This window comes from Psychrobacter sp. Ps4 (assembly GCF_022129285.1).
Classification (GTDB): domain Bacteria; phylum Pseudomonadota; class Gammaproteobacteria; order Pseudomonadales; family Moraxellaceae; genus Psychrobacter; species Psychrobacter immobilis_A.
On the sequence record NZ_JADQAK010000024.1, the window covers coordinates 7,327 to 55,639 of the forward strand.

39 protein-coding genes and 1 pseudogene are annotated in these 48,313 nt (G+C 40.8%); 15 read left to right on the forward strand and 25 right to left on the reverse strand.

Annotation, left to right across the window (positions count from 1 at the left end; genetic code table 11):
• From I3252_RS12350 to I3252_RS12365, 4 genes are all read right to left on the reverse strand, one after another.
• The coding region (locus tag I3252_RS12350) for a sulfite exporter TauE/SafE family protein (protein ID WP_238035409.1) at positions 1–700 on the reverse strand (700 nt) is incomplete at its 3' end.
• An 88-nt stretch (positions 701–788) separates the two neighbouring features.
• Positions 789–3,092, reverse strand: a complete 2,304-nt coding sequence (locus I3252_RS12355; protein WP_238035410.1) for a TonB-dependent receptor — start codon at positions 3,090–3,092, stop codon at positions 789–791.
• Between the two features lie 467 nt (positions 3,093–3,559).
• The gene (locus I3252_RS12360; protein WP_238035411.1) at positions 3,560–4,150 is read right to left on the reverse strand and encodes a hypothetical protein; all 591 of its coding nucleotides are present in this window, start codon (positions 4,148–4,150) and stop codon (positions 3,560–3,562) included.
• Between the two features lie 491 nt (positions 4,151–4,641).
• The gene (locus tag I3252_RS12365) at positions 4,642–5,031 is read right to left on the reverse strand and encodes a hypothetical protein (protein ID WP_238035412.1); all 390 of its coding nucleotides are present in this window, start codon (positions 5,029–5,031) and stop codon (positions 4,642–4,644) included.
• 540 nt (positions 5,032–5,571) lie between these two features.
• Here I3252_RS12365 and I3252_RS12370 point away from each other — a divergent pair.
• The gene (locus I3252_RS12370) at positions 5,572–5,832 is read left to right on the forward strand and encodes a hypothetical protein (protein ID WP_238035413.1); all 261 of its coding nucleotides are present in this window, start codon (positions 5,572–5,574) and stop codon (positions 5,830–5,832) included.
• A gap of 136 nt (positions 5,833–5,968) precedes the next feature.
• Here I3252_RS12370 and I3252_RS12375 read toward each other — a convergent pair whose 3' ends face one another.
• The 7 genes from I3252_RS12375 to I3252_RS12405 all read right to left on the reverse strand — a co-directional run bounded on the left by I3252_RS12375 (position 5,969) and on the right by I3252_RS12405 (position 14,497).
• Positions 5,969–6,676, reverse strand: a complete 708-nt coding sequence (locus tag I3252_RS12375; protein WP_238035414.1) for a hypothetical protein — start codon at positions 6,674–6,676, stop codon at positions 5,969–5,971.
• A 297-nt stretch (positions 6,677–6,973) separates the two neighbouring features.
• Positions 6,974–7,960, reverse strand: coding sequence for a 23S rRNA pseudouridine(2604) synthase RluF (rluF, locus tag I3252_RS12380; protein ID WP_087814847.1), 987 nt, complete (start codon positions 7,958–7,960; stop codon positions 6,974–6,976).
• Positions 7,961–8,592: 632 nt separating this feature from the next.
• On the reverse strand, positions 8,593–9,366 hold the full coding sequence (locus I3252_RS12385; protein WP_345945885.1) for a sulfite exporter TauE/SafE family protein: 774 nt from the start codon (positions 9,364–9,366) through the stop codon (positions 8,593–8,595).
• A gap of 215 nt (positions 9,367–9,581) precedes the next feature.
• Positions 9,582–11,084 carry a tripartite tricarboxylate transporter permease gene (locus tag I3252_RS12390; RefSeq protein ID WP_020443969.1) on the reverse strand — a complete coding sequence of 501 codons (1,503 nt, stop codon included), beginning with the start codon at positions 11,082–11,084 and terminating at the stop codon, positions 9,582–9,584.
• 5 nt (positions 11,085–11,089) lie between these two features.
• A complete protein-coding gene (locus tag I3252_RS12395) occupies positions 11,090–11,545 on the reverse strand; it encodes a tripartite tricarboxylate transporter TctB family protein (RefSeq protein WP_041753189.1) in 456 nt (151 codons plus the stop codon).
• A gap of 118 nt (positions 11,546–11,663) precedes the next feature.
• On the reverse strand, positions 11,664–12,704 hold the full coding sequence (locus I3252_RS12400; RefSeq protein WP_238035416.1) for a tripartite tricarboxylate transporter substrate binding protein: 1,041 nt from the start codon (positions 12,702–12,704) through the stop codon (positions 11,664–11,666).
• A gap of 503 nt (positions 12,705–13,207) precedes the next feature.
• Positions 13,208–14,497, reverse strand: coding sequence for an SLC13 family permease (locus tag I3252_RS12405; protein ID WP_238035417.1), 1,290 nt, complete (start codon positions 14,495–14,497; stop codon positions 13,208–13,210).
• A gap of 333 nt (positions 14,498–14,830) precedes the next feature.
• Between I3252_RS12405 and I3252_RS12410 the strand changes: the two genes are divergently transcribed.
• Positions 14,831–15,556, forward strand: coding sequence for a GntR family transcriptional regulator (locus tag I3252_RS12410; protein WP_238035445.1), 726 nt, complete (start codon positions 14,831–14,833; stop codon positions 15,554–15,556).
• A 1,064-nt stretch (positions 15,557–16,620) separates the two neighbouring features.
• On the opposite strand, the gene I3252_RS12415 is transcribed toward I3252_RS12410, so the two are convergent.
• From I3252_RS12415 to I3252_RS12425, 3 genes are all read right to left on the reverse strand, one after another.
• Positions 16,621–16,785: an MliC family protein gene (locus I3252_RS12415; protein ID WP_201600270.1), complete on the reverse strand. Its 165-nt coding sequence runs from the start codon at positions 16,783–16,785 to the stop codon at positions 16,621–16,623.
• Positions 16,786–16,872: 87 nt separating this feature from the next.
• On the reverse strand, positions 16,873–18,147 hold the full coding sequence (locus tag I3252_RS12420) for a low temperature requirement protein A (protein ID WP_238035418.1): 1,275 nt from the start codon (positions 18,145–18,147) through the stop codon (positions 16,873–16,875).
• 38 nt (positions 18,148–18,185) lie between these two features.
• Complete coding sequence (locus I3252_RS12425; RefSeq protein ID WP_238035419.1) at positions 18,186–19,091, reverse strand: LysR family transcriptional regulator; 906 nt, start codon at positions 19,089–19,091, stop codon at positions 18,186–18,188.
• A 143-nt stretch (positions 19,092–19,234) separates the two neighbouring features.
• Between I3252_RS12425 and I3252_RS12430 the strand changes: the two genes are divergently transcribed.
• From I3252_RS12430 to I3252_RS12440, 3 genes are all read left to right on the forward strand, one after another.
• Positions 19,235–19,627, forward strand: a complete 393-nt coding sequence (locus tag I3252_RS12430; protein WP_238035420.1) for a DoxX family protein — start codon at positions 19,235–19,237, stop codon at positions 19,625–19,627.
• Between the two features lie 53 nt (positions 19,628–19,680).
• On the forward strand, positions 19,681–20,235 hold the full coding sequence (locus I3252_RS12435; protein ID WP_238035422.1) for an NAD(P)H-dependent oxidoreductase: 555 nt from the start codon (positions 19,681–19,683) through the stop codon (positions 20,233–20,235).
• 70 nt (positions 20,236–20,305) lie between these two features.
• Positions 20,306–20,959 (forward strand): YoaK family protein, encoded by a 654-nt coding sequence (locus I3252_RS12440; protein WP_238035446.1) that lies wholly within the window; start codon positions 20,306–20,308, stop codon positions 20,957–20,959.
• Between the two features lie 83 nt (positions 20,960–21,042).
• Here the strand turns inward: I3252_RS12440 and I3252_RS12445 are convergent, their stop codons facing one another.
• On the reverse strand, positions 21,043–21,369 hold the full coding sequence (locus tag I3252_RS12445) for a GNAT family N-acetyltransferase (protein WP_201581711.1): 327 nt from the start codon (positions 21,367–21,369) through the stop codon (positions 21,043–21,045).
• 219 nt (positions 21,370–21,588) lie between these two features.
• On the opposite strand from I3252_RS12445, the gene I3252_RS12450 reads away from it, so the two are divergent.
• From I3252_RS12450 to I3252_RS12460, 3 genes are all read left to right on the forward strand, one after another.
• Positions 21,589–22,299, forward strand: a complete 711-nt coding sequence (locus tag I3252_RS12450) for a pirin family protein (RefSeq protein WP_238035423.1) — start codon at positions 21,589–21,591, stop codon at positions 22,297–22,299.
• Between the two features lie 52 nt (positions 22,300–22,351).
• Positions 22,352–23,290 (forward strand): pirin family protein, encoded by a 939-nt coding sequence (locus tag I3252_RS12455; protein ID WP_238035425.1) that lies wholly within the window; start codon positions 22,352–22,354, stop codon positions 23,288–23,290.
• A 73-nt stretch (positions 23,291–23,363) separates the two neighbouring features.
• On the forward strand, positions 23,364–23,972 hold the full coding sequence (locus tag I3252_RS12460; RefSeq protein WP_238035426.1) for a nitroreductase family protein: 609 nt from the start codon (positions 23,364–23,366) through the stop codon (positions 23,970–23,972).
• Positions 23,973–24,295: 323 nt separating this feature from the next.
• On the opposite strand, the gene I3252_RS12465 is transcribed toward I3252_RS12460, so the two are convergent.
• The 3 genes from I3252_RS12465 to I3252_RS12475 all read right to left on the reverse strand — a co-directional run bounded on the left by I3252_RS12465 (position 24,296) and on the right by I3252_RS12475 (position 29,283).
• A complete protein-coding gene (locus tag I3252_RS12465) occupies positions 24,296–25,693 on the reverse strand; it encodes a hypothetical protein (protein WP_238035427.1) in 1,398 nt (465 codons plus the stop codon).
• An 87-nt stretch (positions 25,694–25,780) separates the two neighbouring features.
• The gene (locus I3252_RS12470; RefSeq protein ID WP_238035429.1) at positions 25,781–28,126 is read right to left on the reverse strand and encodes a TonB-dependent receptor; all 2,346 of its coding nucleotides are present in this window, start codon (positions 28,124–28,126) and stop codon (positions 25,781–25,783) included.
• An 803-nt stretch (positions 28,127–28,929) separates the two neighbouring features.
• Positions 28,930–29,283, reverse strand: coding sequence for a MerR family transcriptional regulator (locus I3252_RS12475; protein WP_238035430.1), 354 nt, complete (start codon positions 29,281–29,283; stop codon positions 28,930–28,932).
• 1,608 nt (positions 29,284–30,891) lie between these two features.
• On the opposite strand from I3252_RS12475, the gene I3252_RS14290 reads away from it, so the two are divergent.
• From I3252_RS14290 to I3252_RS12495, 4 genes are all read left to right on the forward strand, one after another.
• On the forward strand, positions 30,892–31,818 hold the full coding sequence (locus I3252_RS14290) for an NAD(P)-dependent oxidoreductase (RefSeq protein ID WP_345945886.1): 927 nt from the start codon (positions 30,892–30,894) through the stop codon (positions 31,816–31,818).
• Positions 31,819–31,821: 3 nt separating this feature from the next.
• Positions 31,822–33,360, forward strand: coding sequence for an aldehyde dehydrogenase family protein (locus I3252_RS12485; RefSeq protein WP_238035432.1), 1,539 nt, complete (start codon positions 31,822–31,824; stop codon positions 33,358–33,360).
• Positions 33,361–33,648: 288 nt separating this feature from the next.
• Positions 33,649–34,812 carry a M20 aminoacylase family protein gene (locus tag I3252_RS12490; RefSeq protein WP_238035433.1) on the forward strand — a complete coding sequence of 388 codons (1,164 nt, stop codon included), beginning with the start codon at positions 33,649–33,651 and terminating at the stop codon, positions 34,810–34,812.
• Between the two features lie 49 nt (positions 34,813–34,861).
• Entirely contained in the window at positions 34,862–36,178 is a 1,317-nt protein-coding gene (locus tag I3252_RS12495) for a DUF3100 domain-containing protein (RefSeq protein ID WP_238035434.1), read from the forward strand.
• An 83-nt stretch (positions 36,179–36,261) separates the two neighbouring features.
• On the opposite strand, the gene I3252_RS12500 is transcribed toward I3252_RS12495, so the two are convergent.
• The 7 genes from I3252_RS12500 to I3252_RS12530 all read right to left on the reverse strand — a co-directional run bounded on the left by I3252_RS12500 (position 36,262) and on the right by I3252_RS12530 (position 46,121).
• Positions 36,262–37,197, reverse strand: coding sequence for a LysR family transcriptional regulator (locus tag I3252_RS12500; protein WP_238035435.1), 936 nt, complete (start codon positions 37,195–37,197; stop codon positions 36,262–36,264).
• A gap of 501 nt (positions 37,198–37,698) precedes the next feature.
• Positions 37,699–38,202, reverse strand: coding sequence for a hypothetical protein (locus I3252_RS12505; RefSeq protein WP_238035436.1), 504 nt, complete (start codon positions 38,200–38,202; stop codon positions 37,699–37,701).
• A 143-nt stretch (positions 38,203–38,345) separates the two neighbouring features.
• Positions 38,346–38,966 carry a recombinase family protein gene (locus tag I3252_RS12510; protein WP_238035437.1) on the reverse strand — a complete coding sequence of 207 codons (621 nt, stop codon included), beginning with the start codon at positions 38,964–38,966 and terminating at the stop codon, positions 38,346–38,348.
• Positions 38,967–39,643: 677 nt separating this feature from the next.
• Positions 39,644–40,804: a siderophore-interacting protein gene (locus I3252_RS12515; RefSeq protein ID WP_238035438.1), complete on the reverse strand. Its 1,161-nt coding sequence runs from the start codon at positions 40,802–40,804 to the stop codon at positions 39,644–39,646.
• 391 nt (positions 40,805–41,195) lie between these two features.
• Positions 41,196–42,464: an MFS transporter gene (locus tag I3252_RS12520; protein WP_238035439.1), complete on the reverse strand. Its 1,269-nt coding sequence runs from the start codon at positions 42,462–42,464 to the stop codon at positions 41,196–41,198.
• Between the two features lie 29 nt (positions 42,465–42,493).
• Complete coding sequence (locus I3252_RS12525; RefSeq protein ID WP_238035440.1) at positions 42,494–44,827, reverse strand: TonB-dependent receptor; 2,334 nt, start codon at positions 44,825–44,827, stop codon at positions 42,494–42,496.
• Positions 44,828–45,044: 217 nt separating this feature from the next.
• A complete protein-coding gene (locus I3252_RS12530) occupies positions 45,045–46,121 on the reverse strand; it encodes an AraC family transcriptional regulator (protein ID WP_238035441.1) in 1,077 nt (358 codons plus the stop codon).
• 83 nt (positions 46,122–46,204) lie between these two features.
• On the opposite strand from I3252_RS12530, the gene I3252_RS12535 reads away from it, so the two are divergent.
• The 3 genes and pseudogenes from I3252_RS12535 (at position 46,205) to I3252_RS12545 (ending at position 48,082) form a co-directional block, all read left to right on the forward strand.
• On the forward strand, positions 46,205–46,645 hold the full coding sequence (locus I3252_RS12535; RefSeq protein ID WP_238035442.1) for a transposase family protein: 441 nt from the start codon (positions 46,205–46,207) through the stop codon (positions 46,643–46,645).
• Positions 46,646–46,653: 8 nt separating this feature from the next.
• A pseudogene (locus I3252_RS12540) lies at positions 46,654–47,037 on the forward strand (transposase family protein); the annotation flags it as partial.
• 58 nt (positions 47,038–47,095) lie between these two features.
• Entirely contained in the window at positions 47,096–48,082 is a 987-nt protein-coding gene (locus tag I3252_RS12545; protein WP_238035444.1) for a tetratricopeptide repeat protein, read from the forward strand.
• Positions 48,083–48,313 lie beyond the last annotated feature (231 nt).

Below are 48,313 nucleotides of genomic sequence, written 5' to 3' on the forward strand. Positions count from 1 at the left end.
CATGGTTCATTTGCCCGTGTCCACCATGCATATTGGCCATGACCATCGGCACCGCTATGACGGCTAAGCCAGATAGCATCATGATTGCGCCATTCACTTGCCTTAGGCGAAAACGCCCGATTTGATTGCGCATCCAGTTGACCGTTTCGTGCGTGGCGACGAGCATGGGTACGGTTCCTAGACCAAAGACAAACATTAATACGGCACCCGTGAGCGGGTCATGACCGACGACCGCAATAAGTAATGCGCCATAAACGAGACCACAGGGTAAAAATCCCCATAATAAACCTGCCGTCAATGCTCGAGGAAAGGTGTTTAAGGGGAAGACTTTCTGCCGCAGAGGTGATAAAGCTTGCCAAAAATGCATACCAAGACGTTCAAGCTTGTTTAAAAAAGGCAACCCTAGCATGGTTAATCCTACAAATACCAAGACCAACCCTAGTAGAATGCGAGGTATGCTATTGCCAACCATCAGAGGGGTTAATACCGTGGTGCCAATCATTCCAGCAATTAAGCCCAATAGGGCATAACTGAGTAAGCGCCCCAAATGGTAAGTTGCAATGAGACCGCGTTTTTTTGCTGGACTGGTTTCTTTCATCGATAGTCCGAATGCGGTGACGATACCACCACACATACCTAAGCAATGCGGCGAACCAAAAAATCCCATTAAGAATGCTGCAATTAATAGTGCCATAGTCATGAAGGTGCTTCCTAAAATATAAGATAAATAAAATCCGTTGAAGGTTTAATCGTTATGCTAGTCAGTTAATGACCTATCTTAATGACACCTAAAACTTATAGTTGACACCCACATACAATGATCGGCCTGCGCCAGGAACGGCAGTGCCCCAGTTAGAACCGTTGCCTATTTCGCCATTCATTGACATGGTTTTGCCTTGACCCATGTATGCGCCCCCTAGAGGTAGGTCATAGTTTTTATCGAATACGTTATCGATACCAGCCTCAATCGCTACCTCTTTAAACTGATAGCCTGTACTGAGATTTAAGAGACCATAACCCGCCGTTTTAATTTTGTTACGAGGGATTGAGATATCATTTTTAGCCGCGACGCCCACCACTTCGATTTGGTTTGTCCAACCGTTATTTTCCCGATTCAGGGCAACACTGCCATTGAATGGCATGATGTTATATAAGTCTGAGCCGCTGTCTTTATTTTTCCCCTTGGTATAGCTTAACGATCCTACTATATCCCAGTGCCCCCAAGCATTTGCTGCCAGCTCCCGATTGGCTGAGATATCTATGCCATATATCTCAGCAACTTGGTTGGTATAGCGCAGCACATTATATTGATTCGCTGTTTGAGTGCTAGCTGCTGTGTTTGCCATGGGGTTCCACTGTACGGCATCGACATAGTCATTAATTTTTGAATAGTAAGGAGTGGCTTTAACGCCCCAGCTATCATCAGCACCGCGCCAGTCTAAGGTGGCAGATAGGGTGTTAGATTTTTCTGGGCGTAAATTAGGATCACCAAAATAACCATTACCGTCACCAACGGTATTATTCATGATAGCCGCCATTTTCCAAGTGGACCAGGTATAGCGCTCATATAAGCTTGGCGTGCGCTCTTTGTGCGATAGACCTAAGGCTAGATTTTTTTGTGAATCAATGTCGTAGCGTGCGAGTGCAGTAATATCAAAGTTGTTATCGGTGGTTCGGCGGTTACTGGCATTAAAGTTAACGCTATCTCGCAGCTGATTGGTCATATTGTTTTGACCATCGATTTGATAGCCATGTACTTCATCAGCACTGGTACGTACGTTTTCATAGCGAGCGCCAAGCTGGGTGCTCCAGTCAGGCGAGATGTCTTTTTCCCATTCGCCATAGATACCGATGCGCTGACGCTGACCATTGTTGATATTTTGAAAGTCGTTTGGCGACATCATACCGTCGCCAGATGCCGCCCACGTGTCATCGAGCGTGTAGTCTTGATATTCAGCACCTATATTGAGCGTGCCTTGGTTGCTTAAATCAATAATACCTTTAAGATTGGCACCGATGGTTTCGCTACTGGTGTACATCGGCATACCTTTGGCATTACCGTACAAGAACTGTTTGTCTTCCCCAAAGTTCATATAGTGATCGACATCTTCATGATAGGCCTGTGCTTCTAGCTGTCCCCAATTTAACTCGCTTTTGTAGCGCAAATTAATGCGGTCAAGCTGATTGTCGAGCATATCCATCCGCTGATTTGGATATAGCTCTTTTGGGACGTTTTGCCACAAATAAGTGCCTTGTAGTAGATGATTGCCATTCTTATAAGCCACATCTACTGACTGGTTTTTGCTTTCATAGGCGGTTGAACCAACTTCGTCTTTCGCTAAGGTTTTACCAGCGTTCCCTGTCTCTGTATAAGATTTAAAATCACCACCAGCTTTATAATTATCCGCCTGCGCAAAGCTGCCTTTATAGGTGAGGCTAAGCTGATCGTTTGCCGCTGTGGTAGATAAATTGGCACCATAAGCGTCACCGTTACTACGATAAAATGTGCCGATTTCACCTGAAGTTAATATGTCGCTATCCGTTGAAAACATAGGCTCTGCTGTTTCGACGACGATGGTGCCGCCAATACTATTACCACCGACACTCACAGGCGTCACACCTGCATAAACGGTGGTCTTGTCTATAGCGCTTGGCGCAATATAAGACAAGGGTGAGTTCATACTGTTTGGACAGGAGGCGATTGAGTCAACGCCATCCACTAAGATACGCAGACGGTTGTCCGCCAAGCCTCTCATCACGGGCAAGTTTGAGATGCCACCGGCACTTTGGACATTTAGACCGGGTATTTTTGTCAGTATAGTGGCCGTATCACTGCTTGCCAGTTGTTTGCTGTTAATAAATTTTTGATCAAGGGTGGCGGCTGTCCTAAGTGCATTGGTACTAGAGCGCTTATCCGCTGCTGTCGCATAAACGACGATTTCTGGCAATTGAATATGTGGCTCATCATCAGTAGTAGGCATGTGCGCCTTTACGGTTGTGGAATCCGCATAAGCGCTACTGATATGCAATAAAGACAAAGCTAAAACACTTAGTTTTAAAATAGGTACAGCATTCATTGATGAAGATAACATCTTACTTTCCTAGAAATTCGCAAAAATATTTTATGAAATCGGTTATTCAGTTTTTACCAAGCTGTAATGTCAGCCAAGCCATTTATGGACTTAGACTAGGTGTTTACTGAATATTTTCCGATATAAATAGATAGCATTTTGAGCACAATATTATGAGCACAGTTTTGAGCGCAATGTTTTAGGCAAACGCATACAAGTGCCTCAATCAGAGTGTCAAATGAGCTCGTTGATTGAGAGCATGGTCACTAATGCTCTAGGGCGTGTCCTCAATTCAATCGATTACTTTCTAAATGGGCTAAAAATGGCTAAATTTTGCCAAACATCATCAAATAGCTTATTAATATCTCGATATTGTTTGCGCTACTTTCCTTGTTTGACAGCAATTTATCTCATGTTTATCACCATTTTTAAAATGAGGACACGCCCTAAAAATATTGGACTATAAATGTGGATAATTATGTAGATAGTTATGTGAGTATGACTGGAGGAGCGCGTGCGAGGGGTCGTAAAAAATTACTAGGAGAGTAGGTATGTGAGCGATACAAAAACGTGACTGAGACAGTAGACAGCTCAATCAAAGCCGAGTCAGTATGTGTAAAAGCGACTGGCAATAGTGCCGCAGACATGGCAGTGCAAAGGTCACAGCCAGTGTATTTTACGGCATCAGGGTTAGATTCAGAGCTTTCAACCTTATCTTTGCTATATAAAGCTTCTTGCGAAGGTGCTGCGTCAACCGTTATGACTGGCTCAACGGTCGCAGGCGATGCTAAAGATAGGGATGCATTATGATGAAGTAAATGACGAGCGGCACTATCAATGGGTATGTTGTGATTCGTTTGCGCAATATCAGTCTGTATTTGCTCATACTGCTTAGCTGCCGATACAATCGGTGCAAGCTCTGCACAGATACCATGACCTAAGTGGGCATTATCGTCCCATAGAGGTGTGAGCAACAGCGTAATGTGCATGATCCAAGCAAAACATGCGACCAACATGCCGAACCACATCGTTACCGGTGATGAATATCGTAAAACAAGCTTACGGCGCTTAGTAGACATGATAGGGTCATCGTATTACCAGCATGCTGATGATGCATAGGTAACATTTATAAGTAAGGAGGTGTGCTAACTTAAAACGTCAGTTTAAAGCATTTTAGAAAGAATACTTAACAAAATAGACATTATCATTAGCAATGCCATTCTAAGACAAGGGGTATGCTCTTTACAAGTCTTGTATAGAGATATATCGGGCATTGTAGAGAAATCGGTCACAGCGTCGTCATATTTGCCCAGCCTGCTATTTGCCGTACTTTAATTTACCGTATCTTAATTTGCCGTATTATCCTTTGCTGTACCTATTCATCTTGTACTGAGAAGACTATATGACTGAAGTAGCTAGACGATAGCCAAACAAATGGGAAAGAGCTAATAAAACCCAGCGGAAAAGATAGGCTAATGTAATGCGGAGTGCGATTTTTTGTTTTACGCGACCAATATTGATGGTGCTAGCGACTTAAAAATAGTGAAATTTTTCAGTAAAAAAGAGCAATTTAACAACTATTGCTCTCTATATTTTTTTTCTCGATAATATCGATTTTTCTCTCTAACTCTATAATCTGTAACTTACAGCTCTTATAGTGATCTTCTTGATTGCCCTCTATGTCCTTAAGGGTTCTTTGATAGATACGGTTATACAGTGAGGTTAGAGCTTTTTTAATTGCTTTGATTTCTTTCGAAGATAAATCCATTTGCTTATCAAAATCAGGTGCTTTTATTTTTGCACATAGCTCAAAAAGTGTGAGATTAAAATCTTGATAGTATTGTTGCACTGAGTTTTCTTTTGATTGATCGCTATATTGGATGTTTTTTTTCATCAGAATGAGCAAAGCACTATCAATCAAGTTTTTTTCATAATCTGTCAAACATAAGTAATGGTTCATTACATCGATTCTCAGTTATTTCAAAATTGCTATTCAGAAGACCATAAGTTTGGCTACTTTAAAAAAATCCCAACCCCAACGACTCTTGCAAAATACTTATCTAGCCTGCTTAGTTTGGTCTTCACTCTTTAAAAGACTTTATTGTGATGCGGCATATCATCAATGGCTTTGAATAATCAACGCATTTTATAGGGTGAAAATGAAAGTATCGTGACAAGGTCTACGCTTTACAAAAAATATGCCAAAGCCAGTCATCCTAATCTATATATAAGATATTTTTTCATTCGCTATTACTTGTCCGTCTAGAAAAGCGCCAATATGACGCTTATAGCGTACCACTTAAGAAACCTTCCCTCATTAAGGTTACCTTTCTTTAATCTTCATAAATCTACTTAACGTTTGAATCATTTATCATTCTCGTTGTCGATAGAGCAAATTTTTATCATGATGCTTTTTATCACGTGAATGCTTTACTTGATATTGAGTAAGGCAGTTTCAACCATAACTCATAACTAATATGACTTTATACGAGAAAAAATAATGAAAAAAATAATGATAAGTTCAATATTAGCCATTACTGCTTGCTTCACAATGGTTAGCCAAGCAAGTGCTGCGCCGCAAATTGCTAAACATCATGTTGCTCAAGTGAAGCATCAAAAGGTCAATGCAAAGTTTGATAATAAACATCAGCATGTTAAGAAAAAGGCAGTAGTGTCAAAGCATCAATCAAAAAAACCAGCGGCTCATCTCAAAGCAAAAAGCAAATATCAAGCTAAGTATATTCATGGACATCGTTCTTAATCGTTCAGCTGACTGATATAAAAATAGCGCCCATATTAGGCGCTATTTTTTTGTTTCGTTGTTATGTAATAAATGCTATGTGACGAAAGCTATGTAACAAGGCTATATGATAAAGGGCATGTCACCATGATAATAACTACTGACTGTTTAAAGTCACCGTCTTAGTACTACCATTACTACTAGGCTGACTCAGTGTCACTTTGCTTGCTAAGATATCGCCTTTGGCATTGATCTTGTAGCATTCTGATGAAGTGCCTGCAGGGTCAAAGCTGAGTAATAGATTGCCTGAGGTTTCTATGCAGAACCATGCGGTATTATTTGTATCACGCGACAAAGACCAGTCTTGGTTATAAGTCCCTATCTTGTTACGCATGCTGCTATCGGCATAGACATTTTCCGTCAGTAGCTTACTAGAAGCGCCCACCGTCGCCACTTTAGGAATGGTGGTCGTCTGGTTAGATAGTGAGTATTTACCTGTACCGTCTGTAAAACCATGGAATATCAGTGGATTCAGGGTGAAGTAATTGATAGCGACGGATTGATTGGTGATTTGATTATTCATCTTATTGATGGTATTTATTTCGGTACCTTGTACAGACTTATTATTAAATACCATACTGCCTTTAGGCGTCACTTGAATCTCTGCTGACACGCTTTGACTGCCGACAACTGCAACTAATTTATCACTGCGTTGTTTGGTATAGATGTTGAGCATGGCAGTCTCAACAGGGTATTGAGTGACGATGGCATTGACATTATTGTTTTGACCCGTGTTACCTGTCATTCCACCAGCACAAGCGCTTAAACCCAGTCCTGCTGCAATACATAAACTTAGTGTCTTCATTATTTTGTCCTCAATTTTTAAATGTATGATTTGATATCTACTATAGTCGAATTTTTAAACAATGACATCTGCTAACTGTCTTAGACTTTGCTATTTTTAGTCCGCCCATACCAACGGTACTTCGTGAAGACACATCCTAGTTATGAGTTGGCTTTATAATAAAAAATATTTGGTTGAGAAAACCTGCAGGCAACAAAAAAGCCGGACAACTTAAATTGTCTGGCTTTTTGTGCAGTATTTCTTATCAGCTGTCTTAATTAGTTAACCATTAACCATCAATCTATAGTCGCGATACTGCTACCGCTTAGAACTTCGACCTTTTGCAGGGCGCTTACCATTTGCAGCAGGTTTGCCATTGCCCACAGCCTTCTTGCCATTACCAAAAGGACGTCTATCTTTACCTTTAGAACCCATTGGTTTTCTAGCATCATCCTTGGCGTGTTTCTTGTTGCCCTTTGCTGCCCCCGCTGATTTCGAAGACGTTTTTGTCTTTGATGAATCATCAGTACGAGCATTTTTTCGTGGCGCATTACGAGATTTCTTGCCCGGATTACTGGCATCTGAAGAAGAACTTTCTATGGACTTAAGTAAAACAGACAACTCTTTTTCGGTTAAATCTCGCCAATCTCCAACGGGAGTACCTTTAAGACTGACATTCATAATCCGTGTACGCTCAAGCTTCACCACTTCATAGCCAAAATGCTCACACATACGACGAATTTGACGGTTTAAACCCTGCACTAGCGTGATGTTAAACACCGTGGGTGCCACCTTAGTAACTGGGCATTTCTTGGTCATCTTCCCAAGCATTGGCACGCCACCAGCTAAACCTTCAATAAAACTATCTGTTATCGGCTTGTTCACCGTCACCAAATATTCTTTCTCGTGGTTATTACCAGCACGAAGTACCTTATTAACCAGATCACCATTACTGGTCAAAAAGATTAAACCTTGAGAGTCTTTATCCAAACGTCCAATCGGAAAAATACGTGTACTATGTCTAACGAAATCAACGATATTATCTTTTTCTGAAGCTTCTGTAGTGCTCACAATACCCACGGGTTTATTCAAGACAATAAAAACAAAATCATCCGCCTCTCGCGGCTCAATGAGTTGCCCGTTGACTTTTACCGTATCTCCAGCAACCACTTGATCGCCTACTTGAGCACGCTTGCCATTGATGTATACATTACCTTGTTCAACAAAGCGGTCAGCGTCTCGCCTAGAGCAAATACCGCTTTCGCTGATGTATTTATTTAAACGAGTTGAGGAAGCGTTAAACATAAAGCACCGTTTTACCTGATAAGAAGCATTTTTTTACTAAGAAAAAAGCCTAAATTAAAGGGGTTATCAACAAAGAGATGGCTCACATTATATAGGAAATTCAATATCCATTTCGGGAGAGAAGGGCAAAACCTTAGAAATATATCCAGTATCGTATTTGTACCTATTAAAATCAATATTATCTCAGGTTTAAGTCTACGGATTTGACGGCAGAGGTCATACTTTATTCACTGATTTTTATCGCAAGCTGAGTACTAAGAAATGGGCAATGATGACCAAGTGTTCTATAGACCCAGTACTACGAAGTATCAATGACTTTATAGAGAAGGGGATGTTGGAAAAATATGATGCTTCTGGGCGTAGTACAAATTACGAGGTTGCCTTGTGAACAAACTTGCTAGGGGTTTGAATTTTACTGTCCAGTTGGTTAGTTAGACTCTCTCAAGCTAGTTTCTACAGGATTGACAGCATAGGTCAAGGATAACCAAGCTGAGTACGTTTCAAAAAATGTATCATGTGCATGTGCTGAATTGGTAAGGATAAGCGATGTAAACTCACTGCGATTATCTATGTAAATTTGCTGTAAATAGTCACAGCATCGAATGAAAGGCTTATTAAAAATGAAAGGCTTATTAAAACAGCACATTCAGGTTTCTTATTATCATTATTATGCCACTGATAACCATTAGCATGAGTAGCATTATTCTAAACTGACTAATACTCATACCGGCCAAAAAGCGTTTGCCGATGATATTGCCAATAACGGCACCTAATCCTAAAACAATGCCATATACCCAAAGCTTGACGGTGAATATACCAAAAAAAGAATAGCTGCCGATTTGTACCATACCTACAAAAAAAGAATTAGCCGTTTTGGTAGCAATAAGGTTTTCTTTTTCTAGTCCAGCATTCATATAAAAAGGGTTAAGTATAGGGCCGAGACCGCCCACTAATGTGCTCATGAAAGCAATCATAAAGCCCAAAGGTATAAAACCTGCTTTTGGCATATCAAAAGTTTTATTTACCTTACCAAACTTATATTGGAATATAGTAGATACCAAAAACACGCCAACCAACAACTGGATCCAGTTTGCATCCAAACGACTAAAAACCAATGCTGCTAACCACGCACCGACAATGGCACTTGGTACATAGTATTTGGTCAACGACCAATCAATATCATTCCAGAATAAATATAGTCGAGATGTATTACTAATCAAAGTAGCCAAATTGATCACAGGTGGTGCAACCGCTGTCCCTATCATCCAGGAAGTGGCTGGTATCAGTAACATAGCACCGCCACCACCCGATATAGTAGAGATAATAAAAGCGGCCATGCCAGCGAAAAACAAGCCTACTAAATGCCAACTTGGGATGGATTGTAGTAAATCTAAAACAAGGAGCACTATAAAATCCTATTTCATGAGTGACATCAAGTGGTAGTAGTCAACTAAATCTGTCTAAATGATAAGAGGTTTTATTAGAGTAGCATTTTCATTCCTCTAGCAATTTCAACGCGTTCATTGAAAGTATCGGGTGTAACTATTTCCTAAAAAAATGGTGGTCATACATAGAGTATAACCACCACCGGAGAGTATTTTGAGAACAGAGTAACTAAAACTTAAATAGCAGGCTTAAATTTTCTACGGTAGATACTACGTATAACTGGCATGAATACCATCAAAATAGCCAACAACCATAGCACTACTGTGATAGGGCTGCTCCATAAGATACTAAGCTCGCCTTGAGAGATAGATAGGGCTCGTCTTAAATTAGACTCCATGAGCTCACCCAATACATAGCCCAAAATAAGCGCTGATAAGGGGAAGTTTAGTTTACGTAAGAAGTAACCGAAGACACCAAGTGCCACCATAAATACCAAGTCAAAGGTCGTGCTATGGATAGAATATACGCCAACGAAACTGACCGCAGCAATGGCTGGTATCAAGATGTAGTTTGGTACATCAAGCAGTTTGGCGAACAAACCTACCAAAGGGATGTTCATGATTAGCAAAATCACGTTACAGATAAATAATGAGGCAATCAGACCCCATACGATATCTGGCTGCTCAGTAAATAACTGTGGACCCGGTGTAATGTTATATAACGTCAACGCACCCATCATGACTGCTGTCGTACCAGAACCTGGCACACCTAGCGTCAACATTGGCACAAATGAGCCACAAGCTGAGGCATTATTAGCTGCTTCTGGCGATGCAACACCGCGAAGATCACCATCACCAAAAGTACCGGTATCACCAGCGATTTTACGTTCACTAGCATAAGTCATTGCACTGGCAATCGTTGCGCCTGCACCTGGTAAGATACCAACGACAAAGCCCATGAGACCACTACGTAGCATGGCTCCAAAAGCAAAAGTAAACTCTTTAAAATTTAATAGACTGCGCTTACCTTGTTCAATAACCTTGTGTCCCGTCGTGGTTTTTTCGAGCAAGATTAGAATTTCACTCACACTAAAGAAACCAATCACAATGGTAGTAAATTGAATGCCATCAGACAGATTAACCGAATCAAAGGTAAAGCGGTAAATACCAGTAACAGCATCAACCCCAACAGTTGCTAGACCAAGACCAATCAACGCGGCAATACCCGTTTTAACTGGCTGATCACCTACCAAACCACTTAAACACGTGATAGCAAATACCATCAGTACAAAATATTCAGCAGGTCCAAATGAGATTGCCCATTTGGCTAATAATGGCGCAAATAGCACCACGCCGATTGTCGCGATAGTGGCACCGACGAAAGAGCTGACAGCAGATAAAGACAGTGCAATACCAGCCTTGCCTTGTTTTGCCAATGGATAGCCATCCAAAGTCGTCATAATGGCGCCGGCATCACCGGGTACGTTAATGAGAATGGCAGAAATACGACCACCATATTCACAACCAAGATAAACGGCTGCTAGCAAAATGAGCGCACTCTCAGGCGGCAAACCAAGGGCAAAAGCAAAAGGCAGTAATATCGCTACACCGTTAATAGGACCGAGACCCGGCAACATACCCACAATCGTACCTAAAAAAGCTCCGATGAGTGCAAGAAGTAAGTTTTTTGGGGTAGATGCAACAGCAAAGCCATGCATCAAAAAATCAAAAGTATCCATATTGGCTATCCTATTATCCCTGACAACAATCCGAGTGGTAATTTGACATCTAAAAATAGGTCAAATAAGACATATAAGCCAATACTGATTAACACTGAAAAGATAAAACTCTTGAGAGGATTACCTGCAAACAGTAAACCTACGGCGAAAGACATCAGAATAGTGGCAAGAATAAAGCCCAATACTTCAAAAATGAGACCATAGACCAATAAGGCAAGCGCACATAAAATAAGATTACGGATGATCGTTTTATTTAAACCCAATTCAATCGCTTTAGTAAAACTGGCGGGACGAAAAGCAACGACTAAGCAGCCAAAGGCAAGCAGGGAAAAGATTAAAATAGGGTAAGGACGAGGACCAATTGGGTCATAAGCAATAGGGGCAACATAACCAATGGCTAAGTATATTAAGAATATACTGACCAGTGCCATCAGCCCGGAAAACAAACGTTCCATTGTCATAAGGAGCATTCCTTGAATTTTGGGGCAAAAGGCTGACAGATAGATATCCTGCCAGCCCTTTGAGAAATACCAAAATATTTGATATTCAATTGCTAAAGGTTATTAAATCTCAACGTAACTATTTGGTTGGTGCTGCGTCAACAAGACCGTACTCAGCAGACAATTCACGTAATTCACCAGTACGCTTATACACGTATGCTTGTAGCTCGTCTCCGGTCATAGAGAATGGTAGCAATTCTTGCTGCTCACGTATTTCAGCGAATTTCGGATCAGCAAGCATTTTATCGAAAGCCTCTTTCCACCAGTTGTAAGCGCTAGGACTCACATCTGGCCCCATGTAATAACCACGAACAACCGGCCACGTTACATCATAGCCTTGCTCTTTGGCAGTCGGGATATCAGCCATAGTACCGCCCAACCTGTCATCTGAAAATACGGCTAATACACGTAATTTACCAGCATTGGCTTGAGGCATAATCTCAGCAATACCTGCACTCACAACGGTAATATGATTGCCCATAACCGCTGTAATTGCCTCACCACCACCTTCCATGGCGACATAAGTCATATCGCTAGGGTTGACGCCAACTGCTTTAGCTAAAATGGCTGTTTGCATCCAATCTTGACCACCAACACTACCACCAGCACCAAAACTGATAGCTTTTGGATTTGATTTTAGTTCAGCTACCAGTCCTGCTAGATCTTTGATTGGTGATTCAGCATTTACCGCGATAGCGCCGTAATCTGTACCAACGCCCGCCAACCACTTCACATCTTTTTCAGTAAATTTACCGAATTTACCTTGCGATAGATTAAGGATAGAGCCAGTAGAGAAAGCAATAATAGCGTCACCGTTATCGCGATCATTAGCAACAATCTTGTTATAAGCAACGGCACCTACGCCGCCTGGCATATAAGTAACACGCATTGGATCCTCTAAGATTCCAGTATCTCTTAGCCCCGCCTGTGCAAGTTTACAAGTCAAGTCAAAGCCGCCACCTGGTTTGGCAGGCGCAATACATTCTGGACGTGAAGGGGCAGTGAGCTCACTTGAGGCATCTGCGGCAGTCGCATCTGTACTGGCAGTTTCGTTTGCATTATTACAAGCGGTCAAAGATAGAATAGACAGGCCAATAGCCAGATAGGATAGTTTTTTCACACGACACTCCTTGTGTGTATTTTTACAGTAAAAATTCAGTAGAATTTTGGCTAAAATATAAAGTTATTACAGGTGAAGTGAAGACTCGATTAACGGGATGACTAAACTTCGTAACAGTAGATATTTATCACTTGCCAAAAGTAACAGAATATTTTAAAAATAACAAGAAACATATGTATGTATATATGAATTTTATAGTAATATATCAAATTGAAGGCGGCATAGGGTCTCCTGTTATAGCAATATGTAGGATGAATAAATGATATGAATACCTTTGAAAGAAAATATTTAATTTAACTAAAACAGATAGATAGAAAGATTTAGTGATGGCGGAGATTATTGAGACTTTCTGAAAACCATATTGATATCAGTACCATTACGAGACTATGACAACGATTTGAGAAGTTATGAATTTAGTGAGAAAAATAGATATATTGGGATCAAAATATAGCAAGCAGGTGTAAAAATATTAAAAAATCACACTATATTTTGCCTATGAGAAGTTAAAATATTAGCTGGATAAGTAAAATTGCGAGTATTCCAATACCAATATCTAAGGGTACTGCCTTGAATAATAGCGCATTAAAAAGCTTATCTTTGTTTATAACGACTTGAGAAGCGCCTAACATTAAACTACCTCCTGATGAGAAAGGAGACAGTGATGAGCTTTGTGCGCCCACAACAATACAAGTAAATAGTAATAAAGGGCTTAGTCCAGAAGCAACAGCTAGGGGCAGTACCATAGGGAATAAAGTAGGGGCGACTACCCCGAGGGTACTAGCAAATATTGACATAATGGCGCTAATAACGAAGACTAAAATCGGTATCATCCAGATAGGCACATTGGTACTTAGCCATTCTGTCAGCTCGTAAATAACGCCTATTTCTACTCCGAGGCTGATCAACATACCAACACCACAAATCATAATGAGGGTATTCCAAGGTATTAAAGCAATCACTGCTTTTTCATCGCCTAATTTTAAAAATAAGCTCACTAAAGCAAAAAATATGGCGATAAAACCAATGTCAATCCGAGCGTTCAAAAATTGAATTGCTGATACTTGTGGCATGAGTAGATTTAAAATGGGCACGATAAGTACAATAGCCATCATAATAAAAATCAGCACAAGAGACTGTTTTTGCTTACTGTCAAAGGATTCTGGTATGGTCGTCTGAATCGCTATTTTGCTATTTTTGGCATTGATAAAGCTATAAGCACCCAATACAATCATAGGCATTATAAAAGTGACAGCGAATATCCCTAACACATAAGTAAAGGTATTATCATTTGCGACGCCTGCGCCGCGCATCAGCTCTCTAAAAATAACACCGCTTTGTGAGGTGATAAAGTTAGCACCCGCTAAGGCACCATAGTTCACCGATAAAGTAGCAATGACAAGATTCAAGTTAGTGCGTTTAGACAACAGCAGGATCATCGGTGCCATCGTCGCTAAGACCGTATAATAACCAGCCCCTAAGCCCGCAATAATCGTGGCCACAAGGAAAATGACTAAAGGTAGGAATTCGGGAAAGTGACGGCACTTATAGATTAAATGATTGGATAGCTTCTCTAAAGCACCGTTAGCTAGGGGAAAGTTATAGAAAAGAGTCACCGCAAAAATAACAAAGAAAATTTTGAGAGGCCATAGCTCAACAATTTCATGTGCCTTCATTCCCATACCGAAACAACCGATCAGATATGAAAATGCAATAGCAAATAGACCAATATTAATCTTAGTGGTATAGCCCAAAATGATACATATCACGATGGCGGCTAGAATATAAAGAGTCACGACTACTCCTTGACCTTAACTGTATGAATTCTATAAAAAACCATAACAGTTTTTACAGAGTAAAGAGCATTACAATAATATCGAAAATAGCTTTTTAGACTAGACAATCTCATAAGTCTTAAAAGCGCATTTAGTTGAGTAGAATGATAGCAAAAAAGGTCACACTAACTAGATGAAATTGATCACCAATTTATAGGTCAGTTGCAGCGTTACATATAAAATTTACTTAAGGCTTAAGGTAGTATGACCAGACATATACTTCCTTGTAGAACAATAACGGCGCTTGACAAGATTGAGCCAATTAATAAAAACCTTTCCACTGTGGTGAAAAAAATGCTAAATAATTTCAAAGAGTTTAAAATGCTACGTTATGAACAAGTGCGATGGCATATACAGACGTTACTGACAGAGAGTAAGTGGGATGAAAATACACCCTTACCAACGGAGCAGGAGTTTGCAGATAAGTATGAAGTATCTGTAGGAACTGTCCGAAAAGCGGTCGAAAAATTGGTAGAAGATGGGGTGTTAATAAAGCAGCAAGGCAGAGGCACCTTCTTAAAACGTCCAGATTTTGCAAGCTCATTATTAAGGTTTTTTAAGTTTCGTGATAAAGATGCTCGCTATGTCACACCGACGGGCATAATTAAAAAAATCATGGTTATAGACGGTATTGATGACATTAATAAAAAACTAAATATAGGTAAAAACAAAGCGCTTATTTATATAGAACGTACGCGTATGGTTGAAGACAGAGTATTGTTAAGTGAAAAGATTTGGTTACCTAAGAGTCGCTTCCAAGCTTTTGCAACCTTAAATCCTGAAGATTTCGAGAATCTTCTCTATCCGTTTTACTATACAAAGTGTGGCCAGTTTGTGTCGTCTGCCGTAGAGACGCTGTATTTTATAACCGATCACAGTGATGATTATCTGGGCAACAATAAGCAAGAAAACTTAGTTAAGGTATGCCGCATTGCGAAGAATCTAGAAGGCGATCCTATCGAATATAGAGAATCATATGGACTGGCAGAAAAATTCAGTTATGAGATTAATATTATTTAGCGGTCTATCAAAGTAGTGGTCAACTCATTCAGATTATTTGAAAAGGGATTATGCAATTAATAATATGTAAAACTGATACAGTCTTTATAACAACTTTATTTAATTAGAGGAACGATGTATTACTGAATCGAATTTCGCAAGCAAGTAATGCATAGCATTAAAAAAAGCATGACGATAAGAGAAGCGGCTATCACCTGAGTACCATCACCATTCGTAGCTGGCACAGAAGTTGGCTCTCAAAAAAACTAGGGATAAACCACCAACTAAAATACCGAATGAAGCACTCTTTAAAAGACGTTGAATAATATCCTGATGATTATCTGTATGAACGGGCTAGGCGCTTTAACGGTAGTAAGACAGGTATGCACACTGCTTTAAAGCGTCTTGGAATCAGTCAAAAAAAGACCTTAGAGCATCCAAAAACTTGTCCAATAAAAAGTGCGATATATCAGAATAAGCTTGATAGCTTTACGCAGTAAGGCTTCCCCATTATTCATATGGATTAAAGTGGCTTTGAGGCTGTAAGCATAAGACCTTACGGATATGCACCTATTGGTAAAACTTGTATTGATCGCTATAACTGGCAAGCAAGAAAGCGTACTAATATTATTGGTACGCTCTATGAAAAAATGCTGTTTGCGCTTGATTACTTTGAGCAGAATATCAATAGCAATATATTTTATCACTGGTGCAAACACACGCTTATCCCAAGCCTTAAGACTAAATGCGTGATTATTATGGATAATGCTAGATTTCATAAAAGCAAATGCATTCAAAAGCTACTAAACAGAAATGGCCATCGTATTCTATGGTTGCCACCTTACAGCCCTGATTTAAATCCCATCGAGAAAAAATGGGCACAAGCAAAGTTTCTACGCCAAAGCTGGATGGAGAACGATCTGTCTAAACTGTTTCATGATATGGGCTGTACTAATTTTATTGTGGACTGACTATAGCACTAATATCAATACTTATATTTTACAGTTGACACTATATGTCTGACCGTTTGCCATGTTTACGTTCATGACACCATAGTTTGCTTTGGTATGCCAATCATAGCTCATCTAAGGGTCAGGGCTATTAACATAACGAGCACCAGAAGCTGAAACTGCTTGATTCAAGGTGAGTTTTTTATTATTTATACCCACTTTAGGCAACGTCACATTTAGATTGGCAATTTGACCATTATCCTGACAGGACATAATAGTTGTTTGATCAGTGCTAGTCATAGGTGCGTTAGTAGCACAATAGGAGCCGCAGCCATTAGTTTTTCATAATAATCCTTATAGATAAATATTAGGTTGGAAGTCAAATAATTAAAAAAAATTATGATAATGCAAACTAGAGTTTTTCTGCAAGTCATTGTTATCGTGCAATATTAAATTAGAGCTTAGGCTTGCCATTGCTTGCCATTGCTTGTTATCTTGATGAAAGTACCACGTCATTATTATAGGCGCGAGCAGGCTTAGCCAAATACCATAAGTAATCGATAGCCCTTGCGCTACTGTGATATAGCTCAGCAAAATAATAAAGGTGGCAAGAATAAGAGCCGTCATATTGTGACTTGATTTGCGGCACATTAAGGCTCGAAGTAAGGTTAGGGTTACTAAAAAGCCAAATAGCATGATCATCAATAATCCCATAGCATAAGGCTGAGTGACCGTACTATTTAGAGTATTTGCCCAAGCATCGGTCACTAAATTAAGCGCGCTGCCTAACGCTGCAAGCGTAGCGAAAACAAAAAAGTGCCCATAGCCAAATAAGAATAAATCATAACGGCGACGCTCATTGTCCAAAATAGTACCAAACGGGATAGTGAAGTAGAGCCACCATAAGGCAAAAACCAATGCAACAAGGCTTGAACCTAATAATATAATGGCGCTAGCAGCAGACTCGGAATTGACTAAAAAGGTTCGAATGCTATTACTAACTCCTAGCACGCCTTCGCCTAAAACAATAATGGTCAACAGGCCATAACGTTCAGCCATGTGATGAGGATGCCAATTGATGTTCTGTGCGGCACGCGCCCATATTGGCATCAGTAATTCAGCGGCTATAAATAAAAATAACGCAGGCGTTTGTATCGAAGCAGGTAGAAACAACCAAAGTATCCAAACACTTTGTAGCGTTAGTAAGCCAATAATACTGCGACCAGCCACCCGTTTGTGACCTTCAACTTGCTGATAAACACGCCACCACTGGCTACAGCTGGCCAATCGCATGATCCCGTAACCAGTGACTCCTATCCATGTTAGCCCTTGTTCAAAAAACTGATTGATATTGGCGGCAATCATTAATGAGCCAAACATTTGCAGCAATACTGAAAGACGATAGTACCAATCGTCAGGATCGTAGCCGGAAGCAAACCATGTGAAGCTCGTCCAAGCATTCCATAAAATAAAGAAGGCGATGATAAAGGTCAAAAACCCTAAAAAGTCATGCTCAAGCAAACGATGATGTAGCCCGCTTGCGGCTGCTGAAACAGCAATTACATAGACTAGATCAAATAATAACTCAAGCGTTGTTGATGCCCGATATGGCTCATTGGAATCGCGGGCACTTATCTTATTGAGAGCAGGTATAGTGTTCATTTAAGCTTGTCCGTTAAGTGTTGAGTCGTAAATGCTTATCAAAAATTATCCCAGTACGGATTATCACCAAAACGCTCGGCAATAAAGTCAATCAAATAACGACAGCGCTGCGATAAAAAGCGATTTTTAGGATAGACCGCATAAGCGTTTAAAGTGGGCAATTGATACTGCTGCAGCATAGGCACAAGCTCACCGCTGATTAAGGCTTGATACGTAATAAAAGTTGGCAGAAAAGCAATGCCATGACCTTTGACTGCCATCTCCCGCAAAAAGTCCCCATTATTGGCTTTGATTTTACCGTTTACGGCGACTTGATGCTTCTTACCTTGCTCATCTATCAGTTCTATCGTGCTAGATTTGCTCATACCATATTGTAAAAACTCATGTTCTGTCAGATCGTCAAAAGTCTTTGGCGTACCCATTCTCTCTAAATATGCGGGACTGGCGCATAATGCATAGCGGATCAGTGCTAGACGTTTGGCTTGATAACTGGAATCTTGCAACTCTCTAATACGAATCGCTAACTCAAACCCTTCCTCAATCAAATCAGTATGCCGATCAGAAAAATCCAGCTCAAACTTTAGCTCAGGATGCTTATTGGCGTATTCATCGATAACATCGTTTAAATGCATCAAACCGAAGGATAATGGTGCAGTCATCTTTAATGTCCCTTCGATACGCGTCGGAGTACCACTCGTCTCTTCATTCAGTGCATCTACTTCACTGAGTATATGGTGCACCTTTTGATAATACTGCTCACCGGCTTGGGTTAAGTTTGATTGACGAGTGGTTCGGCTAATCAGTTGACTGCCCAAGCGCGTTTCTAACTCTTTTAAACGCCGGCTTACCGCAGATTTTGCGATGTTCAGTTGTTCTGCGGCTTTGGTAATACTGCCTGCTTCGACAACACGCACAAACATTGCCATATCTTCTAATTGTCCCATGTAAACCACCCCTTAATTGTTCTACAAATAAGAACTTACATTTGCAATTATCACGGTTTATCTAATTATAAGCAACGAATACAATAGCACCGTCGTATAATCAAATAAAAGCTTAAAAAACATTCTATTACTGGAGAAAACCCATGGACAACCTGCAAGCGTTAAGCGCGCCAATTGGACGCCTGTTGTTATCAATGATTTTTATCTTTTCAGGCTTTACTAAAATTACCGGCTACGCGGCCACTCAGGGTTATATGGAATCAATGGGTGTACCTGGGATGTTATTGCCGCTGGTCATCGCGGTTGAACTTTTCGGCGGCCTCGCTATTCTCTTTGGTTTTAAAGCGCGTTTCGTTGCTATTTTACTCGTTGGATTCAATATCATATCAGCGCTGCTTTTCCATCAATTCTGGATAGATGAATCACAGATGAACCAATTTATGAAAAATATTGCGATGGCGGGTGGTTTCTTGATGATATTTGCTCATGGAGCAGGTGCTTATTCAATTGATAACAGTAATCATCGCAGAATATAGTAGAGTAAATGGCTTAGAAAATATTGTTTTATCATCATAATCAAGGAGCCGCTATGAGCGCATCCATAAACATCGCCTTAATTATTGGCAGCTTGCGAAAAGAATCTATCAATCGTAAATTTGCAGAATATATGGTGTCGCAGATGCCTGAAAGCCTGTCTATAAAAGAAGTCTATATCGCAGACTTACCGCTTTATAATCAAGATTATGATGATACGACTATCGATAGCTATGAGCGTGTGCGTCAGCAGCTGAAAGGCGCTGATGCGGTATTAATTGTCACGCCAGAGCATAACCGCACTATGCCTGCCGCCTTGAAAAATGTCGTAGATATCGCCTCACGTCCTTATAAAGAAAGCGTTTGGACCCATAAGAAAGTTGCGGTAGTGACGGCCTCGCCAGGCAGTTTCGGCGGTATCAATAGTGGCCTTGATGTCAGAAAAAGCATGCAAATGCTCTCGGCACAAATGATGGTTGATCCTGAAGTTCATTTAAGTCGTGCAACTGATAGCTTAAATGAAGATGGCAGTGTTAGCCCGCGCACACAGAAATTCTTACAGCGCTTTGTGACTGATTTTGTAGATTTTGCTGGACATACTAGTGAGTAAAACGGTAACTAATAATACTGCTCCTGTACATGATGAGCCACCAAGCTTTTGGCAACGCTATCAAGCGCCTATCCTATTAACGATAGTTGGTGGGGCGATTGATACTATTGGCTTCATCACTTTATTTGGCTTTTTTACCGCTCATGTCACGGGTAACTTAGTGCTGGCTGGTAGCGGTTTGGTTAAAGGTGAAGATGGCTTGTGGATCAAGCTAGCATCAGTACCACTTTTTATAATAACGGTGGTTATTACCAAAATATACATTGATAAAAGCCGGAAGCAAACGTTAGTACTCAGTCATTTGTTCTTGGCAGAAGCGCTATTTTTGAGCGCATTTATGATAGCAGGATTGTCCTTTCAACCTTTCACTGAAGCAGGCGATATAACCGTCGCCATCACTGGTGGTTTGGGCTTAACGGCACTTGCTATTCGTAATACGGCTAGTAAAACAGTCATCAAACATATGAGTCCAACGGTGCTAATGACGGGCAATACGACCCAACTGGGTATTGGTTTGTCAGATTATATTGCCAACCGTAGCGCTGATAATGCCAAAAAATTGGGGCATAGCGCGGCATTGGTTATCAGCTTTGTAATTGGCGCGCTACTCGGCGCGGTGCTGTACGTCAATCTCAGTTATTGGGCAGTCGGTTTGTTTGTCATTCCTGTGCTGTACCTATCACTACTAGCGCGTAATCCAGAGTTCTTACAGCATATTAGCTAATAAAAGCTCTACCGTTATTGAGTAATGTCATTAATCGTAAAAAGCCATGATGATTTATCATGGCTTTTTTTATGCATATTGTCTTAGGCTTTCGCACCATGAAACACCGAATTGGCTTGGTATTCTGGATGCTTATCAATGTAAGACTTCACATAAGGACAAGTTGGCTTTACGCGCAGTTTTCTAGCGGCTGCACAATCTAAGATAACCTTAACTAAGTAGCCTGCAATACCACGACCACTAAGCGAATCAGGCACAAATGTGTGCTTATATTCAATACCTTCTTCACCTGTGGATGTGGTAAAAAACTCATAGTCTTCAAAGGCAATTTGATCATCAATATGAATCTCAAATCGATTTTGGCTTTTATTGTCGATCACATCGTAATGCGTTGTATGCTGATTTGACATTGTTATTCTCTCTTTATCATTAATATTTTTTGCACCTGTTTATTGGTACTGACGGGTAACGCGAATGATGGCGTGACTATTATATTACGTTAATTCTAAGCACTTATTGTTCTATAAATAAGAATAGTCATTTGCAATAAGCACTGTTTATCTATATATGGTCAACAATTATAATAGGACCATAGCTTAAACAAGCCAATTAAAAATAAAGGATAACTTATGAAAACGATCTATCATGCAGCAGATTCTCGTGGCGATGCTAACCATGGCTGGCTCAAAAGTAAGCATACTTTTAGCTTTGCCAATTATCATAATCCAGAGCGTATGGGTTTTGGCGCGCTACGGGTCATCAATGATGACTTTGTTATTGGTGGTCAAGGTTTCGGCAAGCACTCACACCGCGACATGGAAATTATCAGTATTCCTCTAAGTGGGAAGTTAGCTCATGGCGATAATATCGGTAACCAAGGCATCATCGAAACGGGTGAGATTCAGGTTATGTCAGCGGGCACAGGTATTACTCATAGCGAGATGAATGGCGATGCCAATGAGCCTGTCAAGTTTTTACAAATTTGGGTGATACCCGACAAAATGGGCGTGACGCCGCGTTATCAGCAAGTACGTATGGATGAGCATATGAAAGCTAATGAGTTCAACCAAGTGCTATCGCCAAACGCGGACGACGCTGGGGTTTGGATTCATCAAAACGCTTGGTTTCATATGGGTCATTTTGACAAAGGCGTTACCGAAACTTATGACCTGAAAGATACTAGTAATGGTGTTTACGTATTGGTACTAGAAGGTAGCGTCACGATTAACGGTAACACTTTAGCTACTCGCGATGGTCTTGGCGTTTGCGATACTAAGAGCTTCACGATGGATGCTGATGAGGACGCTAGAGTATTGTTAATGGAAGTCCCTATTTATTAAGTAACAATGTATTAAACACTAATCTATAACTATCAATAATAAGAGGTGAATAATGAGTATTGAAACCCTAGAGCCAAGGTTGGCTGATGTTGGCGGTATTCCGATTGCCCGTTTATTACCCAATAAAGGAAAACAGCCTATCGGTGCGTGGTGCTTTTTAGATCACGCTGGTCCTGCTGACTTTGGTGAAGATGAAACCGGTATGCAAGTCGGTCGTCATCCGCACACCAATCTGCAAACTTTTAGCTGGATGTTAAATGGAGAAGTACTGCATAAAGATAGCTTAGGTAACGAGCAAGTCATTACCAAAAACCAAGTCAACGTCATGACAGCCGGTACTGGTCTAAACCAAGGCATCAGTCATACGGAACAAAGCGTGTTTCCAGACACTGGTGGTTCGTCGGATGCGGCGCGTGCTATCAGCATGGTACAGCTCTGGATTGCACTACCAACGGATCAAGAGATTGAGCGCGGTTTTCACCATTATCCTGAGCTACCAACGTGGACGGAAGATAGTGTTGAGATGATTCTGACCACCGGTAGCTATACCAATGCCTCAGGTCAGCACTTTGAAGCGCCTACCATCCAATACTCCAAGCTGGTCGGTATCGACGTGTACTTTACCGAAGATGGCGAGGCTACACTGACTTTAGAATCGGGCTTTGAATACGGCATCTTAGTCTCAGAGGGTGAGATAGAATCTGAAGGAAAGGTATGTAAGCAAGATCAACTCTTTCGTTTCCACGATAGTGATGTTGCTAATAACGAAAGCATTAAAATAGCGGCTAAGAAAGGTACACGTGTGATGTTTATCGGCGGTGAACCATTAAATAACCAAGTCCTACTCTGGTGGAACTTCGTTGCTGATAATAAGGAAGAGATCGAGCAATCCATCATCGACTGGAATAATGGTCATGAGCGTTTCGGTAATGTCGACTCTGATATGAAACGTTTGCCAGCACCTGAATTACCTCAAGGTTTTAAAGGTTAAAGGTTGGTTACCATTTAGCTTTATAACTTAGTTCTTAATCACGTAAACTCATAAATAATCACTGGAGAAAATCATGTCAGACCTAAAAACATTACAGCAATTGGCAGAAAAACGTCGCTCTATCTATGCATTGAGTAATCAATTGCCAGTATCAAATGACGAAATCGTTAAGTTAGTTGAGCATGCGGTTTTGCATACGCCATCCGCTTTTAACTCACAATCGACGCGTATCGTAGTGCTATTCGGTGAAGAGCATAAAAAATTATGGGACATCACTGAAGAGACACTTAAGGTTATCGTCGGCGATGACGAGAAGTTCCAAGGTACTAAAGATAAAATCGCAGGCTTTAGAGCGGGTGCGGGTACAGTATTGTTCTTCGAGGACAAAGGCGTCGTGAGAAACATGCAAGAAGCAGCCCCTTTATATGCGGATAAATTCCCAATCTGGGCACATCAAACCAATGCTATGCATCAGTATGTGATTTGGACGGCATTAGCAAGCATTGATGTCGGTGCTAACTTGCAGCATTATAATCCTGTCATCGATCAGAGAGTTGCTGATGCTTGGGACATCGCTGATGATTGGGAATTGAATGCTCAAATGGTGTTCGGCGCTATTGAGCAGCCAGCAGGTAACAAAGCGTTTCAGCCAATTGATGAACGTATGAAAGTATTCGGCTAATAATTTTTAGCGTTAAAAACCGTATAACCAATGAAACTGCTATGAAAATATCGTAGCGGTTTCATTGGTTTTTTTATAACTATAAACTGGGATAATATGATTTTATAGCAGACTATAACTAATGTAGTAAATCCTACTAGCCCAGTTGTTTAAGATATGCCTATAGAAGAATTCAAGATCAGCGAGCGCCTTAATCGGATGCTTCGGAATTTAAAAAGCGTCGGATTAAGGGTTATCTTGAATACTAGCGTTTATAAATATGTTTAAGAGCCAATTACTGTCAGCAGTCATTAAAGTAGCTTTATTAGATGAGGTGCTAAGCGCTAATGGCTATGTTCATCATCATGCCCAGCTTTCACACCAAACCAAGTCACATGAGAAGGTGTGAAATTCAGTGTTATTTTTGACTCGATTTTACCATCATGAGGATCAATCTCGATAATTTGCTGGTTTGAGTCATCCATCATATAAACCATTTGCGTGTTTGGGTTAACAATAAATGAGGGAACCGCTTTGCCTTCGATGCCATTAGGGAAAACATTTAATACGGCGGTTTGCTTATAATTTTGTGCAACATCGAGTATATATAGTTTGCCGGTATCATCGAGTAGCATTAAATGCTCTCCATGGGCATCAAAATCATAGCTGACAATACGGCGACTGCTGTCTGTTGTCCAGACAATCGGTGTCATGTTTTTACTGACAGGATCGACACGGTAAGGCTGACCGCAAGCAGTGCCAATGGCATAATTATGATGGTGGTTAGTGATGAATGAGCCAATTCGAGCAGGACTACTGCTTGTACCATCACATTGAATATTGGTTAGGCTGCTGGGATAGGAAATTTTTTCGGCGCTGAATGTGTCTCCGGTTTGTTTGACGCTTAAAACGCCATCGCTACAAGCAAAGACACTGTAATCTGTGACGCTGCCACTGCCATGCAACCCCATGCATTTTGTCTCAAAGGTTTGGCTTATATGATAGTGATCACCATGCTGTTCAAATACAGAGAGCGTATCAGCCAGTGAGCTACCAGTTGTCTGATAACGCTGCGAGGCAATCACATAATTGCCTCTAGGTTCCGCTGTACCGTGCATGCTGGTATTAAGCTTTTGATAAGGCAGTGTACCATCGGCAATACCGGTATCTGTTACAAGTACAAATCCAGCTTCTTTTACAGGGTTTTCTATGGGGTTGCCTGTGGCACCCAAACCATCAAAAAATAATCCAGCTTGCTCACCAAACGTTTGAAAATGTACAGGACGGGTATAGTTGAGCTGTAATGGCATTTTTGCCGTATCACGAGCATATGGGTGATCATGATCGCCATGGTTTTCAATCTCAAGCCCACTATGATAAAAATTGACTGTGTTATTAGTACGATCCATGATGACGGCGTAATGACCATCTGGACTACTTTGTACGGCATCGGCTTGACCTGTCAAAGGTAGGGTTTGTATCACTTTATCTTGAGCAAGGCTATAAATGTAAGCTTGACTGCCATCTTTTGCAGTGATGAATAAACGACCTTGTTCAATTTCAGCGCTGACAGCAGATTCATCATCATGGTCATGATCGTCTCCATGGTCGTGGTCATCATCTGATTCTATAGCAGATGTTTTTCTATCATCCGATGACCCGCATCCGCTAAGTACTGAAACGGCGATTAAAGAACAGAAGGCGAGCGCGATGGCACGGCTCAAAGCATTTATTTGATTCATAAAGGACTCCAGTCATAAGTTATGAGGCTTATGACAATTGATTACGGATTGCTAGTTACTGGTGACTAATGAAAAGAGAGTAGGCTGTTAGAAGTTATAGGTGATACCCGCATTGAAAGAGCGCTCTGGCATTGGTACTTGTTCAGCCAAATAAGAGGCATGATTATAGGCTAGCTCGTTTAGAATATTTTCGACTTGAAAAAAAGCGGTGTAATCATGAGCGCTCGAACTGTGATAGACAAGCTTGGCATCAACCATGTTGTAGCTCGGCGTATTGGTTTCAAAATCAGCAATGTGATCTTGCTCAAAACGATGATATCCAGACAGCACCAAGTCAAACTGACCAAATTGAGAGGTAATATCACCACCAATACGGGGCGCTACCAATCTTGGTGCGTATTTCCGTGTAAGGCTTCTATCATCTAGCGTGATGAGTGCAATGTCGGCAAAGCTGCCAATACTAATATTGTCATTAAGATAATAGCGTGATTGAATTTCACCACCATAATGCTTGGCATCGCTTTGGACATAATCCACTAAACGGAAACCAGCAGACTCTCCTTCAGTGGCAATGTCTTGAGTTTTGGCATAAATATAATTTGTACTGTCGTTATAAAAGACAGAAATACTACTATCAAAACGATTGCCATTGTCGTAACGCAAAGTGAGCTCTACGCCATCAGTAGATTCTTCCTCTAATTGCCCATTACCACGCTCCCAAGTATTGGTTGCAAGATGGGCGCCATTAGAAAATAACTCTTGTGGAGAAGGCAATCTTTCAGAATGACTGATTCTGGCTGACAACTGCGTATTAGGCGTAAGATATTTGCCACCTTCTAAACTGACAGATGTTCCGGCATGTGTTTTTTCGATGTTATTGTCGTTATCTATTAGATTTTGAAAATCTTGACGACCGCCAAACTCAATATACCAAGGACTTTTGCCTTGTTTTCTTAAAATACTAGACGTATCGAGGGGAGCGTCGTTCGTCGTCTCACCATGATTATGACCAGCATGGGCATCACCTGCAGATAATGATTGACCTGCAAATTTATCAGCATTCTGTATTTTTGCGCCAAAATAATCTGGCGTGAGTCGTTCAATGAAGAATAAACCGACTTGTGTACGATCGGTTTGCGGCAAATAACCTTCTAGCCCAACAGCAGAAAACCGGCTGTTTGTGTAATCTAGACCGACCACACCTTTCATAAAACCTAGATTGCCTGTTTTATACGTGCTATGTGTGGCTTGAGCTTGAGCACTAATGGCTTTGTTTTCAAAAGTTGTGCCCACCGCACCTTCATCTATTTCATCGTGACGATAATCGGTATAGCTGAGTTTCGTATTGATGCTATCGACGCCTATCATAGGTAATTTTCGCTCAGCATGGAGCTGATAGACGTTTGACGTCATATCGACATAGGGCGCTTCACCATGATCGTGGTCATGTTCGTGATCGTGATCTGTATCACAGCTCAGTTGGTTAGTCAGTGTGCTGTCAGGTGAGCATTCATTATGCACATGAAACGGCAGGCCATATTCTGAGGATAGGCGCTGATATGATGCACCGATATAGCCCATATCAGTCACATAAGACAAGCCGATGCTACCGTTATCTTGCGTGTACCAACTGTTGGCAATCTCATCGGTATCCAAATGTGGTACTTGGATATTGCCTTTATCCGTCTTTTGGTAATACCCACTCCATAACCAGTTTTCACCGATACTGCCATTGAGTTCTGCATAACCCAAATAACCGTCTGTGGCTTGTTGACCAATCAATGCCAATTTTCCGCTGATGTTTTTTTGTCGTTTCTCTTTAGGGATAGTGCCATTGACGATATTGACCACACCGCCGATAGCACCGCCGCCATACATCAACGCTGACGTGCCTTTGATTACTTCAACTTGTTTGGCACCTAGTACAGGTACCGCTACTTGATGGTCTGGTGAGATTTGTGACGCATCTTGTACGCTCAAACCATTTTGCATGACTTGGACACGCGGTGCGCTTTGCCCTCGAATAATGGGGCGGCTCGCACCTTGCCCAAAACTATCAGTAGACACGCCAACTTCATTTGCTAATGCATCACCAAGCGTACTGCTTGTCTGAGTAGTGAGCGCATCGCCAGTAACAATACTGGTTGCGGTTGCCATTTCATTCGCTTGTGGTAATAAAGGGTTAGACGTCACCACTATGGTGTCTAGAGTCACCGAAGGGTGGGTCGTATCAGGAGAGTTTAGGTGAAAAGATGAGGATGTCATAGGTTTGATATCTACGATCGTATCCGTCGCATTGACCGACAAACTTGCCATACCTAAAGCTGTCGTTACTGAGAATACAGTCGTTACCCGGCGAATACTAAAATTAACTGAAGACACAGAAGTATAATCAGGTTCTCTTAATCTGTTGATATGAAAAATTGGAGACATGAGATTACCAAAATAAGAAGTTATATAGGGATAAATAACGATAAGAGTAAATATTTTCGTTATGTTATAATATAACATAAAGATATACAAACTTTATATTTCAGTAAGGTGTGCATATTAGCTACGCTTACACGAGGTAACTTCAATATTTGACTTTCTTTGTGAGTGATAAATGTCACAGTCATTCAATGAATGTGTTAGTACTGAGATAATAATGAGTATGTCGAAAGTTAGAAAAATGAATGTGTTAAGAACTATGGTTGATTAGAATATCAATCATAAAAAGCCTTATAGATCTCTGGTCAATGAATTGACACGTCTGAAATATAGAGCACTTTGTAAGCCAGTCTCTGAAGAAATAAGAACGGTAGGTAATAAATCAATAATAGATCGTCTGGACTAATGACAGTTTGCAGGAATTCAGCACCAGAGTTTAGGATTTCACATGGTTGAAGATGTTATATTTTGGAAGTTTAAAACCAACTTTGAGTGATAACTTGAATAAAAAATAGCTAGTTTAGCTTTAACGACAGCTGCTAAGAGCAAACGTTATATGAGGGGATAGGCTTTAGAGTAGGTTTGTCTTTATTTACGAATGCTACTCTATACGTTTGGCACAATTGAATAGAGAGAACGTAGGCAAGTGATACTAGTAATCTAGGTTTTTTGGATAAGCGCAGTGTATTTGTTAAGCAGTCCAATATTATTTGAGTGATCTAATCACCTAATAGAATCGGCTCTATTGCTTATTTATGCAAGGTGTTACCTTTAATAGCGCCAGTGGCTGCTAGATTCATTAGACGTCAAAACCTCGGACACTCCAAGTGGCTAGGCGCTGTGTAAGTTGCCGCAAGTTGCAGCCCATCACGCATAGCGCTTAATTTTTGAATCGTTTCATCCAGTTCAGAGGCTTTGTTCAGCAACAAATCTCGATCAACATCTAGGGTTTTTCCAAACCCTAATATCCCAGTAATCTCATCCAATGAAAACCCTGCAACACGTCGTAAAGCAATCAAGGACATACACTCTAATATATCTTTGCTGAAAACTCGGCGGATACCGTGCCGACCAACAGAGCGAATTAGGTATTTTTTCTCATAAAATCGTAACGTTGAAGCAGGAACACCAGACTGTTTAGCACCCTGCGAAATATCCATAATGCCCTCTGGACTTAAAATTGTATGCAATCATTATATTGATACTGAAACCAGTAAGAGAGTCATCATGGATAACGTCGTTTTTATAAGATTAATCGGTATTGGCGCTACCGCTGTGATGGACTTATAATCATTACTCAGTAAGTATTTATTTAATATTCCACCGCGCAACTGGAGAATGGTGAGGCGTTGGATTGCTTACATGGGTCAAGGGCGGTTCCGTCATGACGCTACTGCAAAATCTAATACTATTCATGGTGATCTTTTTATTGGGTGGAGAGCCAATATTTTACAGACAAAAAAAGCCCCAATCTCACGATTGGGGCTTTCTAAATATTTGGTAGGCATAAGCAGACTCGAACTGCTGACCTCTACCATGTCAAGGTAGGTCAACCAGCTTATTTCAAATTATTTAATTCTACATAAACCGTAGATAAAGGAATACATCCTATGTTGGTAATTATATATCGGTATGAGATTGATGTAAATTAATATTTAACTCGTATTTGGGCACTGTATTTTTATAGTATTTTTACCTCCACTCTATTATCAGATTAGCCCAAAATTATTGAAAGTGAATCCCTGAATGATAAGTAAGTAGAGCCTTCTCTTGCTTGATATTCAGAGAAAGGTAACAGGAGGACTAGCTGCTACTTTTGACATTGATACAGCAATGGAGACTATTTAGTCGGTGATAGTATTAGATATCTATAGTTTGAGAACCAAAGAATAGACTATGGTCTAGCCTGTTTTCTACAGTGATGAGAGGATTGGTTACTACAAGATTTAATGATTTGATAGAGAAGGGGATGATGCAAAAATAATCTGAGGCTTCAGGACGTAGTATGAGCTATGAGATATTGCCCCTCTATCGAAATATAATATGAATAAAAGTACTTAATTATGCTCAAAAACCAACTCTCCACTATATTGAAGCTCAAATTTCATTAAAGAATTCAGGTTTATCTTGCATTTAAGTGAATATATATCGATGGATAAGGATGATCCTTTGAATCCCAAACAGCTTTGGCAAACAAGTTATAACGCCAACTATCTTTATGAAAATCGACCAATAAGTCATGAGTCTCGAACGTTAGTTTTTGTCGACTTAGATTATTTTCCAAAATTGTCACAACTATCGTTTACCCCAATAAGCTTTGTGAGAGGAATACGCTGGAAAAAATACTTACCATATGGACGATCCACAACATCTCCCTGAATACAACCGCAACCAAGGGCTTCGTCCCACCTTTAAGATTCTTCATCATCCCGCCGTACCTCTATACTATTCGAGATGTGTCATTACCTTGATTGGCTAACTAAGGCAACTGAGCTGGTAACTATTTGTACTTTGTATGCGTTCTCAGTATTCATTCAATCTCATCCACACAGCAAACCCGCCTACCAAGATCTTAAGGACAGCGCTACTAAGAGCAAGTCATTAATTCATTCTGTCTGCTATAGACCTGCTATCGCTATTTTAGCAATGTTCAATCAATTTCTATAAATAACAAAATGAAGTGAAGAGAAAACTGTCTCGTTGCTGACGTTAGTGTTGCCTTTTTTAGAACAAAAAAGGTTATTTGTTGTACTTCTTCTTAATCATTTATTAGTCATAATAAAAGTGACAGAAAATACAAGGCTAAAGGAATAGACATGGTTAAAGGAACTATAGGTATCGTCGGGTTAGGCCGTATGGGTAATGGTATGGCTCAATCTTTGCTTCGCGAGGGGTTCAATGTGTTCGGCACGGACATAGGAGAAGCCCAACGCCAAGCTGCCAAGGAAGTTGGCGTCAGTATCGTTGCAGATATCAAAGCGCTATGTGCTGAATCTAGTGTCATCATTCTATCTTTGCCAATGGCAAAGCATGTACAAGCAGTGATTAGAAACAAAGGTGGCATTATCAACCACGCTCAGCCTAATACCCTGATTATTGATACTTCTACTTCAGAACCAGAGGTAACGCGGTCACTCTCGACAGAGCTGGATCAGTTAGGCCATCAGTTATTGGATTGTCCTGTCAGTGGCGGTCCGGCAGGTGCTGAAGCAGGCACTATGGTGATGGTTGTTGGTGGTGAACGGAGTTCCCTTGAACGTGCCAAGTGGTATCTAGACGCCTTAAGCTCAAAGGTGGTCTACATGGGGAAGTCTGGTAACGGACATGCGGCTAAACTGATCAATAATTTACTGTGTGCCGCACATCTAGTGACCACTGCCGAAGCAGTCGCTTTGGGCACCAAGGCAGGCCTCGATCCTGAAGATCTTATTGCTGGTTTGAACGCTGGTTCAGGTCGTAGCGCAATCAGTGAGGTTAACTTCCCTCGTTGGATTCTCAATCAAAGTTTTGATTCCGGTTTTACGATGCAGCTGATGCGCAAAGATGTGCGTCTGGCAAAGAATATGATAGGTGAGATGGGATTAGAATTACCTTTGGCTGAACAGGTAGCCGAGATTTGGGCGCAGAGCGAAGAAAACATACCTGATCAGGATGATTTTAACTGCATTATCAAAAATACTGGCTTGGGAGAATAGATCATGAGTTTTATAGTAGAAGGAAATGGTGAGCAGCAAGTTGAACTATTGCTTAATGAGCTACTGGGTACTTCTGAATTTGGCAGTTGGATTGATGGAGAGATGGTGACAGGTAAGGGAGATGATATTGAACTGATTAATCCCGCGACTGGCCAGACATTTCTAATCTATCGTGATGCAGGGAAAGATATTGTTGCTGATGCGGCCGCTGCTGCCATTAATGCTCAAAAACTATGGTGGTCAATGACTGCCAGTGCAAGAGGTCAGTTAATGTGGAAATGCGGCATGAAAATACGAGAAGCCGCAGAACCTTTGGCGCGCCTAGAGTGTATCTCTGCAGGTAAGCCTATTCGGGATTGCCAAGTTGAGGTGGCAAAAGTTGCAGAGATGTTTGAATATTATGCTGGCTGGTGTGACAAAATCATGGGACAGGTTATTCCCGTACCAACCACTCACTTGAACTATACCCGTCATGAACCTTATGGCGTAGTGACTCAAATCACCCCTTGGAACGCACCTATATTTACCGGAGGCTGGCAAATCGCACCGGCCATTTGTGCAGGAAATGCCGTACTACTAAAGCCATCTGAATTAACCCCACTAAGCTCAACAGTGCTCGCTAAAATTCTTGAGCAAGCAGGTATCCCGCGTGGTTTGGTAAATGTCATTAATGGGCTGGGACACACCACAGGTACTGCCGCGATTGCTAATCCGGCAACCAAAAAAGTGATTTTTGTGGGCTCACCGAAGACTGGCGCGCTCATTGCTTCGGCATCTGCGCAACGTGTCATCCCTTGCGTATTGGAGCTGGGTGGCAAGTCAGCAAATATTATTTTTCCAGATGCCGATCTTGATCGTGCAGTAGTGGGCGCGCAAGCCGCGGTGTTTGCTGCTGCTGGACAAAGCTGTGTATCGGGTGCTCGATTATTGGTGCATCGGAATGTCTATCAAGAAGTCGTGGATCGGGTTGCTTCAGCAGCCAGTAGGTTGCCCGTAGGCTTGCCATGGCATGAAGGCACGATGGTGGGACCGATCAATAATCAAAAACAGTTCAACCACGTACACTCATTAGTATCCGACGGTATTGCTGAAGGTGCGATTGTTGCCGCAGGCGGAAAGCCAGGTGCTATTTGTGGTGGTGAAAATGGTTATTTTTATCAGCCAACCGTATTGGCCAACGTGAAAAATAATATGCGAGTTGCACAGGAAGAGATTTTTGGACCTGTTGTTTCAGTCATTTCATTTGAAGAAGAAGAAGAAGCGGTAGCGTTAGCAAACGACAGTCGGTTTGGTTTAGCGGGTGCGGTTTGGACAGCTGATGTAGGCCGTGCTCATCGGATGGCCGCTCAAGTAAATGCGGGCACGTTCTGGGTGAACAGTTATAAGGCAATCAATGTAATGTCGCCGTTTGGTGGCTTTGGTGAGAGCGGCTATGGACGATCTAGTGGCTACGAAGGTTTACTCGAATATACACAGACTAAAAGTGTCTGGATCGAAACAGCAAAAGATTCTGCTATTCAATTTGGTTATTCAATCCAATAGTACATTTGGTTATAGTAGAGGACATAATTGTGAACGATGATACTAAGCAAAAAATCACTTTATTAATTGAAGAGTTACTGAATACTACTTGCTCAGAATCAAGGCAAATAGAGATAAATCTTGAAGTAAGCAAGCTATAGTCGATTCAATATAATTTGGATACAAGGAAGCCAAGTGAAAGTGCTACAAATAGTAGACTAAGCGAGACTGACACTGTATCCAGTTTACAGAGGATTGACTATATCTCCCGATCCATTTTGGAGTGACTGTATAAAAGGAAGAAAATAAATGTTAATTAATGAAACCCTAATAGGTGAAGTAAAGCAGTGGCGTCAGCAGATTCATAGTCAACCAGAGCTTGGTTTTAAAGAATTTAAGACCTCATCATTTATTGTTGATAAGTTAAAAGCCTTTGGGGTTGAGGTGCATCAAGGATTGGGTGGTACAGGGGTTGTCGGTATCCTAAAGAACGGCTCAGGCCCCGCTATTGGAATACGAGCTGATATTGATGCGCTACCAATAAAAGAGCAAAACGATATTGATTATAAATCCACTCACGAGAACTGTATGCATGCCTGTGGTCATGATGGTCACACGTCAGTGCTGCTAGGTACGGCAAAGCATCTTAGCCAACATAAAGACTTTAACGGCACCATTTATTTTATATTTCAACCTGCTGAAGAGGTCTTGGGCGGTGCAAAGGCAATGATAGACGATGGACTGTTTGATAAGTTCCCTATGGACGCCGTCTACGGGTTACATAACTGGCCAGGCCTACCTGTGGGAGAGATTGCAGTCAATAGCGGCCCTATGATGGCGTCTTTTGATACCTTTGAGATTACTTTGACTGGTAAAGCCACTCACGCAGCCATGCCACATTTAGGGGCTGATCCTATAGCAGCAGGCGCGGCATTGATTACTAATATTCAGTCTATTATCTCTCGTCGAATATCTCCTCTCAAATCAGGTGTTATTAGCGTCACGCAGATGAATAGTGGTGATACGACCAATGTCATCCCTGATTACGCCATTCTAAAAGGAACCGTTCGTAGCTTTGATATGGACGTACGACAGTCCATGCAGGATATGGTGACAGAAATGGTGACAACACTACCTCCTTTGTATGGTGTCACAGGCGAGATGGATTACCATATTCGCTATCCAGTCACCACTAATGACAGTCAAGCCTATCTTGAAATCAAAGAGGCTGCTACTAGTGTATTGGGTGCTGATAAGGTAAACACTGATGTGGAGCCGTCAATGGCTTCTGAGGATTTTTCATTCATGAGTCAAGTCGTCAAGGGCGCTTATTTTTGGTTAGGTGTTGATGGGAGTAATCCTTCCAAGCCCCTACACAATGCGGCCTATGACTTTAATGACGATGCCATTGAGACAGGTATCAAGGTATGGGTTTCTTTAGTTGAGTCCCAACTACCAAAAATATCTGCATAAACCAAATAATCAAAAAACGTAGGAATCATGAAATGCAAAAGGAATTGCTATGAATAATACCACTGTATTGTCAAGTACGATGACGAAGCACTTATTTGATTGGAAACTACATTTGCTAGTGATTATCACATCGCTACTTGCAGAATGGATAGGGATCATTAAGATACCTATTGGTATTGGCACACTAGTCTTACTGCCTTTGCTATACGCATTCATATTTACACTACTATTGAACCCCAACGTTATACCTTCAATGAAAGCGGTAATTTCCAAGGATCGAGCAAAATTTGCAAGCTACGCCGTCCTTTTAAGTATCATGCCCTTCATTGCAAAATTTGGTGTTGGTGTCGGCCCTAAAGTTGAAGAAATAATAGCCGCAGGTCCCGCCCTTTTACTACAAGAATTGGGCAATGTAATGACTGCATTTATCGCCTTACCTGTTGCGGTATTGGTATTTGGAATGGGGAGGGAGGCTATTGGTGCCACTCACTCAATTGCTCGTGAACCTAATATTGCACTCATTGCTGATAAGTATGGACTTCAAAGCGCCGAAGGTATCGGCGTAATGGGTGTCTATGTAATGGGTACCTTGTTTGGCGCAATTTACTTCTCATTAATGGCGGGTATTATTGCTTCTATGGATATCATGGATATTCGTGCGTTGGCAATGGCTTGTGGTATTGGTAGTGGTAGTATGATGGGCGCCTGTTCAGCAGCGCTCGCAGAAACGGTACCTGCTCAAGCGGAAACCATTACTGCGTTTGCAGCGACCTCTAATCTACTAACTTACGCCACAGGGCTATTCGTGAGTTTGTTTGTTGCCCTACCATTCACAGAGTTTTTATATAAAGTTATTAACAAATTTAAGAAGAATAATGATATTAGTACTGCCGCACAAACAGATTTTGGTTTAAAGGTACCAGAGCAATCTATTTTATCAGTATGGCAGTCTTTATCCCTATTAGCGGTTATCTGCATCGTTCTATTACTAAGCAATTGGGTGGGACAAGGCGTTGATCCAATATCTGCGCTACCTGCCATGTTAATCCTATTCGCGTGTTGTATCGCTGGCGTTTTATTAAAGGAAATTATTCCTGTTAATGTCCCCGCTATTGCTTGGATATCAATTGTGGCCATTCTGATATCTTTGCCACAGTTTCCAATGAGCGAATATGTCTTAGTAGAAACAGAAAAGCTTGGCGTATTACAACTCATTACGCCTGTGCTTGCCTATGCAGGGTTTGCAATCTCTCAGATGGAGGTGACTTTGTTTAAAAAATCTGGATTTAAAATCGTAGTGGTTGCGCTGCTTACTTTCACGGGCACTTTCTTGGGTTCTGCCATGATAGCCCAGGCTATGCTGTAAAAGGCGCTAAGCCGTTCAGTTCGATGTTAATAGCTATTTCAAAACAGCACCCAGCAACTCGATGTTGCTGGTGTGCAGCCCGCTTACAAATCTTTCATCCACGACTTCAGATGCTGTAGTAATTCATGCGGGCCTTGGGGTAGATGACGACCCAACCGAGTGACAACGTGAGCTTCATCGCTTGCCAGCAGCGTATTATCTATAGGAATTGTGATCAAATGTCCGTCTTTCACTTCTTTGGACACTACAAAATACGGTAGAAAGGTAAACCCCATATTTGAGCGGGCAAAATTCTTTAATACAGCGACTGAGTTAGTGGTTAGGGTGGGATTAAATCGAATCTTTTGTTGAAATTCTGCCATCGCTAATAACTGACGTACGCCAAAATGACTTTCAGCCAGTCCCACTGGATATTCTAGAAGTTCTTTCAACTGTACCGGATTTTTTCGATTGGCTAACGGGTGGTCGGGCGAAATAACAATACAAATTGGTTGACAACTGATAACTTGTGAGCGGATGCGCGGATGACTGCTGGGATGGAACAATAGCCCGATGTGCGCTTCATCTTCTTCAACCTGACGAATTACTTCGTTTGATCCACCAGTACTGATTGAAAGTGTTAGCGCTGGATATAGACGGGAAAACTCAGGTAATGGACCCAACATTAAGTCGCCAACAAAACCATCACCCACCGCTAACTTTATATGCCCCCGATGTAGTCCCAACAATGCTTGTAATTTGGAAACACAAGTCTCTTCAGCGGAGAGTGATTCCCGATAAAACTGTAAGAGAATACTGCCAGCTTCTGTCAGTGTTACTCCTTTGCGGTGTCGTTCAATAAGAATGCATGCTAATTCTTCCTCTAACAAAGATATCTGCCGGCTGATGGCCGAGGGAGCAATGTTGAGCTTATCTGCTGCTGCCCGGATCGTACCCATCGTTACAGCCTCATAAAGATAGAATAACCGCTTTCCATTAATCTCTTTCATTGCTTCCTCTTGCTCTGTTTTTGGTTTCATTGAATAAGTGCAGCACTTTGACCCATGGATGGAGCAATGAGGGCCAGTATCGGTATACTACTTAGAGGGATCTATAAAAGTGGCCGTGGTATATAAAATTATACCTTAATAAAAATAAACAGTGACCTAGCCTTTTTTAAAACGATAATCTTCCAAGTTTACTTGTACGGTTTCCTCAGCATAGCTCATCATTCCTTAAGGATTATAGGTCCGGACAAATTTTTATCCCTTAACTTACAGCAATTACTTTAAATATGAAACTAGCTTTAGAGGTAAGGCGACAAGTACTGTCGCAAAGTAGATAAGTCAGCTTGTGTAAGGTTAGATAAACTAAATCCCACAAAAAACACCCTTTGCTGAGGGGGAGGGTAACTAGACAGCTTATTTAGTCCTATTTACCATGTACCCTAGGTTCGAGAGGATCAATCCAATAAAAAAGGATGCCACCAATTTGGTAAGCATCCTATTGAGGTGTGAAATACTTGTTAAAGCAATACTCTCTTATTTACAGTAAGTATTGAACAGCACACCTACTGCCTTACGAGGAATATGATCAGTCCAACCCTCATCGCCAAGTCCAGGTCCATACTTACCACCAATTGCCATGGAATCTTTTAAACTGATACGCTCGTTGTCACCCCTTTCGATGTATGAGTTACGAGGGTTTTGACAATTAAGTAAAACCCAGTCGTCAAATTCTTCACTAGGAAAGGCATAACCAGCGCCTCTAACGCGAGTTAATGCATACTTTACTTTGCCATTTTCTTTAATAATCGTGTGTGGACTTGTATAGTACGTTTCGTTTTTGATCTCAGCCGAACTCTCCCAAATTTGTGTCATCCTAGCATCGGGTTTCTCTGCTTTACCAAACTCAGGGTAAGAGTAGACGTCAATATAAGGTACTTCATCAGGATATTTGTTTTCATACAATATAGCTGTCGCACCAACCTGACTACTGATTAGACCAAACCCCAAAACAGCGAAACCAACCACTGAGTTTTTCATAAAAAGTCCTATAGTTAAATTTTAGACCAAAATCTCCGGACATTTATTGTACTATAAAGATAGATTAATGTTCGTTTTTATGGCATATGTTTAATTATAATATTAGAGATACTTACTGTTCACTTATTATGGCTTGCCTTAAATCATATTGATTTTGACTCTTTAATGACCTCAGCGATCAGATGCCGTGAGCACTTGGTCATTTTTTGAATATCAGAATAGCTATGACCTGATTCGAGTAGACTGGCAATAATCTTACGCTTTTCCGTATCCTTTCTACGTCCTGAATACTTACCTTCTGCCTTAGCACGAGCAATACCTTGCATCTGACGGTTCCGGCGATCCTCATAATCTTTTCGAGCAATAGCTGCGAGCATATCCAGCATCATAGAGTTAATGGCCTGTAATACACTGCTCATAAATTCAGTGCTGCTTTCAGGTTGAAGTGCCATATATGAGGTCGGCAGCTCTTTTGATACGATAGATAGCTTTTTTTCTGATAGCATTCTTTTGAGAGTATCCCAATCCGCTTGATTCAAACGCGCCAATCGGTCAATCTGTTCAACTAAGATAACATCGCCCTTATGAGCATCTTCAATCAGCTGCATAAGCTTGGGTCGCACCAAGGTAGCTCCTGATTCATTTTCGACATAGAAGGCAGCAATTTTGTGGCCATGATCGTTGGCAAATGCTATGAGTTCGCTTTTGGCACGCTTAGCGTCTTGCTCTTTGGTAGACGCTCGTAGATAAGCTCTGATAAACATAAACACCTAAAATAGTCTGTTATAAGTGGTTCCATATAGCAGTCTGTTTTAAGTGGTCTATTAATAGGTTTGAGGTGCGAAATATCTGGTTCCTTTGGGGTGAACCGCCCCGACTTTATCGGAGAGTGAACAATACCGGTATCTTCGGAGACTCAACGCTCTAGGAAAACATGAAACTACGCTAATGAGATTAAAGAGTGTGCCGTTCGCATGCTGATCGAAATAGCTCTTAACTATTTCTAAAGGTTTGTTAAACTTTTAGGTGAATTGATTATTAAAGGGGTTTGATTTAACAGTTCAGTAAATTACACAGTAAGTTGCTAATTAAGAATTTAACAATCATTTTTTTAGTATTATCCTCTTTTCAGGTCTTATAGTATAAGGACATTAATTAAATCTAATGATTCAGCTTTTTATTAGGTGATTGTTAGAAAGTCGGGGTTTGAAGATTTCGTAAAACCCTTATTGGTGATACTTATCAATTATTGGCTATTTATTGTTCCCGTCGTTATCCTCTCTATTAAATTTAATTGGATAATGAGACTGCGCGTTGAAGACATATGGTTATTAATGGTAGTGGGATTGGCGGTGTCGTCATTTGTTCTTGCCATAGTATGCCGAAGAAAGTTTAAACATATACAGCTAGGCAGCTAGGCTGGACTAGCCGCCTAGCCATATCAATCAGTAGTGGCTTTCCAATATCCTTTAATATGGTTCTGCTTGCCAGTTAACTGGCGCTCATTACGTAAATAATGACGCACGACTTTACACGCCTTGCTTTCAAACGCGCCCCATACCCCGTCTATAGACTCAATATCTTTTAATATCTCAAGGGTTTTTAACCCTTGTTGATTACATGGGCTGACAATACGATGAATAGTCGCTCCTACCGGAAATTCATTATCGTCAAAGTAATCTTGTTCTAACGGTTGTTGACTTAAGATAACAATATGAGGCGGTATATCGTTTTGCCAAAAGTCCAGAATACCCGCCAAAGCAGGATAAGCCGTTTCATCAGCAATTAACACCGTTTGCCCCTCCTGTAAATGCGCGTGCTTGTCATCGGTTTCTGTACGACTAAAAACAATATCGCCCAAATTTACTGTTTCAATCCATAAGCTACCTGCACTATTTCCATGCGTGAACACATCCATATAACCTTGATTATTAAAATCAGATTTTTTACTCTTCCAAGCCGAGCGTAGTGTGTACAGACGAATATCTTTATTGATGGTTTTTACAATCTTTTGCCTTCTATCACTAGATACTTTTTTAAGCAGCCATAAGAATGCTTGATTGCCTCGTTTTTTTACTTGTTTATTAACCTGTTCTTTTATGGAGGTGGTTAGCGAGGTGATTTGCTGCTTGTCTGCTACTGTCTGCTGAAGGGGTGTTTTATTCAGTACTTTTAGTATCATTCCATAAGCATAGCCGGCATAATTTTCTGGTAGCGGCGTCTCACTATGTAGCGTCAACCGCGTCATGTTTGGCGTTAATTTTTGTTTACCAATCACCTCAAAGTAATGCTTTTTATTACCTGTTAAATCGCGACCTTGCTCCGCCATCGCAGTATATGCTAAATAAAGCACCTGTTCTTCTAAATCACCTTCAAGTTTAAAATCGACAAACAACTCTTGGGGTTTATTATTTACCTGTGCTGATATCAGCATCCCTTCTTTATAAATATCTATAATAAGGGGATTTGTAATTGCTAAATCGGGGTAATAATACGCTGCAATCGCTTGTACTTCTTCGATATGGTCTTGATTAAGATGCTCGATGATGTCTAACTTGGCATCTATATCTGCTATCGGCGTATAGGGGGGGGTTGCTGGCATAAGGTAACCTGTGCTGTGCTAGTGAATAGAATTTAGGGTTTATTAAACAATTAACGGACCCTAGCGTAATAGAAGAAAATGTGTAGAAGCGATACTATAGTTGCCCACCCTTAAAGAGTTACGATGTAAGACTCGCTTAGCCTACTACTGTAGTACTTGCAATTATCTGCCGTGTATCACTTTTAAGGTTGATTAAGACTAGGGTCTGTCTAGGGCATGTCTCCAATTGGATTATAGAGATAAAAATGAGATAGATTGTTGTCAAACGCGAATAATTTCGCAGTTAATATAGACATATTGACTACGAATTAGACAAAGTTTGGCAGTAATATAGCCATTTTTAGCCCATAAATTGTAAATGAAGACACGCCCTAGATTAAGTGACTGAGATCTAGCTATTAAACATGGTTTGTTTTGCGCGCATAAATAAGACAATGATGAAGGTGAGAGAGATACTTGCCATTAGCACTTTGCTGTAGCCAAACGTATTGGCTGCCGTCATCGCTACACCTGCACAAACAAAGCCCATAAAAGAAAAAGTACCCAGTTGCAAGGTAAAGAACGTGGCTTTGGCAGATTTTAGGCTGGCTTTATCCATCGCAATTGTGGCAACAGTCGCCATGAGTGCAGGGTTTACTAAAAAGTAGGTGGTCACTGCACTATATACCATAAGCTTATTGGTGTAACCATAGCTTAGAGGTAAAAATAACATCAGTACCAAAGCTTGCGCTACCGTTAACACGAGCAATGTTTTAACTCGGCCCATTTTGTCAATAAGAAGACTGGCACTAAGCGCAGAAATCACCCCAATCACAGAACCGTATACTTTAGTCACAAAACCTATATCTGCAAACGTCCAGTGCGCATCCACCAGTATTGGATTCAATAGGGTAAAACCGGCACTAAATCCGACAGGGTAAATTACTAATAAAATAAACCATGCCAGATTACTTCTTATAAATTGCCACATGGTGACTAATAAGATAACTAACGAGCGCGTTAAAGACGTCTTTTGCACAAACTGCGTAGCGGCTGTGCGGGTATCAGCATTGTCTGGTAACTCTATTGTCGGCTCTACATAACGCAGCAGTTGTAACCATGAGATACTTGTTAATAACGCTAGCACAAGCAGTGACCCTTGCCATTGTAGCCAAGGATATGCCATAAGTATCAGGCCACCACCAATAATATTACCCACAAGATTACCAGAGAACTGCACACTGTTTGCTCGTTGCCGCTCATTTTTACTAAAGATTTTGTTCGCAAGGCCATCTACCGCAACATCTTGCACGCTCACGGCCAAAGCATAAACAAGCATTAATCCTATCATTAGACTAAACTGTGTCGCAATATCTAGCATACCGATGATAACCAATAAAATCATCATTAAAAACTGCGCTATAAGTAACCAACTGCGATAACGCCCTTGTAACTGTCTGTGCATAAATGAGGGTCGAATAAGGTCTATAAACGGTGCGTAAAGTATTTTCAGTAATAACGGTAAGGCAATGAAGTTTAATAAAGCAATTTTATTTAATGGCATCTTCATGTCACGCATGATGGCAACGGAAGAGGCAAAAATAAAAGCCAGCCCGATATACTGAGTGATATAAATACTGGCAAGCAAAACCCAAGGCTTGCGATTGGAAGATATTTTCATCTGTTGTTACCTTAATAGTAGTGACAGTCTTAATAGTAATAACTATATTTAAGACCATAGCTTCTATCAGTTCCTAATATACCAACATTCATCGGATATATTTTTATATGCTCGTAGCGTTCATCTGTTAAGTTTTTACCCCAAATGCTTAGTTCGTGGTTGTAGCTGGTGAGTCCTAGACTAGCGTCAACCAAACCATAACTCTCAAGCTCAATACCATTGTACGCTTGCGCATAACGGTCACCCACGTAGCGATATTTTGCATCAGCGAACCACTGCGCTTTACCAAATACTGGCAATGTAAACAGTAAATCATCGTTGTATTGCATACCAATACTGCCACTGAATTTTGGCACTTGTGGCATGTGGTTATCTTCTGCCGTTAGCGGTAACATCCCCGGACTAGCGGGTGGTGGTACTTCGCTAGCATCAGTGACCTTTGCATCGGTGTAGGCAAGTTGGGTTTTTATCTGCCAATTATTGGTCATTCGCCAATCTGCGGATAGCTCGATACCTTGACTACGGCTATCAACGTTGAACGTTTCACTTTTATATTCAGGAGGTGAGGCTGTTACGCTCATATGGTCGTCTTTCATTTTGTTACGATAAAGTGCCAACCCCAAATTTAAGCGATTGTCTGCACTGCGATATTTTGTACCAATCTCAGAGGCATCAATTGTCGTCGGCTTGTAATATGCAAGGGGGTTACCATAAGCCATGTTATTGTCATAATCGGCAAACCCACCGAACTTATGACCGCGTGATTGTAGCGCATATACCCGCCAATTAGGACTTATAGCATAGCTCAAACCAAAGCGTCCCGTCGTTGCGGTGTCCTCCAGCGTTTTACTGCCACTTTTTACATCATTACCCAATGGGTTATTATCATTGCCTTGCCAAACGGCATCGTGTGTTTGCTCTTCATTTGCCAAACGTAGCCCTGCTATCACATCTAGACTTTCGGTCGCAGGATACGTTATTTCACCAAATATGGCTTTCGTCTGAGTATCAAATGTTTTATCGGTAATTGCGTTGTTCGCACTACCAAGAGTGCTGTTTTTCAATAACCCATCTGGCATGTCATTTAAGTTCATTCGGGCATCGTTTTTCCACACCCTATCTTTGTTTGCGAAGTAGAGTCCTGCGACCCACTGGACTTCGCTCTCTGGCTTAGAGACCAATGTTATTTCTTGCGAAACCTGTTTAATCGATTCCTCTAAGTATTGACGATTGTTATCAGGATGGGTAAGAACCTCACTGAATATGGGCTGTTGGTCTTCTGGAATTCGGTATCCGCTGAATTGTAGGGACAACATCTCTGGCGGTAGGTAGGGGCGCAGAATATCGCTATCATAATGGTGATAACCTGTTTTTGACTCTATATCAGCAAAATCAAAAGCGGTACTATTCACTACTAAATTCATGCCCTTAGCGGTGTTTGTATTTTCATGTGGTAGATTAAACGTGGCAACTTTATAAGTATCAAAATCTTTTTGTAGGACAGGAACATTATTGGTTTGCTCATCATGATAAGCGGTTAAGACGACATTATTGTCTTCGTTATCATCATGCCAACGCAACTTGGCTTGTATGCCTTGTTTGTCTTTTTTATTAAGCGGTTTGCCATCTTCTCGTTTTATCAGACTATTATCACGTTCCTCCAGCATACCTGCAATGCGAAAAGAAACATTATCCGTTATAGGTAGATTTAGCATCGCCTCGCCACGCTTAAGATTATGATTACCCACACCCACACTGACCCTGCCTTCTGTATAATCTGATGGGTCAAAGGTTTTGATAATGATACCACCAGCCTCAGCACTTGAACCCAATATTGTCCCTTGAGGACCTTTTGCGACTTCAACTTTTTCAACATCAATTAAGTTTCGTGCCAATCCCGTTTTACCATTACTGATACCATCTATTCGGACATCAACAGAATTATCATCAAGACTGGTAATACTTAACGAGCCTGTACCACGCATCCATAGTGTCGAGTAGCCCACATTACCACCATCGTGGATATCTATACTAGGTACATCTCGCAAAGCATCTGTTACCGTCACATATTGCTTGTCTTCAATTTCTTGCGCGTCAATCGTATCAACCACAAAGGGGGTCTTTAACTCGTCTTCTTCAATACCTCGAGCATTAACAGTAATCGCATCAAGGGTGACAGTAGGCATGTCATCAGATGTCATTTCATTAATACCATTATTTTGTTCAGCGACCTCTTTCCTCTCAGCAAACTGTTCCGCATTAAAGGTTTGCACATTTGAGGACAGGCTATTTTCATATGGGGCTGCCAATGCTGTGGTAGGAATATATAAACTGAGTAATGGCGCTAGATATAAGGAGGGCATATATAAAGCATTAAATTTTTTAGTCGTTTTGATATCCTTACTGAGATGACGGTCACTGAGATAATATTGAAGGGAAGATGATTTGCTAGGCAACATATATAAATCCAAAGTAACATAAATGAAAAACAATGTTAATGATAATCAATATCAATTACAAAGTTAACACAAATTTTTAGACTATACGTAATTTTTTAATAAAATCGGGAAAGTTACTGATTTATATCAATTTATCATATATTAATTCCGGCATATAGCCATAAAACTTGTAAAACACCCGACGAAAATATTGAGTACTACTAAAACCAAGCTGATTAGCAATTGGAGCAATTTTTTGTCTCTCTTGTAATAGTTTCATGGCTAACTGCATGCGTTTATGAGTTCGATAATCACCAATCGTTCGAGTCGTTAATTTCTTGAAGTCGGCCTTTAAATAACATTCATTTGTGCCTGTTTTTTGCGCAAGCTCTCGTATCGTCCAATTCTTATTGTAAAACTCATCAAGAAGCAGTTTGGCTTGATAAGCAGAATTAAGAGCCTGTACTTTAGCCCCGCCTATTTCAGTAATACATTGTTTCAATAATAAACTCGTAAAGGTTAAGCATTGTCCTTGTAGTGCCATAAATTTAATATCATCAGTGGGACTAGGCGTGTTATAAACCTCCCAGCCCTGCATTACAAAATTTGCCGCTTTGGTAGTCAGATTTAAAGGTAGAATTGACGAATCGGACATAGTCATTAATTTGGATATGATTAAGTTATTGGCATCTGTCTGCTGCTCTATTTGTGTGGCTAATTTACCAACAAAGTCTTTATCTAGCTCAATATATAAGGCTTTAATGTCTTCTTTAGCGCTAATAATTGTGCTCAATCTCCCTAAATCGCCTTTTATTAACCAAATGGCAGGCGCATTTATCGTTACTTGCTCAAACTGTTTTAGCTTGGTTCTATTTACCTGCCTTGCTTCTGTTCCTACTTCTGTTTTTACTGTTGCTTTTACTCCTACTTTTTCTTCTATAGTCACTTTGTCGTCTAGCTGATATTCATAGCTCCCTTGCAAAACAATGTATAAAACATAACTGGTTTGGCAATTAGGATTAATGAATTGATGATTTCTATGAAAGTAGCAATTGACCCGTGATAGACCAATGCTACCGAAATCATAACGTTCAAAGTAGCCATCACCAATAGACTTATCAATATAAATGATTTGACTTAACTGATTAAACCGCTGTACATTTTTTACCATGCACCAGTCATTAATCATTTCTAATTGCTTATCAAACACATATTTCATTTTATCTCTTCTTATAATAGACCTTTTGCAAAAGTAGTTTTAAGACACAACGTATATTACTGAACTCTACTTACTTAATAAATATGCCAAACATAACGAAACTACTTAAACAAAGTGATGCTGGTTTTAAGCGCTACACTGGTATTCAAAAGGCTACCTTTAGAGCCATGCTAGAAGCCATGCAACAGCACGAAGCCACCAAGAGAAAATCAGGCCGTCCAAGCGATCTTAGCTTAGAGTCTCAGATACTACTAGCATTGACTTATTGGCGTGAGTATCGAACGCTTTATCATATTGGCATGGACTTTGGTATTCATGAATCCTCAGCCAGTCGCATCGTTCATAAAGTAGAGAATGTTCTGATAAGCTCAGGTCAGTTTGACTTACCAAGGAAACTACCTCGCGGTGAGCCTGACGATACTAATTGGTCAGCGGTTATCATTGATGCCACTGAGACCCCGATTGAACGTCCAAAAAAAACCAAAGCGACTACTACAGTGGCAAAAAGAAGCGACATACCTTAAAGGCACAGCTTATTGTGCATTGGAAAACGGGTCTGATACTTGGTGTTCAAACCTCTAAAGGCTCAGTGCATGACTTTAAACTCTACAAAGACAGCTTGCCAAAGTGGCTTCCTAAAAATACGTGCTTCATGGCAGATAGTGGCTATCAGGGCATTACTAAGCTTCATGAGCAAGCCTTCACCCCTTTTAAAAAACCTAAAGGTGGTTTACTTATCGATATTGCCAAAAAAGCCAACCACTATCTAGCTAAGTTTCGTATTTTGGTTGAGCATAAAATAGGGTTGGTTAAACTATTTAAAATTGTCGCTGAGCGCTATCGCAATCGTCGCCAGCGTTATGATCTAAGAATGAAACTATTTGCAGGTCTTGTTAATTTCGAACTTGCTCTGTGACTTCTACAAGAGGTCTAATGTACTTATTCAACACTTTTTCTACCAGTGAATCAAATATATGATTTTCAAAAAAACTAAATTAGTTGCCCTCCTTTTTTCTACTGCTTTATTACCTCTTACGCTTACGAGCTGTCAGAAAATTCAAAGTGAAACCAAAAACGAAGCTTCTGAGGGGCAAATAGTTATTGAGGAAATAGAGACAGAAAATAAAGCTGAAGACGTACAGAGATTAGCCGAACAGGGCGATGCAGAAGCACAATTCGATTTGGGTTGGATGTATGATACAGGAGAGGGCGTTCATCAAGACTATGCCAAAGCTGCGCAGTGGTATATAAAATCGGCTAATCAAGATTTTCCTGAGGCACAGTATAATCTTGGTGTAATGTATCGTGAAGGCGAAGGAGTCCATCAAAACAACACTGAAGCAATCAAGTGGTATACGAAAGCAGCCAATCAAGGCTTTCCCGAAGCGGAGTATAACCTTGGTTTAATGTACACCCAAGGCAATGGCGTAGACCGAGACCTTCCACAAGCCCTTAAGTGGTATACAAAAGCTGCTAATCAAGGATATGTCATTGCACAAAATGATTTAGCCGCAATGTATTACGAAGGCGATGGTATAGAGCAAGACTTGTCGCAATCACTTAAGTGGTATACAGAAGCAGCTGATCAAGAATACGCTCCTGCACAAGCTAATTTAGGTGCAATATATTATCAGGGTAATGGCGTGATACAAGATTTTTCACAGGCTCTAAAATGGTTTGGAAAAGCAGCTGATCAAGAAAATGCTAATGCACAATATAATCTTGGTGTGATGTATTACATGGGTCACGGTGTAGGCCGAGACTTCTTTCAAGCCTTTAAGTGGTATACAAAAGCCGCTAATCAGGGATATGCTCCTGCTCAAAACAATCTTGGTGCGATGTATCGCGATGGTGTAGGTGCTAATCAAGATAATGCTCAAGCAAAGAACTGGTTTGGTAAGGCTTGTGAAAATGGGCAACAAGAAGGCTGTAATAACTATAGGAAACTAAATCAAAATTAAGTCAGTTTAAGCTCAAAAAATTAATGTTATGTACACCATGAAGTACACTGCAACCAATTCAGAGATTTTAAACCGTGATACTCCTAGCCTACAGCCAAAGATTCAAGTCCTCACTAGGGAACCGAACCTGATTGGTTCGGTGTAGGTATATCTTAAAATGAATGATTCTAGCATTACTGAGCTATGCTGAAGAAACCGTACAAGTAAACTTGGTAAACTAAGCGTATTAAT

Coding starts and splice junctions, on each gene's coding strand:
- I3252_RS12430 (WP_238035420.1), top strand. CDS start 19,235: ATGGACAACCTGCAAGCGTTAAGCGCGCCAATTGGACGCCTGTTGTTA.
- I3252_RS12360 (WP_238035411.1), bottom strand. CDS start 4,150: ATGTCTACTAAGCGCCGTAAGCTTGTTTTACGATATTCATCACCGGTA.
- I3252_RS12495 (WP_238035434.1), top strand. CDS start 34,862: ATGAATAATACCACTGTATTGTCAAGTACGATGACGAAGCACTTATTT.
- I3252_RS12455 (WP_238035425.1), top strand. CDS start 22,352: ATGAGTATTGAAACCCTAGAGCCAAGGTTGGCTGATGTTGGCGGTATT.
- I3252_RS12515 (WP_238035438.1), bottom strand. CDS start 40,804: ATGCCAGCAACCCCCCCCTATACGCCGATAGCAGATATAGATGCCAAG.
- I3252_RS12505 (WP_238035436.1), bottom strand. CDS start 38,202: ATGAAAAACTCAGTGGTTGGTTTCGCTGTTTTGGGGTTTGGTCTAATC.
- I3252_RS12525 (WP_238035440.1), bottom strand. CDS start 44,827: ATGCCCTCCTTATATCTAGCGCCATTACTCAGTTTATATATTCCTACC.
- I3252_RS12530 (WP_238035441.1), bottom strand. CDS start 46,121: ATGAAATATGTGTTTGATAAGCAATTAGAAATGATTAATGACTGGTGC.
- I3252_RS12410 (WP_238035445.1), top strand. CDS start 14,831: ATGCTAAATAATTTCAAAGAGTTTAAAATGCTACGTTATGAACAAGTG.
- I3252_RS12535 (WP_238035442.1), top strand. CDS start 46,205: ATGCCAAACATAACGAAACTACTTAAACAAAGTGATGCTGGTTTTAAG.
- I3252_RS12375 (WP_238035414.1), bottom strand. CDS start 6,676: ATGAAGACACTAAGTTTATGTATTGCAGCAGGACTGGGTTTAAGCGCT.
- I3252_RS12370 (WP_238035413.1), top strand. CDS start 5,572: ATGAAAAAAATAATGATAAGTTCAATATTAGCCATTACTGCTTGCTTC.
- I3252_RS12420 (WP_238035418.1), bottom strand. CDS start 18,147: ATGAACACTATACCTGCTCTCAATAAGATAAGTGCCCGCGATTCCAAT.
- I3252_RS12395 (WP_041753189.1), bottom strand. CDS start 11,545: ATGACAATGGAACGTTTGTTTTCCGGGCTGATGGCACTGGTCAGTATA.
- I3252_RS12520 (WP_238035439.1), bottom strand. CDS start 42,464: ATGAAAATATCTTCCAATCGCAAGCCTTGGGTTTTGCTTGCCAGTATT.
- I3252_RS12435 (WP_238035422.1), top strand. CDS start 19,681: ATGAGCGCATCCATAAACATCGCCTTAATTATTGGCAGCTTGCGAAAA.
- I3252_RS12485 (WP_238035432.1), top strand. CDS start 31,822: ATGAGTTTTATAGTAGAAGGAAATGGTGAGCAGCAAGTTGAACTATTG.
- I3252_RS12390 (WP_020443969.1), bottom strand. CDS start 11,084: ATGGATACTTTTGATTTTTTGATGCATGGCTTTGCTGTTGCATCTACC.
- I3252_RS12415 (WP_201600270.1), bottom strand. CDS start 16,785: ATGACTAGCACTGATCAAACAACTATTATGTCCTGTCAGGATAATGGT.
- rluF (WP_087814847.1), bottom strand. CDS start 7,960: ATGTTTAACGCTTCCTCAACTCGTTTAAATAAATACATCAGCGAAAGC.
- I3252_RS12465 (WP_238035427.1), bottom strand. CDS start 25,693: ATGAATCAAATAAATGCTTTGAGCCGTGCCATCGCGCTCGCCTTCTGT.
- I3252_RS12500 (WP_238035435.1), bottom strand. CDS start 37,197: ATGAAACCAAAAACAGAGCAAGAGGAAGCAATGAAAGAGATTAATGGA.
- I3252_RS12460 (WP_238035426.1), top strand. CDS start 23,364: ATGTCAGACCTAAAAACATTACAGCAATTGGCAGAAAAACGTCGCTCT.
- I3252_RS12490 (WP_238035433.1), top strand. CDS start 33,649: ATGTTAATTAATGAAACCCTAATAGGTGAAGTAAAGCAGTGGCGTCAG.
- I3252_RS12510 (WP_238035437.1), bottom strand. CDS start 38,966: ATGTTTATCAGAGCTTATCTACGAGCGTCTACCAAAGAGCAAGACGCT.
- I3252_RS12470 (WP_238035429.1), bottom strand. CDS start 28,126: ATGTCTCCAATTTTTCATATCAACAGATTAAGAGAACCTGATTATACT.
- I3252_RS12475 (WP_238035430.1), bottom strand. CDS start 29,283: ATGGATATTTCGCAGGGTGCTAAACAGTCTGGTGTTCCTGCTTCAACG.
- I3252_RS12355 (WP_238035410.1), bottom strand. CDS start 3,092: ATGTTATCTTCATCAATGAATGCTGTACCTATTTTAAAACTAAGTGTT.
- I3252_RS12445 (WP_201581711.1), bottom strand. CDS start 21,369: ATGTCAAATCAGCATACAACGCATTACGATGTGATCGACAATAAAAGC.
- I3252_RS12450 (WP_238035423.1), top strand. CDS start 21,589: ATGAAAACGATCTATCATGCAGCAGATTCTCGTGGCGATGCTAACCAT.
- I3252_RS12545 (WP_238035444.1), top strand. CDS start 47,096: ATGATTTTCAAAAAAACTAAATTAGTTGCCCTCCTTTTTTCTACTGCT.
- I3252_RS12425 (WP_238035419.1), bottom strand. CDS start 19,091: ATGGGACAATTAGAAGATATGGCAATGTTTGTGCGTGTTGTCGAAGCA.
- I3252_RS12365 (WP_238035412.1), bottom strand. CDS start 5,031: ATGAACCATTACTTATGTTTGACAGATTATGAAAAAAACTTGATTGAT.